General features: G+C 65.6%; 55 protein-coding genes (2 of these 55 cut by a window edge). 26 read left to right on the top strand and 29 right to left on the bottom strand.

Features of this window, described 5'->3' with window-relative positions:
* Together VCS63_RS13355 and VCS63_RS13360 are read right to left on the bottom strand one after the other, a co-directional pair.
* Positions 1-109: the 5' end (the start) of a Bug family tripartite tricarboxylate transporter substrate binding protein gene (locus VCS63_RS13355; protein WP_149064636.1), read on the bottom strand. It extends 857 nt beyond the left edge of the window; the window shows 109 of its 966 coding nt (coding positions 1-109); the start codon lies at positions 107-109; its stop codon lies beyond the left edge, outside the window.
* A gap of 15 nt (positions 110-124) precedes the next feature.
* Positions 125-1,027: a dihydrodipicolinate synthase family protein gene (locus VCS63_RS13360; RefSeq protein WP_323880021.1), complete on the bottom strand. Its 903-nt coding sequence runs from the start codon at positions 1,025-1,027 to the stop codon at positions 125-127.
* Positions 1,028-1,306: 279 nt separating this feature from the next.
* Between VCS63_RS13360 and VCS63_RS13365 the strand changes: the two genes are divergently transcribed.
* Complete coding sequence (locus VCS63_RS13365) at positions 1,307-2,035, top strand: GntR family transcriptional regulator (RefSeq protein ID WP_323880022.1); 729 nt, start codon at positions 1,307-1,309, stop codon at positions 2,033-2,035.
* Positions 2,036-2,038: 3 nt separating this feature from the next.
* On the opposite strand, the gene VCS63_RS13370 is transcribed toward VCS63_RS13365, so the two are convergent.
* The 3 genes from VCS63_RS13370 to VCS63_RS13380 are packed head-to-tail and all read right to left on the bottom strand — an operon-like array spanning position 2,039 to position 5,232.
* Entirely contained in the window at positions 2,039-2,989 is a 951-nt protein-coding gene (locus VCS63_RS13370; protein WP_323880024.1) for a PDR/VanB family oxidoreductase, read from the bottom strand.
* A gap of 1 nt (position 2,990) precedes the next feature.
* On the bottom strand, positions 2,991-4,058 hold the full coding sequence (locus tag VCS63_RS13375) for an aromatic ring-hydroxylating dioxygenase subunit alpha (protein WP_063640734.1): 1,068 nt from the start codon (positions 4,056-4,058) through the stop codon (positions 2,991-2,993).
* A gap of 16 nt (positions 4,059-4,074) precedes the next feature.
* A complete protein-coding gene (locus tag VCS63_RS13380; RefSeq protein WP_063959625.1) occupies positions 4,075-5,232 on the bottom strand; it encodes an ABC transporter substrate-binding protein in 1,158 nt (385 codons plus the stop codon).
* Between the two features lie 80 nt (positions 5,233-5,312).
* Between VCS63_RS13380 and VCS63_RS13385 the strand changes: the two genes are divergently transcribed.
* Positions 5,313-6,284, top strand: coding sequence for a LysR family transcriptional regulator (locus VCS63_RS13385; protein ID WP_223306469.1), 972 nt, complete (start codon positions 5,313-5,315; stop codon positions 6,282-6,284).
* Between the two features lie 15 nt (positions 6,285-6,299).
* Here VCS63_RS13385 and VCS63_RS13390 read toward each other — a convergent pair whose 3' ends face one another.
* Positions 6,300-7,286 (bottom strand): Bug family tripartite tricarboxylate transporter substrate binding protein, encoded by a 987-nt coding sequence (locus VCS63_RS13390; RefSeq protein WP_063640731.1) that lies wholly within the window; start codon positions 7,284-7,286, stop codon positions 6,300-6,302.
* 198 nt (positions 7,287-7,484) lie between these two features.
* On the opposite strand from VCS63_RS13390, the gene VCS63_RS13395 reads away from it, so the two are divergent.
* The 5 genes from VCS63_RS13395 (at position 7,485) to acdA (ending at position 12,854) form a co-directional block, all read left to right on the top strand.
* Positions 7,485-8,366, top strand: coding sequence for a LysR family transcriptional regulator (locus VCS63_RS13395; RefSeq protein WP_042793463.1), 882 nt, complete (start codon positions 7,485-7,487; stop codon positions 8,364-8,366).
* 18 nt (positions 8,367-8,384) lie between these two features.
* The gene (locus tag VCS63_RS13400; RefSeq protein WP_063640730.1) at positions 8,385-9,296 is read left to right on the top strand and encodes a LysR family transcriptional regulator; all 912 of its coding nucleotides are present in this window, start codon (positions 8,385-8,387) and stop codon (positions 9,294-9,296) included.
* A gap of 96 nt (positions 9,297-9,392) precedes the next feature.
* Positions 9,393-10,583, top strand: coding sequence for a CaiB/BaiF CoA transferase family protein (locus tag VCS63_RS13405; protein ID WP_112965494.1), 1,191 nt, complete (start codon positions 9,393-9,395; stop codon positions 10,581-10,583).
* Between the two features lie 52 nt (positions 10,584-10,635).
* Complete coding sequence (locus tag VCS63_RS13410) at positions 10,636-11,595, top strand: Bug family tripartite tricarboxylate transporter substrate binding protein (protein ID WP_238913207.1); 960 nt, start codon at positions 10,636-10,638, stop codon at positions 11,593-11,595.
* A 53-nt stretch (positions 11,596-11,648) separates the two neighbouring features.
* A complete protein-coding gene (acdA, locus tag VCS63_RS13415; RefSeq protein ID WP_042793466.1) occupies positions 11,649-12,854 on the top strand; it encodes a 3-sulfinopropanoyl-CoA desulfinase in 1,206 nt (401 codons plus the stop codon).
* 83 nt (positions 12,855-12,937) lie between these two features.
* Here the strand turns inward: acdA and VCS63_RS13420 are convergent, their stop codons facing one another.
* Complete coding sequence (locus VCS63_RS13420; RefSeq protein ID WP_323880030.1) at positions 12,938-13,885, bottom strand: sensor domain-containing diguanylate cyclase; 948 nt, start codon at positions 13,883-13,885, stop codon at positions 12,938-12,940.
* Between the two features lie 140 nt (positions 13,886-14,025).
* Positions 14,026-14,799 carry an APH(3')-II family aminoglycoside O-phosphotransferase gene (locus VCS63_RS13425; RefSeq protein WP_323880031.1) on the bottom strand — a complete coding sequence of 258 codons (774 nt, stop codon included), beginning with the start codon at positions 14,797-14,799 and terminating at the stop codon, positions 14,026-14,028.
* A gap of 173 nt (positions 14,800-14,972) precedes the next feature.
* Between VCS63_RS13425 and VCS63_RS13430 the strand changes: the two genes are divergently transcribed.
* Positions 14,973-15,512, top strand: a complete 540-nt coding sequence (locus VCS63_RS13430; RefSeq protein ID WP_042793470.1) for an O-acetyl-ADP-ribose deacetylase — start codon at positions 14,973-14,975, stop codon at positions 15,510-15,512.
* Here the strand turns inward: VCS63_RS13430 and VCS63_RS13435 are convergent.
* On the bottom strand, positions 15,506-16,144 hold the full coding sequence (locus VCS63_RS13435) for a hypothetical protein (protein WP_323880032.1): 639 nt from the start codon (positions 16,142-16,144) through the stop codon (positions 15,506-15,508). The genes VCS63_RS13430 and VCS63_RS13435 overlap by 7 nt on opposite strands.
* Before the next feature lie 281 nt (positions 16,145-16,425).
* Between VCS63_RS13435 and VCS63_RS13440 the strand changes: the two genes are divergently transcribed.
* Positions 16,426-17,868, top strand: a complete 1,443-nt coding sequence (locus VCS63_RS13440; protein ID WP_175202001.1) for a DUF1254 domain-containing protein — start codon at positions 16,426-16,428, stop codon at positions 17,866-17,868.
* Positions 17,869-17,953: 85 nt separating this feature from the next.
* Positions 17,954-18,745, top strand: a complete 792-nt coding sequence (locus VCS63_RS13445) for a hypothetical protein (protein ID WP_112965505.1) — start codon at positions 17,954-17,956, stop codon at positions 18,743-18,745.
* A gap of 23 nt (positions 18,746-18,768) precedes the next feature.
* Here the strand turns inward: VCS63_RS13445 and VCS63_RS13450 are convergent, their stop codons facing one another.
* The gene (locus tag VCS63_RS13450) at positions 18,769-19,851 is read right to left on the bottom strand and encodes a helix-turn-helix transcriptional regulator (protein ID WP_323880034.1); all 1,083 of its coding nucleotides are present in this window, start codon (positions 19,849-19,851) and stop codon (positions 18,769-18,771) included.
* A gap of 147 nt (positions 19,852-19,998) precedes the next feature.
* Here VCS63_RS13450 and VCS63_RS13455 point away from each other — a divergent pair, with 147 nt between their 5' ends.
* Entirely contained in the window at positions 19,999-20,550 is a 552-nt protein-coding gene (locus tag VCS63_RS13455; protein WP_063962432.1) for an OmpA/MotB family protein, read from the top strand.
* Positions 20,551-20,568: 18 nt separating this feature from the next.
* Here the strand turns inward: VCS63_RS13455 and VCS63_RS13460 are convergent, their stop codons facing one another.
* From VCS63_RS13460 to VCS63_RS13500, 9 genes are read right to left on the bottom strand one after another with little or no spacing between them, the layout of a single operon-like run.
* The gene (locus VCS63_RS13460) at positions 20,569-21,348 is read right to left on the bottom strand and encodes an SDR family oxidoreductase (protein ID WP_323880036.1); all 780 of its coding nucleotides are present in this window, start codon (positions 21,346-21,348) and stop codon (positions 20,569-20,571) included.
* Positions 21,345-22,889, bottom strand: a complete 1,545-nt coding sequence (locus VCS63_RS13465; protein WP_323880038.1) for a class I adenylate-forming enzyme family protein — start codon at positions 22,887-22,889, stop codon at positions 21,345-21,347. Before VCS63_RS13465 ends, VCS63_RS13460 begins: the two co-directional genes overlap by 4 nt.
* Before the next feature lie 23 nt (positions 22,890-22,912).
* A complete protein-coding gene (locus tag VCS63_RS13470) occupies positions 22,913-23,800 on the bottom strand; it encodes an ABC transporter permease (RefSeq protein ID WP_063640712.1) in 888 nt (295 codons plus the stop codon).
* A gap of 1 nt (position 23,801) precedes the next feature.
* Positions 23,802-24,773 (bottom strand): ABC transporter permease, encoded by a 972-nt coding sequence (locus tag VCS63_RS13475; RefSeq protein ID WP_042793479.1) that lies wholly within the window; start codon positions 24,771-24,773, stop codon positions 23,802-23,804.
* A gap of 9 nt (positions 24,774-24,782) precedes the next feature.
* Positions 24,783-26,426 carry an ABC transporter substrate-binding protein gene (locus VCS63_RS13480; RefSeq protein WP_042793480.1) on the bottom strand — a complete coding sequence of 548 codons (1,644 nt, stop codon included), beginning with the start codon at positions 26,424-26,426 and terminating at the stop codon, positions 24,783-24,785.
* Between the two features lie 33 nt (positions 26,427-26,459).
* Positions 26,460-26,906: a PaaI family thioesterase gene (locus VCS63_RS13485; RefSeq protein ID WP_063640710.1), complete on the bottom strand. Its 447-nt coding sequence runs from the start codon at positions 26,904-26,906 to the stop codon at positions 26,460-26,462.
* Positions 26,903-27,916 (bottom strand): quinone oxidoreductase family protein, encoded by a 1,014-nt coding sequence (locus tag VCS63_RS13490; RefSeq protein WP_323880039.1) that lies wholly within the window; start codon positions 27,914-27,916, stop codon positions 26,903-26,905. The genes VCS63_RS13485 and VCS63_RS13490 overlap by 4 nt, the downstream gene beginning before the upstream one ends.
* 31 nt (positions 27,917-27,947) lie before the next feature.
* On the bottom strand, positions 27,948-29,057 hold the full coding sequence (locus tag VCS63_RS13495; protein ID WP_323880316.1) for a M14 family metallopeptidase: 1,110 nt from the start codon (positions 29,055-29,057) through the stop codon (positions 27,948-27,950).
* Positions 29,057-29,926 (bottom strand): VOC family protein, encoded by an 870-nt coding sequence (locus VCS63_RS13500; RefSeq protein WP_042793484.1) that lies wholly within the window; start codon positions 29,924-29,926, stop codon positions 29,057-29,059. The genes VCS63_RS13495 and VCS63_RS13500 overlap by 1 nt, the downstream gene beginning before the upstream one ends.
* 210 nt (positions 29,927-30,136) lie before the next feature.
* Between VCS63_RS13500 and VCS63_RS13505 the strand changes: the two genes are divergently transcribed.
* The 8 genes from VCS63_RS13505 to VCS63_RS13540 all read left to right on the top strand — a co-directional run bounded on the left by VCS63_RS13505 (position 30,137) and on the right by VCS63_RS13540 (position 38,397).
* Positions 30,137-30,973, top strand: a complete 837-nt coding sequence (locus VCS63_RS13505) for a transporter substrate-binding domain-containing protein (protein ID WP_042793485.1) — start codon at positions 30,137-30,139, stop codon at positions 30,971-30,973.
* Positions 30,974-30,986: 13 nt separating this feature from the next.
* Positions 30,987-31,724 (top strand): amino acid ABC transporter permease, encoded by a 738-nt coding sequence (locus VCS63_RS13510; RefSeq protein ID WP_076813361.1) that lies wholly within the window; start codon positions 30,987-30,989, stop codon positions 31,722-31,724.
* The gene (locus VCS63_RS13515; RefSeq protein ID WP_323880041.1) at positions 31,714-32,532 is read left to right on the top strand and encodes an amino acid ABC transporter permease; all 819 of its coding nucleotides are present in this window, start codon (positions 31,714-31,716) and stop codon (positions 32,530-32,532) included. The genes VCS63_RS13510 and VCS63_RS13515 overlap by 11 nt, the downstream gene beginning before the upstream one ends.
* Entirely contained in the window at positions 32,519-33,385 is an 867-nt protein-coding gene (locus VCS63_RS13520; protein ID WP_323880043.1) for an amino acid ABC transporter ATP-binding protein, read from the top strand. The genes VCS63_RS13515 and VCS63_RS13520 overlap by 14 nt, the downstream gene beginning before the upstream one ends.
* 62 nt (positions 33,386-33,447) lie before the next feature.
* Positions 33,448-34,662: a cystathionine beta-lyase gene (gene metC / locus VCS63_RS13525; RefSeq protein WP_323880044.1), complete on the top strand. Its 1,215-nt coding sequence runs from the start codon at positions 33,448-33,450 to the stop codon at positions 34,660-34,662.
* Positions 34,663-34,784: 122 nt separating this feature from the next.
* Positions 34,785-35,135 (top strand): VOC family protein, encoded by a 351-nt coding sequence (locus VCS63_RS13530; protein ID WP_042793490.1) that lies wholly within the window; start codon positions 34,785-34,787, stop codon positions 35,133-35,135.
* Positions 35,136-35,143: 8 nt separating this feature from the next.
* Positions 35,144-36,073, top strand: a complete 930-nt coding sequence (locus VCS63_RS13535; RefSeq protein WP_042793491.1) for a CysB family HTH-type transcriptional regulator — start codon at positions 35,144-35,146, stop codon at positions 36,071-36,073.
* Positions 36,074-36,192: 119 nt separating this feature from the next.
* Positions 36,193-38,397 (top strand): rhodanese-like domain-containing protein, encoded by a 2,205-nt coding sequence (locus VCS63_RS13540; protein ID WP_323880046.1) that lies wholly within the window; start codon positions 36,193-36,195, stop codon positions 38,395-38,397.
* A 43-nt stretch (positions 38,398-38,440) separates the two neighbouring features.
* Here the strand turns inward: VCS63_RS13540 and VCS63_RS13545 are convergent, their stop codons facing one another.
* From VCS63_RS13545 to VCS63_RS13570, 6 genes are all read right to left on the bottom strand, one after another.
* Positions 38,441-39,817, bottom strand: a complete 1,377-nt coding sequence (locus VCS63_RS13545) for a 3-deoxy-D-arabino-heptulosonate 7-phosphate synthase (RefSeq protein WP_149064612.1) — start codon at positions 39,815-39,817, stop codon at positions 38,441-38,443.
* A gap of 63 nt (positions 39,818-39,880) precedes the next feature.
* Positions 39,881-40,366 carry a GlcG/HbpS family heme-binding protein gene (locus VCS63_RS13550; RefSeq protein WP_042793494.1) on the bottom strand — a complete coding sequence of 162 codons (486 nt, stop codon included), beginning with the start codon at positions 40,364-40,366 and terminating at the stop codon, positions 39,881-39,883.
* Between the two features lie 117 nt (positions 40,367-40,483).
* On the bottom strand, positions 40,484-41,101 hold the full coding sequence (locus tag VCS63_RS13555) for a response regulator transcription factor (RefSeq protein ID WP_323880048.1): 618 nt from the start codon (positions 41,099-41,101) through the stop codon (positions 40,484-40,486).
* Positions 41,102-41,118: 17 nt separating this feature from the next.
* Positions 41,119-42,558, bottom strand: a complete 1,440-nt coding sequence (locus tag VCS63_RS13560; RefSeq protein WP_323880050.1) for a sensor histidine kinase — start codon at positions 42,556-42,558, stop codon at positions 41,119-41,121.
* 60 nt (positions 42,559-42,618) lie between these two features.
* On the bottom strand, positions 42,619-43,797 hold the full coding sequence (locus tag VCS63_RS13565; RefSeq protein WP_164793642.1) for an HPP family protein: 1,179 nt from the start codon (positions 43,795-43,797) through the stop codon (positions 42,619-42,621).
* Between the two features lie 76 nt (positions 43,798-43,873).
* The gene (locus VCS63_RS13570; protein WP_063640701.1) at positions 43,874-44,326 is read right to left on the bottom strand and encodes a MarR family winged helix-turn-helix transcriptional regulator; all 453 of its coding nucleotides are present in this window, start codon (positions 44,324-44,326) and stop codon (positions 43,874-43,876) included.
* Positions 44,327-44,406: 80 nt separating this feature from the next.
* On the opposite strand from VCS63_RS13570, the gene VCS63_RS13575 reads away from it, so the two are divergent.
* Complete coding sequence (locus tag VCS63_RS13575) at positions 44,407-46,194, top strand: chloride channel protein (RefSeq protein ID WP_323880052.1); 1,788 nt, start codon at positions 44,407-44,409, stop codon at positions 46,192-46,194.
* Here VCS63_RS13575 and VCS63_RS13580 read toward each other — a convergent pair.
* Positions 46,180-47,073 carry a LysR family transcriptional regulator gene (locus VCS63_RS13580; RefSeq protein WP_042793497.1) on the bottom strand — a complete coding sequence of 298 codons (894 nt, stop codon included), beginning with the start codon at positions 47,071-47,073 and terminating at the stop codon, positions 46,180-46,182. The two genes, VCS63_RS13575 and VCS63_RS13580, sit on opposite strands and share 15 nt — an antisense overlap.
* Positions 47,074-47,201: 128 nt before the next feature.
* Between VCS63_RS13580 and argC the strand changes: the two genes are divergently transcribed.
* Positions 47,202-48,134, top strand: coding sequence for an N-acetyl-gamma-glutamyl-phosphate reductase (argC, locus tag VCS63_RS13585; protein WP_063640911.1), 933 nt, complete (start codon positions 47,202-47,204; stop codon positions 48,132-48,134).
* 49 nt (positions 48,135-48,183) lie between these two features.
* On the opposite strand, the gene VCS63_RS13590 is transcribed toward argC, so the two are convergent.
* The gene (locus VCS63_RS13590) at positions 48,184-49,089 is read right to left on the bottom strand and encodes a LysR family transcriptional regulator (protein WP_323880054.1); all 906 of its coding nucleotides are present in this window, start codon (positions 49,087-49,089) and stop codon (positions 48,184-48,186) included.
* Between the two features lie 131 nt (positions 49,090-49,220).
* Between VCS63_RS13590 and VCS63_RS13595 the strand changes: the two genes are divergently transcribed.
* Genes VCS63_RS13595 through VCS63_RS13610 form a run of 4 tightly spaced genes read left to right on the top strand, consistent with a single transcriptional unit; the run spans position 49,221 to position 53,613 of the window.
* Positions 49,221-50,798, top strand: a complete 1,578-nt coding sequence (locus VCS63_RS13595) for an ATP-dependent acyl-CoA ligase (RefSeq protein ID WP_323880318.1) — start codon at positions 49,221-49,223, stop codon at positions 50,796-50,798.
* A gap of 36 nt (positions 50,799-50,834) precedes the next feature.
* Positions 50,835-52,148: an MFS transporter gene (locus tag VCS63_RS13600; protein WP_112965521.1), complete on the top strand. Its 1,314-nt coding sequence runs from the start codon at positions 50,835-50,837 to the stop codon at positions 52,146-52,148.
* On the top strand, positions 52,145-53,293 hold the full coding sequence (locus VCS63_RS13605) for a thiolase family protein (RefSeq protein WP_323880055.1): 1,149 nt from the start codon (positions 52,145-52,147) through the stop codon (positions 53,291-53,293). The genes VCS63_RS13600 and VCS63_RS13605 overlap by 4 nt, the downstream gene beginning before the upstream one ends.
* Complete coding sequence (locus VCS63_RS13610) at positions 53,290-53,613, top strand: hypothetical protein (protein ID WP_063961521.1); 324 nt, start codon at positions 53,290-53,292, stop codon at positions 53,611-53,613. Before VCS63_RS13605 ends, VCS63_RS13610 begins: the two co-directional genes overlap by 4 nt.
* 12 nt (positions 53,614-53,625) lie before the next feature.
* Here the strand turns inward: VCS63_RS13610 and VCS63_RS13615 are convergent, their stop codons facing one another.
* Both VCS63_RS13615 and VCS63_RS13620 read right to left on the bottom strand, forming a co-directional pair.
* Positions 53,626-54,468, bottom strand: coding sequence for a prolipoprotein diacylglyceryl transferase family protein (locus VCS63_RS13615; RefSeq protein ID WP_323880056.1), 843 nt, complete (start codon positions 54,466-54,468; stop codon positions 53,626-53,628).
* Between the two features lie 27 nt (positions 54,469-54,495).
* Complete coding sequence (locus VCS63_RS13620) at positions 54,496-55,260, bottom strand: IclR family transcriptional regulator (protein ID WP_042793504.1); 765 nt, start codon at positions 55,258-55,260, stop codon at positions 54,496-54,498.
* Between the two features lie 219 nt (positions 55,261-55,479).
* Here VCS63_RS13620 and VCS63_RS13625 point away from each other — a divergent pair, with 219 nt between their 5' ends.
* Positions 55,480-55,719 carry the 5' portion of an acetolactate synthase large subunit gene (locus VCS63_RS13625; RefSeq protein WP_323880058.1) on the top strand. Its footprint extends 1,308 nt past the window's final position, so 240 of the gene's 1,548 nt are visible here — the first part of the coding sequence; the start codon lies at positions 55,480-55,482; its stop codon lies off the right edge, out of view.

Genomic DNA, 55,719 nt, shown 5'->3' on the forward strand with positions numbered 1-55,719 from the left:
CCACCAGTTCCATCGAGCGGGCAGGGTAGTCCGCGGCACGCGCGGCGGACAGGACGGAAACTGCGGACAGGGCGCTGATGGCCAGCGCGGACAGGCGGATGGGGCGCATGGAGTGGCTCCGGTATCAGTAGCCCAGGGCGGAAAGATCCGCGAGCGTCTGTTTGGTGATGGCAATGGTGCGCTCGCGTTCGGTGCCCGCCAGGTCCAGGCGCGGCGGCTTGACGGTTTCGGCGCTGCCGGTGATCAGGTGTTCGGCCAGCTTGATGTGCTGCACCAGCTTGACCACCGTGTCCAGGTGGAATAGCGGGGTCAGTGCGGCGTAGAGCTTGCGGGCGCGGACGAAGTCGCCCTCGACTGCCAGCTTCAACAGATCCACCGAAGCCTTGGGCACGGCGTTTGCCATGCCGGACACCCAGGCGGTCACGCCCAGCGCCGCGCTTTCGAGGATCAGGTCGTCCACGCCGCAGACTACGGCAAGCCGGTCGCCAAAGCGGGTGATCAGGTCGGTGACGCGGGTGGTGTCGTAGGATTCTTCCTTGATGGCGACGATGGTCGGCTCTTCCAGCAATTCCGCCACCAGGTCGGGCGTCAAGTCCACCCCGTAGCCCCGGGGGTTGTTGTAGAGCAGGATGGGCAAGGCGCTGGCGCGCGCTACGCTGCGATAGAAAGCCACGGTTTCGCGGGCATCGGATTTGTAGGTCAGGCCCGGGAACACCATCAGGCCGTTTACCCCGATGCGGGCGGCTTCCTGCGCGAAAGCGGCGGCGCGCGCGGTGCCGGTCTCGGCTACCCCCGATATCACCGGCACGCGTCCGCGCACCGTGTCCACGGCGGTACGCAGGACCTCCAGCTTTTCTTCGGGCGAGAGCTGCGCGTTTTCGCCCACCATACCCATCATTACGACGCCGCCCACGCCGTTTTCGATGAGGCGTTCCAGCCCGAGGCGGATGGCTGCCAGGTCCAGCGAAAAATCGGGTTTCAGCTTCGTAGTGACGGCGGGAAATACCCCTTGCCATTGAATGCTCATGCTGCGGCTCCTGTGGTGTGGTTTGTCCGGCCTGCGGCCGGGTTCGCTGCGACTATTGGATATTGGATCCAAAAAAACGGGACTTAAAAAAACGAGGCACGGGCCTCGGACCGCCGCTGGGCCAGCGGTGGCTTGAACTGGATCATGGATCCAATATACTCACATTAAAAGGGCTGCGGGTGCCGGCTGTCTCTCGGGGTTTTCCTGGGCATGGCGGTTCCGCTTCCCGCATGCCCACACCGTTCGGCGGCCGCCGGACGGCACAACCAGGCAGGTCCCATGTCCCAGAATTCGTCGCTTTCCGCTACAACCCCGCCCCGTCCCCAAGCCGGTTCGCCCGGCCGCCTCGTGCGCAAGACCGCCGTTGAGCTGGTGGTGGATGAACTGCGCGACCGTATCCTGTCTGGCGCCATCCCGCCCGGCTCGGCCTTGCGCCAGGAGTTGTTCGCAGAGGAACTGGGCGTGAGCCGGCTTCCGGTACGCGAGGCCATACGCCAACTCAGCGCCGAAGGCTTGATCGATATGATTCCCCATCGGGGCGCCTACGTGTCCATGTTGTCGCGTGCCGAGGTGCAGGAGTTCTTCGACATCCGCCTGCGGCTGGAGCCATGGCTGCTGCGCCTGGCGGTGCAGCAGCGCAATGTCCAGGACCTGGAGCTGGCCAGCCAGGTGGTGGCGCAGATGGACACGGCGGAACCGGAGCAGTGGGGCCGCTTGAACTGGCAATTGCACGAGCTGCTGTACCGCTCGGCGCAACGGCCCGCCGCGCTTGCCATGGTGCGCGCGTTGCATGAAAAGTCCGAACGCTACTTTCGCTTTCAGATCGTCAACGCCCCGATCCGCCAACAGGCGCATGACGAACATAGCGCGCTGATCGCCCTCGCGCGGCATGGCCAGGCCGAACAGGCCGAGGTCGCGCTTGAACGGCACATCGCCGAAGCCGCCGACCAGATCCTGGCCATCGTCGACCATCTGCTGGATGCGTCGGCGTTGGAGGAACCCGCGTAGCGTCTACACATCCAGCTCCAGCGTGCCGCAGCCGCGTGACACGCAGACCATCATGCTGCGTCCCGCCGCGCGCTCCTCGTCGCTGAGCACGTAGTCGCGGTGATCGACGTCGCCGGACAGCACGGTAGCCTCGCAACTGCGGCACAGGCCTTCGCGGCATGAGTGCGGCCAGGCGACGCCGGCGGCTTCCAGCACGTCCAGCACGGACTTGTCCGCGGGAACCTCGTAGCTGCCGCCGCTGCGCACGAGCCTGATCTGGAAGGTCTCACCCGTTTGTGCGGCGGCGTCGGCGCCTGCGGTGAAACGCTCGAAATGCACGCGGCCCGCGGCGATGCCTCGCCGTTCGCTTGCGGCAGCCACCGCGGCCATAAGCGGCGCCGGCCCGCAGCAATAGACATGCAGGCCGGGGTCTTGCTGGACTTGAAGGTAGGCGTCCAGGTCGCAAAGGGCGCCTTGGCGCTCGCTGTCCACGTGCAGATCCACGCGCTCGCCATAGGCTGCAAGCTCCGACAGGTAGGCTGCCGCGTCGCGTTCGCGCACGCAGTACAGCAGCCGCCAGGGTTCACCGCGTCTTTCGCACGCAAGAATCATGCTGAGGATGGGCGTGATGCCGATACCTCCGGCGATGAAGACGTGGCGGGTGGCCTGCGCATGCAGCCCGAACAATTGCCGGGGTTCGCTGATGTGCACGCGGTCGCCTTCGCGCAGTTGTTGGTGGATGTAGCGCGAGCCGCCTCGCGACTCCGGAGCCAGGCCTACGCCGAGGCGGTAGACGCTCAGTTCCGCCGGATCGCCGCACAGGGAATATTGCCGGAGTTGGCCATTGCCGAGCGCCACGTCCACGTGCGCTCCGGCCTCGAAGGCGGGCAGCATGGCGCCGTCGGGGCTGCGCAAGTGCACGCCAACGATGCCGCGTGCTTCACGCGCGATACGGCTGACGACGAGTTGCCGCATCTCAGGCCACCGCCTGCGCGGGACGGACATCTACGCCAGTGGCCGCCGCTTCTTGTTCTTCCTCGATGCGGCGCGCCACCACCCAGCGGAATTGGGACAGCGCAGCGTCGATGGATAGCGGCACCATTTTGAAATCCGGCGCCAGCGATAAGGACCGCTGCTGCGCGGTGATGATGTCCCGGTCTTCATCGAAGGCCTCCACCACGCTTTGGTGTATTGACGCCGTAATCTCGGGCCGGTCGATGGAGAAGTTGTGCGGATGCGCGAAGAAATAGTGCGTCGATGTGGCGGTTTCGGGAGTCAGCGCCTGGCAGCCGCGAAACTCGATGGCGCCTTGGCGGTTGCCTTCCTGCGCGCCGTTCCCCGCCGGCGCCATGCCCGAGTCCATCAGCAGGATGCCGGGCAGCGTGAAGTTGTAGATGTTCCAGCGGTCGACCAGGCCTGGCCATTCCCGGACCTTCTTGGCGAAGGCTGGCGCTTCGGTGTTCAGCGTCCAGCGGGTGATGCGCACGCCATCGGGCAGCCTGTCGACCTTGGGAGAAACGGACGCGTAGTCTTCGCTGCCGCCCAGCGTGGTCGGATGCACGAAGGGCAGGTGCGAGAAGTCCAGCAGATTGTCGGCGATCAGCAGATAGTTGACGTCATAGTGGATGTAGCCGTCCTGGCTGCGCCACTCGGGATGGTCGAGCCATTGCGTATCGGGAATGAGAGCCGGATCGGCGCGTTCCGGATCGCCCATCCAGATCCAGATCCAGCGGTGCTGCTCGACCACCGGGAAGGTCCGGACCCGGGCCTTCGGCGGAATGCGTGCTTGCGCCGGCGCATCGACACAGGCGCCGCTGGGATCGAATTTCAGGCCATGGTACATGCAGCGCACGCAATCGCCCTCGCGCCGTCCCACGGACAGCGGCGCGCCGCGGTGACAGCAGCGGTCTTCCAACGCGACCAGCCGGCCGCCGCCGTCGCGGTACATCAGCACCGGCACGCCGGTGATGGTGCGGGAGAACAAGCCGTCGGCGCTGACTTCATGGTCCCAGGCGGCGACATACCAGGTGTTTTTGATGAACATGGGTTTGCTCCAGTGTTTACTTGACGTAGCGCCAGGCGCCGTCCTTGATCTGCACCATGACAGCGGCGCGCTCGTCATAGCCGACGTGGTCGGCGGGGGACATGGTGGACACGCCCTGCGAGGTGACGGCGTCGCGGGTGGCTTCCAGCGCATCGCGCAGGCCTGCCCTGAATTCAGGGGTGCCCGGCTTCGCTTGGGGCAATGTGGTCTTCAGCGCCTGTTGCAGCACGATGCCGGCGTCCCAGGCGTTGGCGGCGAACACCGACATGGAATCTTTGCCGTGAGCGGCTTCGTAGCGCTGGGTCAGGTCCATGGCGACCGCGCGGATGGGATTGGATTGATCCAATTGGCTGGCGACCACGACCGGCCCGACGGCAAACAGCGCGCCTTCCGCGTCTTTGCCGGCGATGCGCAGGAACTCGCGGTTGGCGATGCCGTAGGTCTGGTAGATGCGGCCGCCATAGCCGCGCTCGCGCAGCGACTTCTGCGGCAGCGCGCCCGGTGTGCCGGATGCCGCCACGATCACCGCGTCCGGTTTGGCGGCCAACAGCTTCAGGGTCTGCGCCGTGACGCTGGTGTCGGTCTTGACGTAGCGCTCGGTGGCGGTCAGCTTGATGCCGGCGCGCGCAGCCTGCGCGGAGACTTCAGCCAGCCAGCTGTCGCCGTAGGCGTCGGCAAAGCCGATGTAACCCAGCGTCTTCACGCCGCTGGCTTTCATGTGCGCGACCGTGCTGGCCACCATCAGGTTCTCGTTCTGCACGACCTTGAACACCCAGTGGCGCTGCGCGTCCATGGGTTCGACCAGCTTGGCTCCGGCCGCTAGGCTCATCAAGGGGACCTTCTTCTCGTGAGCGATGGGCAGCAGGGTCAGCGTGGCGGGCGTGACCGAGGTGCCCAGCACCACGTCCACGTTGTGCTCGTCGACCAGCCTGCGGAAGGCACGGGCGGCTCCCGTGGCGTCGGAGGCGTCATCCAGGACGATGTAGCGGACCGTCTCTCCCGCGACTTCGCGCGGCAACAGGTCTATGGCGTTTTTGGCCGGGCCTCCCAGCGATGCGGCAGGGCCGGTCAGGGACAGGATGACGCCGACGCCGACATCGGCCGAGGCGGTGCTACAGGACAGCAGGGCGCACGAAACCAGCACCGCGCCAAGGGGGTGTTGTAGGGGCTTCAAGATGTTGTCTCCTCGTAGAAACGCCGATCTGCGCGGCGTTTGACAACAAGATAGATAGCGGCGGAATATGCGTCAATGTCATGAGCCTGATTCTGGAAATGCACGCTATGCATAACGAGAAACTAGATCTCAACTTATTGGCGGTGTTTGATAGCCTGATGCGGGAGCGCAGTGTGACCCGCGCCGGCGAACAGCTGGGCCTGTCGCAAAGCGCCATGAGCCACGCGGTGAACCGGCTGCGCGTCTTCTTCGATGATCCGCTGTTCGTAAAAACCGGGCAGGGCATGCAGCCCACCCCGAAATCCGAGAGCCTGGCGCCGACCATCCTGGCGCTGATGGCAACGATCCGCGGCCAGGTGCTGTCGCAGGCGCAGTTCGATCCGGCCTCGGCCATGCGCATGTTCACCTTGTGCATGACCGACATGGGTGAACTGGTGTTCCTGCCGCCCCTGATCAAGCGCCTGCGAGAATTGGCTCCGCATTGCACCCTGCGCACACGGCAGGTGCCGCTACCGCAGGTAGAGCCCCTGCTGGCTTCCGGCGAGGTGGATCTGGTACTGGGGTCGCTGCGCGCAGCGCCGCAAGGCCTGTTTCAGCAGCAGCTGTTCATGCACCGATTCGTGACGCTGGTCAGCGTGAAGAACAAGGACGTGGGGGACGAGCTGACGCTCGAGCAGTTCCAGCGCATGCCGCAGATTGTGGTGACGCTGGCCGGGCGCTCGTCCGAAGCCTATGACAGCGCGCTCGAAGAGCAGGGCGTCAAGCGCAACATTTTCCTGTCCACGCCGCACTTCCTGGTGGTGCCGCTGTTGCTGGACCAGCATCCGGACCTGATCGCCACCGTGCCGCAGGAACTGGGCAACGTGTTCGGGGGCTATGGCCTGGTCAGGGTGCTGGAGCCGCCGCTGCCGCTGCCGTCCTTTGCGCTGCGCCAGCATTGGCATCCGCGCTTTCACCAGGATCCGGCGATCATCTGGCTGCGGGAACTGGTGAAAGACACTTTTGATGGCTATCCCTGGGACCCCGTGCCTGCCGCGCGGCGTGGCGCTTGAAGCGCAGCGCTGGGCTCAGTTGATCTTGATGTTGCGTTCCTTCACCAGCGTTTTCCACTGCGCGGTCTCGTGCGCCAGGTGGTCGCGCAGTTCGTCCGGGGTGCCGCCGATGGGCTCGGCGCCGATGGAGTCCAGCGTGGCGCGCACTTTGGTGTCGTTCAGTGCGGCGCGCATCGCAGCGTTCAGCTTGGCGACCACTTCGGGCGGCGTGCCGGCGGGGGCGAAGGCCGCGAACCAGGGCATCAGCTCGTAGCCGGGCAGGCCGCTTTCGGCCACGGTAGGGACATTGGGCAGGGCGGCTGAACGCTTGCTGGTCGTTACCGCCAGCGCGCGCAGCTTGCCGGCTTCGATGTGCGGCTTGGCGGATGTGATGCTGTCGAACATGTAATCGACCTGTCCGCCAAGCAGGTCGGCGACGGCGGGGCCGCTGCCCTTGTAAGGCACGTGCAGCATGTCCACCTGGGCCATGGACAGGAACAGCTCGCCGGCCAGATGGATGGACGTGCCCACGCCGGCCGAGGCGTAGGTGTAATGGTTGGGCTGCGCCTTTGCCTTGGCGATCACGTCCTGCACGCTGGTGGCGCCGGTGCGTGCGGGATTGGTGACCAGCACGTTGGGCACCACGGCCAGCAGCGAAATCGGCGCGAAATCCTTGATGGGGTCATAGTTCAGGTCGGTGTACAGCGCCGGATTGACCGCCATGCCATTGGCGACGATCAGGATCGTGTATCCGTCCGGTTTGGCGCGGGCTACGCTGGCCGCCCCGATGTTGCCGCCGGCGCCCGCGCGGTTCTCCACGATGAACGAGGTATTGAGCTGCTTGCCCATGGATTCGCCCAGGGTGCGGGCGATGCTGTCCATGGCGCCGCCCGGCGGGAAGGGCACGATCCACTTGACCGGGTGGTCCGGGTAGGCGTCGGCCAGCGCCGTGGCCGCGCCGCCCAGCAGCGTCAGGCCCACACAGGCCAGGGCGAATCGTTTGAATGCATGGCGCATGCGCATGATGGTCTCCGTAATGCTCGAATTATTGTGCCGCCTCACGCCGAGAGTCCGGCGACCCATCAAGACGAAATCCCGCGGGGATTCATACTTTTACGATCAGGTTTTGTGCGGTGGCTCAGTATGGCTTGCGTTTTCCCTGCGAGTCCAAGACTATATGGGTTCTGATTAATACCTTTCTGGTATGTATAGAGCCATGCGATGCAATTGAGGCAACTGCGTTATTTCCAGGCCGTGGCGGAAGAAGGCAGCTTCACCCGCGCGGCCGCGCGGCTGCACATGGCCCAGCCGCCGCTCAGCCGCCAGATCCGTCTGTTCGAGGAAGAACTCGGCGTGCAGCTGTTCGAGCGCACCACGCGCGCGCTGCGCCTGACGGAAGCGGGCCGCTTCCTGCTGGAGCAGTCGCGCCTGCTGACCGCGCGCCTGGAAGAGGTGCTGGAAGGCACGCGCCGGCTGGGGCAAACCCAGCGGCGCTGGTTCGGCATCGGCTTCGTGCCGTCCTCTCTTTACGGTTTCGTGCCGGAGCTGATCCGGCAGCTGCGCAACGCGGACCCCCAGGTCGAAGTGGGGCTCACGGAAATGACCACCTTGCCGCAGCTGGAGGCGCTCAAGGCCGGGCGCATCGATCTGGGCATAGGCCGCATCCTGTTCGACGATCCCGCCATCGAGCGGCGCGTGCTGATGACCGAAGCGCTGATGGCCGCGGTGCCGCTGGGCCATCCGATAGCCCGGCTGCGGCGGGTATCCGTCGAACGCCTGGCCCGCGAGCCCTTCGTGCTGTATCCGGCGCGCCCGCGGCCGAACTTCTCCGACCATGTGCTTGGGTTGTTCCGCGCGGCCGGCCACGCGCCCCAAGTCGTGCAGGAATCCAATGAACTGCAGACCGCCATCGGCCTGGTCGCGGCCGGGTTGGGCGTAACGGTGGTGCCCGCGTCGGTGCAGCGCCTGCAGCGGCAGGACGTCGCGCATGTGCCGATCGATGCGGACACCTTTGTGTCGCCGGTGATCGTCAGCTATCGCAAAGACGATGCATCGCCGTTCCTGGCGCGGGCATTGATGCTGGCGCAGGCGCTGGCGGATTGACATCGAGGAGCCATATCCATGCCGGATCAGGCAGCGAAATCCCTTTCCCTCAGGCAGTTGGAGTTGCTGCTCGCCCTGGCCTCCGCCGACAGCATCGCGGGCGCCGGCGCGCGGCTGGGGATGACGCCCTCGGCCACCAGCCACGCGTTGCGCACGCTGGAGGCCACGTTGGGGGCGCCTTTGCTCGACCGCAATGCGTCGGGCGTGCACTTTACCTATGCCGGGCAGCAGATCCTGCCGCACGTCAGGGACGTATTTGCCTCGTTGCAGATCGTGCGGGCAACGGCCAGCGCCAGCGCTGGGCTGCGTTCGGGTTTGCTGAACCTGGGTTCGCTGGGGGCCAGTTCCTCGTTGAACATACTGCCCCAGCTGCTGGAGATGTTCAAAGCCCGCTATCCGGGCGTCGATGTCTTCGTGACTGAAAAGCCGGATACTGAATTGGAGCGCGCGCTGATCGAACGCCGCATCGAGATCGGCGTGGTGGCCTTGCCCAAACCCGATTTCGACACCCTGGCGCTGGTGACGGACGAACTGATGGCAGTGCTACCGGCGGGCCATCCGCTGGCCGAGCGCAAGACCATCGCCGTGAAAGACCTCATCGACTATCCCCTCATCATGACGCGCGCCGGCTCGCAGCCGGTGATCACGCGGATGTTCGAACGCGCCGGCGCCAAGCCGCATATTGCGCACGACCTCTCGCAGATCATGTCCATCCTGGAATTCGTCCGGCGCGGCCAGGGGATTTCCGTATTGGCATCGCTAGTGCTGCCGCAGGCGTACGACGGGCTGGTCTACCGGAAAATCAGTCCGGCTTCAAAACGCAGGCTGGGGCTGGCTTGCCTCAATGAACGCAAGCTGTCGCCAGCGGCACATGCCTTTTGGGCCATGGTCCGGGAGGCCGCGCCCAAACTGAAATTCCCCGTCAAGTAGGGCCGCGCGGCCTGCCCTCATATTGAAAAAAAACTCAATTGAAGGTGAAGATTGCGAAATCTAGACTGCATCGATCGACTCTGATGGAGAAGGCGTATGCAGGCAGTGCAAGCTTCCGCGCTCAATGGCGTGCGGGTCCTGGATCTCTCGCGCATCCTGGCGGGTCCGAGCGCGACGCAGCTGCTGGGCGACCTGGGCGCGGATGTGGTCAAGGTGGAAAAGCCGGGTGAGGGCGATGACACCCGGAAATGGGGGCCGCCTTACATCAAGGACAACGAGGGGCGGCCGACGGGGGAAAGCGCCTACTACCTGAGCGCCAATCGCAACAAGCGGTCCATCGCGCTTGACATCGCCACCGACGCGGGACGCGAGGCGCTGCACCAGCTGCTGAGCCAGGCCGACGTCCTGGTCGAGAACTACAAGGTGGGCGGCCTTGCCCAGTACGGCCTGGACTACGCGCAACTCAAGCACCGGTATCCGCGCCTGGTCTATTGCTCCATTACCGGCTTCGGCCAGACCGGCCCGTATGCGAAGCGCGCGGGGTATGACTTCCTGATCCAGGGCATGGGCGGGATCATGAGCCTGACCGGCGAGCCCGAGGGTACGCCCATGAAAGTGGGGGTAGGCATTGCCGACGTCATGACCGGCATGTATGCCGCCGTCGGCATCCTGGCGGCGCTGCGCCACCGGGACCTGACCGGCATGGGGCAGCACATCGACATTTCGTTGCTGGACAGCCAGATCGCCTGGCTGGTGAACGCAGGGACCAACTATCTGGCCGCGCAGGAGCCGCCCACGCGTCTGGGCAATGGCCATCCCAACATCGTGCCCTACCAAGTGTTCGACGCCGCGGACGGCCCCATGATTCTTGCCGTGGGCAACGACGCGCAATTCCGGCGCTTTTGCGAAGTCGCGGGCCTGGACGGGCTGGCGCAGGATGAGCGCTACGCCAGCAATGCCGCACGTGTCGCCCATCGCGACGAACTCTGCGGGCGGATACAGGAGGCCCTGGGCCAGCGTCCCCGAACGACGTGGCTGGAGCAGCTGGAAGCCGTGGGCGTGCCTTGCGGCCCGGTCAACGATCTGCGCGACGTGTTCAATGACCCGCACGTCCAGGCGCGTGGCGCGCACTTGCGGATGCCCTGCGCCTGGGCCCAGGGTGGCGAGTTGAACCTGCTGGCCAATCCGCTGAAGCTGTCCGCCACACCCGTCACTTACCGCATGCCGCCGCCCCGCCTGGACGAGCATGCGCAGCAGATCCTGGCCGACTGGGCTGGGTCGCATTGAAGACCTTAGACAACACCGCCCCGCACGAGGGCGGATTCACCAGGAGAGAGGCATGGATAGGAGACAGCTTTTAATGCTTGCGGCGTTGGCGCCGCTGAGCCCGGCGTTCGCCCAGACCAGGTATCCGTCGCAGAGCATCAGGTTGATTGCGCCCTATGCGCCGGGTGGCACCGTGGACATCCTGTCGCGGCAACTGGCCGAGCCCATGCGCGCCAGCCTGGCCCAATCGGTCATCGTGGAAAACCGCGGCGGAGCGGGAGGCACCCTGGGCGCGGACGCGGTGGCCAAGGCGCGTCCGGACGGCTACGCGATCCTGTTCGGGGCGGTGCACCACGCTATCGCGCAGTCCGTCTATCCGAAGCTGGGATACGACATCCGGGACATGACCGCAGTGGGCTTCCTGGGCCGCGTCAACCATGCGCTGATCGTCAACAAGGACCTGCCTGCGGGCAACGTGCAGGAGCTGGTGGCTTTGTTGAAGGCCAATCCTGACAAATACAGCTATGCCACGCCCGGAGCCGGCACCATGCAGCACCTGATGGCCGAGTACTTCAAGAACGTCACCGGCACCCAGATGACGCACGTGCCTTATCGCGGGTCGGCGCCGGCGATCGTGGACATCATCGCCGGCAACGTCCACATGATGTTCGAGACCATGCCGTCGGCCATCCAGCACATCCGGGCGGGCAGCGTGCGCGCGATCGCCGTGACGTCCAAGGTGCGTTCGCCCAGCCTGCCCGAGGTGCCGACTGCCGCGGAGAGCGGAGCAGCCAACTACGACGCGACCAGCTGGTATGGCATTTATGCGCCTGCGGCCACGCCTGCGGAAGTGGTGCGCGTGCTGAACGCTGCGGTCAACGACGCGTTTGCGGACTCGCGTTTCGTGGAAAGGTGGATCGCGCTGGGCGCCGATGCGGGTGGCGGAACACCAGAGGAACTGGCCGCGCTGACGCGCAGCGAAGTCTCGCGCTGGGCCGAGGTGGCGCGGCGCGCGGACATCAAGGTGGGTTGACGCCGGCAGGCCTGGTGGCCGAGCCGGAGGCTTATACGTAGCAAGGATGAACGATGACTGAACTTTCCCAAGAACAAGCGGCGCTGCAGCAACGGGCGCGCGAGCTGGCGCAAGCCGCATTCAAACCGACGGCCGCGGCCACCGACCTGTCCGAACAGTATCCCTGGGACAACGTCCGTCTGCTGCAGGAGGGTGGTTTCATGGGCATGACGATTCCGCGCGAGTACGGCGGACGCGGGTTGGGGTATCTCGACACCGTGCTGGTAGTGGAAGAAATGGCCAAGGCCTGCGCCACCATGGGGCGCATTACGGTCGAAGCCAATATGGGCGCCATCGGGGCCATCATGCAATACGGCACCCATGAACAGAAGACGCTTGCCGCCCAGTGCGTGCTCGCGGGCGACAAACCCGCCATCTGCATTTCGGAGCCCCAGGCCGGCAGTGCGGCCAGCGAGATGGGCACCCGGGCGGTTCGCCACGGCGATGACTACATCATCAATGGCGAGAAGTACTGGATCACTGGGGGAGGCGTATCGCGCCTGCACCTGATCTTTGCGCGGGTTTTCGACGAAGACGTGGATCTGGGCATCGGCGCCTTCATCCACGTGCGCGAGCCGGGCGCCGCGGATGATGGCCTGGAAATCGCCAAGCGCTCTTACGCCATGGGCGTGCGGGGCATTCCCGAGACCTATCTCAGGTTCCACGACCTGAAGGTGCACAAGTCCATGCTGGTGGTGCCGCCGGAAGGATTGAAGCGTGGTTTTGCCGGCCTGATGCAGGCTTACAACGCCCAGCGCGTCGGCGCGGGCACCGTGGCGCTGGGCATCGCGCAGGGCGCCTTCGAGGAGGCGGTGGACTATGTCAAGCAACGCCAGCAGTTCGGCCGGCCTATCGCCGAGTTCCAGGGCCTGCAGTGGATGGTTGCCGACATGGCCATCCAGCTGAACGCCGCGCGGCACATGCTGCATGCCGCCGCGCGCAGCGGCACGCCACGGACCTTTGGCTTTCCGGACCTGTCGCTGGCCGCGCAAGCCAAGATCTTTGCGGCCGAAACGGCGCAGCGCGTGACCAACGACGCCCTGCAAATGCATGGCTCGTCCGGCTACGGGCGCGACCTGCCGATGGAGCGCCATGTCCGCGATGCGCGCATGTTCACCATCGCCGGAGGCACGGCCCAGATCCTGCGCACGCAGGTGGCCTCGGCGGTGCTGGGGATGAAGCTGCCGCAGACGCGCGACGGTTATCTGCGGGGGCGGTGAGGATAGGGGGGATCGCGAGCACTGTCGGATCCCGGCGCAGGGGATCGCCTCTTTCCAGACCGGAGTAATAGCCCGTCGTGCGCCTAGCCTTCGAGCTGCACATGCTCTATGCGATTACGTCCATTGTTCTTGGCGGCATAGAGTTGCTGGTCCACGGCCTTGATGAAACTTGCGGGTTCGACCTGTCCACCCGGCACCACGGTGCCCGCTCCTATGCTGACGGTGACGCGCCTGCCATGCGGCGAGAGCGCATGCACGATGGACTTCTTCTGTAGCAGCCGCTGGCAGCGTTCCGCGACTTTCCGGGCCACGTCGGCGTCGGCGTCGGGTAGCAGGACGACAAACTCTTCGCCGCCGTAGCGCGCGACCAGATCTCGAGGGCCGTCCAGTGCCAGGGCCAGCGTCTGGGCGATTTCCACCAGGCACTTGTCACCCTGCGTGTGGCCGTACAAGTCGTTGTACTGCTTGAAATAGTCGACATCGAACAACAGTATGGACAATGGCCGGCGTTCGCTACGCGCCTGCTGCCATTCCAGGTCGAAACTACTGTCGAAGCGACGCCGGTTGGCGATATTCGTCAGGCCATCCTTGAAGGACAGGGCCTCCAGCTCTTTCTGGAGGCTAAGCAGCTTTTCCTCGGTCTTCTTGCGTTCGGTAATGTCGAACATGAACCCGATCAGTGCTTCGGCTTCGCCTTGGTCATTACGGACCACATGCACGACGTCGCGGATCCAGACGTAGCCATTGTCCTTGGTCAGCGCGCGGTAGTCCGCCTCATGATCCAGGCCCGCCTGGGATTGCGTGACGCAGAAATTCACCACATGTTCGCGATCTTCCGGGTGCATGCGCATGGCCCAGTCTTCCACGCTGACCCAGCTTTCCGGGCTCCAGCCCAGCAACTCTTCGATCTGGGGGCCGATATAGGCGAATTTCATCGTTGCCCAATCGATCTTCCAGGGAATCGCCTTGGTCGACTCCAACAAGGTTCTGTATACGGCGTTGTCGTCAAAAAGCGTGCTTGCGTCGGCCATACCACCCCGTCCTCGATTTTTATAGACGAGCCACTTTAGCCTGTAGCGGCCGACTGCGGTAGCGCTGGCTGCTTCGAGCGCAATCGGGCGCGGTAAATGGTGTGCTGCGGTAGCGGTGGCCGGCGCTTCGGACGAGCTGCTCAGAAGAACTCGTCCAGCAGACAGTAAAACGCAATGCGCCGCTCGTCGGGCAAGACTCCATATTCCCGAAAGAATGGGGCCACCCATGCCCCCCCAAGATTGCGGTCGATGCTGCGGGCAGCAAGCGCCAGGTCCTGGAAACGATCACTGATTCCGAGGCGGCCGCAGTCCAGAAAGCCGGTGAACGCACCGGCGTCAGCCATGAAGTTGGGCAGGCAGGCATCGCCGTGGGTCACCACCAGATCGTCCGCGGCCATGGGCCTGGAAGACAACAGTTCTTGGAGCAGGTCCATGGCGGTTCGCCCCTGGCGCTGTTCATCGAAATTCGTCTCATCGACCAGGCCGGCGCGTGCGCGGGCCTGGGCTGCCGCGATGCGTGCGTCTAATCGGTGGTCGAAGGGACATTCCGCAACAGGCGCCTGATGCAGCGTGCGTAGCGCCGTGGCCATGATGCCCACGATTTGCTCCGGCGCGAGGTCGGTTGCGCTGGCCAGGTCATGGCCGGGCAGCGCGGTCATGAGCAGCCAGTGGCGATGGTTTTCCGTTGCCGTGTCCAGCACTGAAGGGGCGGGCAGGCCATGCTGATTCAGCCAACGAAGACGAGCAATCTCATCGGGAAGCTCGTTGAGCATGCCTACGGGCTCGGACTTCAAAAACAGATCCTGTCCCTTGCCCGGGCGGATGCGGAAGACGTCGGCGCCTGACTCTCCTATGTTCTGGCGTTCGATGGTTGCGTCTGTGTAGCGGTCGCGCCATTTGGCGGGAGTATTCATTTCCTCGTTTGTCCTTAGAACAGCGGGATGCGCGCGACACCGGCGGTAGCTATCGTGGCAGACGCTGTTTCACATACAGTTGAAGCGGCCAGACTACAATTTTGGAGTAACCAGCAGGCGAAATTGTAGTCTGATAGTGTTACGCCTTCGGTCGCGCTTGCAAGGAGAAAAATATGCCTACTACCCTGCGTGCCATCCAGTCGGATATTACGAAGCTGCATGTGGATGCGATTGTCAATGCAGCGAACTCTTCCTTGCTAGGCGGCGGTGGAGTCGACGGCGCCATCCATCGTGCCGCAGGCCCGGACTTGGTGCAGGAATGCAGGCTGCTTGGCGGCTGCAAGACGGGCGACGCAAAGGTGACCAAAGCGTATCGGCTTTCCGCTCAATACATTATTCATACGGTGGGGCCGGTGTGGCGGGGTGGGGATAGCGGGGAACCGGCATTGCTGGCCAGCTGCTATCGCCGATGCATTGAGCTGGCGGAAGAACGAGCCATTGCTTCGATTGCGTTTCCCTGTGTCAGCACGGGTATATATGGCTATCCCATTGAGTTGGCGGCGGAAACCGCTATCAGGAGCGTCCGGGAAAGTTTGTCCAGGGACTCATCTCTCAAGGAAGTGATCTTTTGCTGCTATTCGTCGGAAGACCTGCGGCAGTATGAAAATGTCTTCGCGCAACCGGCATTCAGAGAGCCCGGGGGGAATCAATAGCAAGGAGGAAGGGGATAGTAGCCGCAGCGTGGGTGCGCATAATAGGAGGCCGAGGCAGCTGCCGCGCCTGCGTACCAGGCGCTACGGTAAGCCGTGCGTCGGGCCACGCCAGCGAACGACAAGGGCGTAAATGGCAGGCCGATAATATCAATGAACACCGACGCCGGGCCTTCCGCGTCGGTCAGGTTGCCTTCCAGAATTTCCACTGCGAAAACCAGATTGTCGCCGTCGAGCTCCGGGGACTTCAACGTGACGACTGCGTCCGTCACGGCCGAGCCGCTTCTGTTCAGGACCGAGACGGTGGCGTTGGGAGGATCGATTGCAAAATTGTTCGATCCGACCGCCCATTCATCAAGCAGATGTGCGGTTTGCACATGGCCCGCCGCTCGTACAGGCCGGTCCGCGAACATGATGGAATTCGGCGCAACGCCCGAAAGCACGAGTTTCCCATTTTCCAGCCGAGCGGCGCGAGCATTAAGCACGATGAGCGCCGGTTCGATCTGGGGCTTGCCGACGCCTATCTGCTTGGCAGCCGGCGATGTAATGGCATCCTGCGCGAGGCTCGTTTCCGTGGCCCCGAGGCTGACGCTGCACAGCACCATTAACGACACAAATAGCCTTTTGACATGCATGGCGTTCAGCCCTCTGGTTACGAGACCGGGATGTCCGAGCAACGATCGGGTTGGCGCTGGCCGAAACCTGATCGTTGAACTGTCGCGGAAAGCTTAGCGAGGAGGCTCTTGGTCTTGCCACTCATTTCGCGCCAAGCGGGCTTCGGCGTACCACGCTTGGCGCAAAATGAGTGGCGTCGCTTTTTTCTCGTCATTAGTCTCTGTGTCCAGAGATTTGCCACTCAAGACTTTCTGAAGCGTATCCCGATTGGCTTTACAACTTTATTTGTTGGAGCATTCGAATGAAGCTATCACGTCGGAAGTTCAATACCGCTGGAGTTGCTCTGCTGGCGGCTGGCTCATTGCCGGGCTCGGCGCGCGCCGCAGGAGGGTTTGTTGCGGATTTTCCCGAGGCAGAAGACCAATTCTCCGCGGCGATTGACGCCTATGTTTATGCCTATCCGCTCGTCACGATGGAAATGACCCGACGGGTTATCACCAATGTGGAGGCACCGAAAGGCACGCGGGCCCCTATGGGGCATCTCATCAAATTGCGTCATTATCCCGACGCCAAGTTTCGCGACGTCACCGCGCCCAATGCCGACACCTTGTACACAACGGCGTTCTTCGACGTGGGCGATGAGCCGTGGGTTGTAAGCCTGCCGGACTTGCAAGATCGATACGCGTTGTTTCCGATGCTGGACGGATGGACCACCGTTTTCGACGTACCAGGAAAGCGCACCACCGGTACGGGCGCGCAGACCTTTGTGGTCACCGGGCCGCGGTGGGAGGGGACCGTGCCGAAGGGCATGGTCCAGTACAAGTCCCCCACGAGCATCGTCTGGCTGCTCGGCCGAATCTACTGTTCGGGAACCCCGGAAGACTACGCGAAGGTCCACAAGCTCCAGGATGAAGTGAAGCTGTGTCCGCTGAGCGCCTGGGGGAAGGACTGGCAAGCGCCCAAAGGGAAGGTGGACCCAGCGATCGATATGAAGATGTCGGTGCGCGAGCAGGTCAACAGAATGGATGCGGTGGAGTATTTTTCGCTATTTGCGGAACTGCTTAAGCGCAATCCCCCATCTACCATGGATGGCCCGATACTGGAGAGATTGGCATCGATCGGCATCGTGCCCGGCAAGGACTTCGACAAACGGAAGCTTGACGCGGATTTTGCCAAACGTCTGCCCGCCGCTGCATTCGGGCAGATCATGGCGCATTTCAAAAACAGCAAAGGCGATATCCAGGAAATTGACGGTTGGGGCTTTACCACCAAGACGGGTATCTACGGCACTGATTACATCCAGCGCGCCCTGATCGCTGCCATCGGGCTGGGCGCGAACCGTCCGCAGGACGCGGTCTACCCCACTTCTTTACGGTCTGACAATGGGGCGATAAAGCGCGCTTACGATGGGGCGGAAAGGTACGTGCTGACGTTCAAGAAGGGCCTGACTCCGCCCGTGTCTGGATTCTGGTCCCTCACGATGTACGACGCTGACTATTTCTTCGTGGACAATCCGCTGAACCGTTACTCCATCAGCGCCCGTCAGCCCTTGAAGGCCAAGGCGGATGGCTCGATTGATTTGCTCATACAGAACGAGTCGCCCGGTCCTGATCTGGAATCGAATTGGCTGCCCGCGCCCAAGGGAAAGTTCATTCTGATGTTGCGGCTCTATTGGCCCAATGAAAGCGATCCCTCGATCATCAACGGATCATGGACCGTCCCGCCGGTAAGAAGAGTGACCTGAAAATGGCTTAGGACCACGCTCCAATACCTGGTGTTCCTGCACGGCGGATGGTATCCGCCGTGTCTCGCTTGTCGGATAAGTGCGAATGAGAAAAAAAATCATGAGTTGGCTGGCTTGCGGCCTGGTATATGCGGGGCCCGGCACGGCTGCTGAAGGAGGGCAGGGCGACGGAAGACCTGAGGCCACTGCCATGGCGGCTCCAGCGCAAGAGTGGAAGCTATCGATGACGCCATACTTCTGGGCGGCAGGACTATCCGGAAAGCTCTCTGGAGCACGATCTCCGGTCATCGACATCCACGCGGATTTTGGCAAACTATTCGATGATCTCGACTTCGGTGCAATGCTTATTGGCGACGCCCGCAAGGGCCGCTATAGCATTTTTGGAGATCTTATTTATACGAAGATTGGTTCTCAAGGAGATACGCCACACGGCGTCCTGGCTACCAGCGCGGATGTGAAGACGTCGACTTTTGCAGGCTTGCTTGGAATGGGCTACTCCGTCCTGGAGGACTCTCCCCATCAGTTGGACGTGGTCGCCGGCTTGCGCGTCTGGTCAGTGGACATGGACGTTACGCTCAAGGGTTCATTGCTGGACGGCAGGAAGCGCAGCGACGGCGCCACTTGGGTCGATGCCCTGGTGGGTGTGCGGGGAAACTACATTCTGAGTCAGAAGCTCTACCTCACCGGCTGGGGGCTGATAGGCGCTGGGGGGGCGGAAGCGGATTGGGATGTCGGCCTGGGGTTAGGCTACAACCTGACGAAAACCGTCTCGGCGGCCATTGGCTATCGTGCGGTTGGCGTGGATTACAGCAAAGGGGATTTCAAGTTCGACGCGGTACTGCAAGGCCCGATGGCCGGCATCACCATACGCTTTTAAGATCCGGCGCCTTATCAGTACGGCTATTTCGCGAGCAGTCTTTGACGATATTCGTGCGGGGCCAGGCCGCTTGCCTTCCTGAACGCACGGGAAAAGTTGGCGGGCGAGGAATAACCGAAATCCATCGCAATCTGCGTGATCGAAACGTTGGTGCCGCGCAGGAGCTCTTCGGCCCGCCTCAGGCGAACGACATTGGCCAGCTCGCGAAAGTCCACGCCATTGTCGCGGCGTAGTATGCGTTGCAGCGTGCGCACGCTGGTGTCCATGGCCTTTGCCGTGCTTTCTATGGATAAGGTGCCGGCTTGGACTTGGGCTCGGATGTACGAGACCACAACTCCCAGGTAATTGTCCACGCCGGCGGGTTCGGCAAGGGCTCGACCCACATCTTCGATGGTGATTAGCGCGGTCCTGGCTGGTCCGCGGCTTACTCGATTCAGTTTGTCGGCCTCGATGCAGACCGATATCTCAGGCGCATCGAAGACGACCGGACAAAGAAACGTATCTCCGAAAAGTGTATCGCTTTGCGGGCGCGGAACATCCAGTTCGATTCGATGCGGAAAGTAATCCGTGCCCAAGTAGGACTGTAGGATGCTGAGCACGACGGCAATGGTGCCACTGGCAACGTGCGAATATCCCCGCCGTCCTCGCGTGGCGTGGGTATAGCTGATCCTGGCCATTGCGCCTTCTAGCCGAAGTTGCATCCTGTCGCCTGTACCGTGGTAGTTCAGCGACGCCGCCGCCCTCATAAGCGCTTCGCCCAGCGTTTCAGCCGCCAGCACATATTTGCCCCAGTGGCCGAAATTCGTCAGTGACAGGATGGGCGCGGCAAGCAGGCCTATGTTTATTTCCTTGGCACGCCTTTCGATTTCCCAAAGATATTCCGTCACGACGATCTGCGGAATAAAGCACTCCTGCTGCTCGATGACTTCGATATCGAGCATTATGGATTGCTTGGCAAGCTGCAGGATTCTTTCCCCATAGACCTCCCGCACTAGTCCAGACACCCCAGCCAAAACTCTGACCGACTTCACTGGGGGAGCACCTGCGCCGAAATTCCTGCCCATGCGCCCGGATATTGGCGTCATATGAGTGGTGAGGTTCTTCACTTGTGCCTATTGTCCACGTGTAGTTGCGGGAACCTATTGGCGCCTCCGGGCAGGCAGAAATCGGATAAGAGGCGCCCAGGAATAATACCTAAGCTGGCGCCATGCGTGGTGTCGTCCGATCGATTTTGACCCAGGTGGAGAATGGAAATGAGGCTTCACAAAACTACTTTGGCCCTGTGCGCGGTGTTGGCGATTTCCGGTTGTGTAACCAAGAAGGCCTATGACAATGAGGCCCGGATGGCGGCGGAGTATGCGGCTTTGAATCAAAAGCTCTCGGCCGAACTGAGTGGCGATCGTGCGGAGATCACGCAACTGCAGGGCGAGCTGAAGGTGACGATGGTCAATGAAATACTGTTTCCGGAAGGCGGATGGAGGCTTAGTGCAAAGGGCGAGCAGACGCTGGCCAAGATCGCTCCCACGCTCTCCGACCTGCCGGGCAAGCAGGTCGTGGTCCAAGGTTTCACTGACAATGAACCGATCGGGCCGCAACTCAGGGGGCAATTCCCGTCCAATCTGGAGCTGTCTTCGGCCCGCGCGGACAACGTGGCCCATTTCCTGACTGAAAAAGGAGTGCCGCCCAACTCGATTTCCGCGCAAGGGTTTGGCGAAGCTCGACCCGTGGCAAGCAATTCGACGCCAGAGGGCAGGGCCAGGAATCGACGTGTGGAGATCGTCATTACGGCGGCTGGGCGTCCCTGACCCGGTTGGATATGTTCTTTACAACCGCTGTCCCCCCGTCGCGTCTATGCTCTGACCGGTAATCCAACGGCCCTCATTCGACGCCAGAAAGGCCACGATATCCGCGATATCGTCTGGCTGCCCCACGCGGCCCAGCGCGATGGTCTTTGCGATCAGTTTGCTCTGCTCCGGGTCGCGGGCGCGCGCGTTGAGGTCAGTGGCGGTGGCGCCGGGCAGGACGGCGTTGATGGTGATGCCGCGCTCGCCCAGTTCGCCCGCCAGCAGGAGGGTGAGCGCTTCCAGGCCTGCCTTGGCTGGCGCGTAGACGCTCATTTCGGGGTAGGCGGCGCGTGTGCCCATGGACGAGATGTTCACGATACGGCCTTGGTCGCGCAGGAAGGGCAGGGTCTGCTGTATGAGGAAGAAGGGAGTCTTCAGATTCACTTGCAGCACCCGGTCGAACGCTTCCGGCGTGACCTCGGCCAGGCGGGCGCGCAGGCCCACGCCTGCGTTGTTGACCAGGATGTCCAGGCCGTCGTCATCGTAGCGTTCCTTGAGCGCGGCGCGCAGATCGCGGGCCAGTGTGGCGGCGGCATCGGGGTGCCCCAGGTCGGCCTGCAAGCTCCAGGCCTCGCCGCCGGCGTCCCGGATCTGGCGCACAACGTCCTCCGCGGCATCGCTGGCGGCGTTGTAATGCACCGCGACACGCGCGCCGCGCCGCCCCAGGGTGAACGCGATGGCGCGGCCGATGCCGCGGCTGGCGCCGGTGACCAATGCGGTCTTGCCGGCCAGGCTGTCGAGGGAAGGGTTCTTGCTCATGCGGTTTCCGTTTCGGGTTGGGTCCATGCTTGCTGCGCCTCGAGCTGGCGCGCCGCGATCAGCAGCGCGTTGCGGTCGACCTTGTTGGTGCCGGCCCATGGCAGTTCGTCCACGAAGCGGATACGCCGGGGGTGCTGGTAGGCCGGGCCGTGCGCCAGCGCATGGCGCTTCAATGCGTCGGCGTGCAGTTGGCTGCCGTCGCGACGCACGACGAAGGCGACAGGAATGTGGCCGCGCTCCTCGTCCGGCAGCGGCACCACGCAGCTCTGGCGCACGTCGGGATGGGATTCCAGCAGCTTTTCGACCTCCACGGGATAGATGTTCTCGCCGGAGCACACGAACATGTCGTCGGCGCGGCCCACGAAGTAATAGAAGCCGTCTGCATCGCGCCGCAGCACGTCGCCGCTGTTGTACCAGCCGTCCTTGAGCACCTGGGCGCTCTTTTCGGGCAGGTTGTGATATCCGCTGAGTACGGCGGGGTTTTTCATGAGGAGCACGCCCTGGTCCGGGCTGGGGCCGTCCGCCAGGCGCACTTGCGCGGGGTTCAGCGGGTAGCCCAGCGACAGCGCCGGTGTGGGCAGGCCGTCGGGATGCGGCCCGAACACCGCGGGGCCGGCCTCGGTGGTGCCGTAGCCATGTGTCACGCGTACGCCGGGCAGGGCACGCTGGATCCGCTCGAGCAGTGCCACGGTCATGGGGGCGGAACCCAGCATTACGCGGGTGAGCGCCGACAAGTCGCGCCCTTGCAGCAGCGCCGGGTCTTTCACCAGCCGCGCGAACATCGTGGGTACCGCGGTGAGGACGGAGATGCGGTAGCGCTCGAGCGCGTCGGCGTAGGCGGCGGCATCGAAGGCAGGCTGGATCACGAGCAGGCTGTTGCTGGCGAAGGCGCGCTTGGCCATGAACAGGCCGTTCATGTGAAAGAGCGGCTGCGCCAGCAGATAGCGTTCCTGGGTGTCGGCGCGCGCGACCACGGCGGCCGAGGTGGCGGCCAGCGCCCATAGCTGGCCACGGTGTGTCAGGGGCACGCCCTTGGGCTTGCCGGTCGAGCCGGACGTGTACAGCATCTGGGCGATATCGTCGGCTTGCGGGGTGACGAAGCCGAAGTCCTTGGGGGCAATCTGCGCGGCATAGCCTTGCGGACCGGTATCGTCGAAGTCCAGCACCGGCACCTTGGCTTCGAAGGCGGCGCGGCGTGGGCCATCCACGAATGCGAGCGCGATGTTTGCATCGCGCAACACGTAGTCGATGTTCTCTTGCGACTGCTTGATGTTCACGGGCACGGCCACGTATCCCGCCCGCATGATGCCAAAGTAGGCGATCAGGTACTCGGCGCGGTTGAGCGAGGCGATGGCGATGCGGGTGCCCTGCCGCAGGCCGCGAGCGGACAGCCAGGCGGCGACGCCGCCTGCCAGGTGGCGGACTTGCTCGTGGGTGTAGCGCTCGGGGGCGTCGGGCTGGCGCAGGTCGATGATGGCGGGCAGGTCGCCGGGCAGCGCCGGATCGGCCAGATGGCCCAGGTTGAGCAGGGAGTGCGTCATGGTAATTTCCGAAAAAGGGCAGATCAGCGCTTTTGCAGCTTGGGATTGAGCGCATCGTTCAGGCCGTCGCCGACCAGGTTCAACGACAGCACGGCAAGCATGATGGCCACGCCGGGCACGGCGCAGATGTACCAGGAGGACCGGATCAGGCTGCGGCCTTCGCCGACCAGCCGGCCCCAGCTGGCGATGTTGGGATCACCCAGGCCCAGAAAGGACACGACCGATTCGTACAGGATGGCGCCGGCCACCACGAGCGAGGACATCACGATGACGGGCGGCAGGGCGTTGGGCAGGATCTCGGCCGCGACGATGCGCACAGGGCTCATCCCAAGCGCGCGGCAGGCCTGCACGAATTCCCGCTCCTTGAAGGACAGGAACTCGGCACGCGTCAGGCGCGCGATCGGCGGCCAGGACACCAAGCCCACCGCCAGCGTGATGTGTTCGATGCGGGGGCCCAGGATGGACACGACCGTCAGCACGAACACAACGTTCGGGATGATCTGGAACAACTCGGCCACGCGCATCAGCCCTTCGTCCACCCAGCCGCCAGCCCAGGCTGCGGCCGCGCCCACGCTGACTCCGATCAGCGTGGCGGTGGCCGCGGCCACCAGGCCGATCAGCAATGTTGCGCGCGCGCCGTGCGCGATCATGGCGGCGATGTCGCGCCCCATGGAATCGGTGCCCAGCGGATAACGCCAGGATTCGAAAGGCCAGATTTCCGGCGCGCCGACGATGCGCAGCGGATCGGCGGGATACAGCCAACCGGCGCCTGCCGCCAGGAAAGCCACTAGCGCAAGCAGCACCGCGCCGGCGACGGCGCCACGGTTCCGGGCAAAGCGCGCGGCGAACGAGGCGTGGCGAGAGGAGGGCGCCGCAGCCAGGGCGGGAGCAAGAACGGGGGAGGTGGACATGTCAGGCAGCCTTGATGCGCGGGTCCAGCCGCGTGTAGAGCAGGTCGACGGCGATGTTGGCGATGATCACCACGAAGGAGCTGAGCACCAGGATGCCCAGGACGACGGGATAGTTGCGGCTCATGACGCTGTCGAACAGCACGGCGCCGATGCCGGGCCAGCTGAACACCGCTTCGACGACGATGCTGCCGCCCAGCACCGCGCCCAGTTGCAGCCCCAGCAGCGTCACGATGGGAAGGAAAGCGTTGCGCAGCACATGACGCAGCACCACGGCGCGGCGCGTCAGGCCTTTTGCATAGGCGGTGCGGACGAAGTCCATGCGGCTGACTTCCAGCATCGATGCGCGCATGACGCGAGCGTAGGCTGCGGAGTAGAACAATCCCAGCGCCAGCGCCGGGAGCGCCAGGTGGTGCAGCACGTCAAGCGTCTGGCGCCACGCGCCGCCCGCCAACCCGATGGTGACCATGCCGCCCACCGGGAACCAGCCGAGCTTTACCGAGAACAGCACGATCAACATGATGCCCAGCCAGAAACTGGGCGCGGCAAAGCACAACACCGCGAAGACGGATACCGCGCTATCCCACCACGTGTTGACTTTGACGGCCGACACGATGCCGGCGGCCATGCCGACGAGGACGGCAATGGCCAGGCTGGCGCACATGAGCAACAGCGTGGCCGGCAGATGCGCCAGGATCACGTCCAGCACCGGCAGATTGTGGCGGTAGGAATAGCCCAGGTCGCCGCGCGCCACCGAGCCGATGTACTTCAGCAGCTGCACGGCGGGCGGCTGGTCCATGCCATAGGTCACGCGCAGGCGCTCGATGAGCGCCGGATCGGTGACTTGCTGCTCGGCCGTCATTACGTCCAGGAAGGTGCCAGGCACGGATTGGATAAGCGCGAAGTTCAGCACCACCACGCCCAGCAGCAGCGGGATGGCCTGGGCGAGCCGGCGCAGGATCAGTCGGATCGGCATGCGCGCGCCTCAGCCCTGCAGCCAGACGTCGGCCAGGGTCTCGCCCTGGACGTTCGCGCCGGTGGTGAAGTTGCGCACATTCTTGCCGGCCAGAGTGAAGGATTGGATCTCCACAAGCGGAACGTGAGGCACGTCGGTGGATGCCAGCCGCGCGAACTGATGCGCCAGCGCGCGGCGGGCGTCCGGGGCGGTCTCCTGGGTCAGCTTGGCAACCAGGGCATCCATCTCGGGGTTGGAGTAACCGGTCGCATTGCGGAAGGCGGCGCCCTTGACGATGCCGTCCGTGGTGTAGAACTGGGTGACGGTGGGCACCAGTTCCAAGGGCGAGGTGAAGTTGGAAACCGCGATGTCGTAGTCATAGTCGCCGTAGATGCGCTTGAGCGCCGTGGCGCGGTCCACGGAATCCAGCTTGACCTCGATGCCCACGTCCTGGAGCGCCTGCTTCAGGTATTGCCCGAGCTTGGCGTTTTCTTCGAACCAGGCGGCGGCCACCAGGTTTACGGTGAAACGCTTGCCGTCCTTTACGGGCAGGCCGGCTGCGTCCAGCAGTGCCGCGGCCTTCTTGGGATCGAAGGGATAACGGGGAACGTCCTCGGTGTAGAACAGCGGGTTGCTGCTGAACACCGGCGCGATGGCGGGCTTGCCGCGGCCGTAGTAGATGGTGTCGACGATGAACTGGCGGTCGATGGCATGTAGGATCGCCTGGCGCACCTCACGGCGGTTGACGATATCGCGGCGCTGGTTGAACTCGGCGGTTACCGTCCAGGCCGAATTCTGGTAGCCGCGCGTGTCGACCACCACCTTGCCGGTCTTGAGCAGGCGATCGATGTCGCGGGCCGGGACGGGGTTGGAGTAGGCCAGGCCCAGCTCGCCCGTTTCAAGGGCGGCGCCGCGCGTGGCGGGGTCGCTCCACCAGCGGATGATGAGACGGTCCAGGTTGGGCTGGCCCGCGTTCCAGTAGCTGTCGTTACGCAGGTATTCGACGTGGCTGCCGCGCACCCACTTGCCGTACTTCCAGGGACCGGTCCCGACCGGCGTATTGTTCAGCGGATTGGTGATGATGTCCCGTCCGTCGTACAAGTGCTTGGGCACCAGCAGCTGAAACTGGCCCGCCAGCGTGGACTTCAGGAAGAAGTCCGGCACGGGCGCATCAAAGCTCAGCACCACGGTCAGCGGGTCGGTCGCGGTGGCGCCGGTCAGCGACTTGAGCGCGATCCCCGCGGAGATCGGCTTCCAGTGCTGCAGCACGTTGTAGACGACGTCAGCTGACGTGAATGGCGCGCCGTCGTGCCAGGTGACCCCGTCGCGCAGCTTGATGGTGTAGCTGCGGAAGTCCGGGGCGGGGGTGACGGACAGGGCGAGCGCGGGCTGGAACTTCAGGTCGGCGTCCAGCTTGAGCAGCCGCTCGAGTATCTTGGTGGCCGTCTGGAAAGGACTGGACCCTCCACCGCCCGGCACGAACAGGGCTTGGGGTTCCAGGCCGCCCCAGCTGGCGACCAGTGTGCCGCCCTTGCGGGCGGGACCTGCGTCCGCGCCGGGCTGGGCGGTGGCGGCAAGCAGCGCCTGGGGCGCGAAACCCAGGCCGGCGGCCAGGCCGCCGGCGGCGCTGCGGGTGAGGAAGGCGCGCCGTCCGGGGCGCTGCGCAGTCGTCATGATGTATGTCCTTTAAGTCCTATGGAAGCCGGCTCAGCCCTGGCTGAGCGTGGCGTAGGTGGCGCGTCCGATGGCTACCAGCGCGCCCTGGTCGTTGTAGAGATCGACGTCCGCCACCCCAACGCTGCGGCCGTTGCGCCGAACCCGGGCCACGGCGGTCAGCGAGGTGTTCACGGCAGGGCGCAGATAGTCGACGCGGAAGTTGATGGTGGGCAGGCCGCGGCCCAGCAACATGCCTACGGCGAAGTCGCCCACGGTATCGATTACGGCAGCGAGCGGTCCGCCATGCCATTGGCCGCTGGCCGCGCCGCGTTCGAACTCCGGGCGCATGGGAGCCAGCACGGTCAGTTCGCCCTGTTCGTGCTTGACGTCACGCACGGACAGGCCGAGCCAGGCGATGAAAGGCGAGCCGTCGAACTTCGCCTGGATGGCGGCGGCATCGAGCGTGCCGGGGAGCAAGGTGTTGGGATTGGCGCTCATGCCGTCACCAGCACTTTGCCGACGATCTTGCGGTCCTCCAGCGAGGCCAGCGCTTGCGCGCCCTGTTCCAACGGCCATTTGCGGTCCACATGGACATGCAACCGTCCGTCGCGCACCAAGGCCAGCAGTTCGTGCAGGTCTTCGCGCTCCCAGCCGTTGGAGCCGCGGATCTGCAGCTCGAAGGTCCAGATGTAGCGCAGGTCTTCCTTGGGATCGAATCCCGCCGTGGCGCCGCAAGTCAGCAGGCGTCCGCCCAGACGCAGGCAGCGCAACGATTTGACCCAGGTGTCGCCGCCAGTGAAGTTCACCACCACGTCCACGCCGCCGGGTTTGCCGCTGCGGCGGCGTGAAGGCTTGCCGAAACGTTCCTGCACGGCCTTGAGGAAGTCTTCCTCCGTGTAGAGAATGATGTGATCTGCGCCCAGGGCGCGCAGCGCCTCGGCCTTTTCGGGGCTGCCGGCGCAGGCGATGACTTCCGCTCCCGCGAGCTTGGCAAGTTGCACCGCGCACACACCGACGCCGCCGCTTGCGCCGAGGATCAGGACTTTCTCGCCGGGCTGTACCTGGCCGATCCGGTTCATCATGCGCAGGGCGGTGCCGTAGGCCACGGGCAGCGCGGCCGCCTGGTCGAAGCTCACTTCGTCGGGCAGGCGCAGCAGCTGGTGTGCCGGCACGCGGCACAGTTCGGCCAGGCCGCCGTGGATGGTCTCGCCCACCAGTCCGCCGTCGACGCGATCTATCGGGTCGACGAGGACACGATCACCCGGCTTCCAGTCGCGCACGTTGGCGCCCGTCTGTTCCACGATTCCCGCCACGTCCAGGCCGATGATTACGGGAAAGGGCAGCTTGATGCCGGGCATGCCGCGGCGCGTAAACACGTCGTGATAGTTCAATGAGGAGGCCTGGACGCGGATGACTACGTCATCGGGACCGGCGACGGGATCGGGGAATTCGATTTCCAGGCGCAGCTTGTCGGTGCCGCCGTGTTCACGCAAAACAATGGCTTTCATGGGTGTATTGAGGTTGGGGTAGAGAATGGAATCACCACGCCGCCAGGCCGCTTATCGCCTGGCGCGTGATCTGCAGGCCGTGGGCCACGACATTGCGGCGCCAGACGCTGGAAACAGGGACGAACGCATCGATCAGGTCGGCGCGCAGTTGGGCGTCGCGCGCGGCATCGGGGGCTGCGCAGGCCTGGAAGCGCAGCCATTGGTCCAGCCGCAAGGCCGGACGCATCTGCGGCCCGCGGGTGCCGAATTCGACGACGGCTCCCGCCAGCGGTCGATCGCCGAGCGCTTGCTGCACGCCGCGGAACACCAGCCCCTGGTAGTCGGGCCGGGCCAGGCCGTGCGGGCGCTGCCCAAGCACGCGGTCCGCGCCCCACCATGTGGCGGCCTGTGCCTGTTCCGCGCTGCCGTCGGGGTTGAAGCACAGAAAGAAGGGCTCGCCATACTCGCCGATGCCGGTATGCCAGTCGATGAACGCCACCCGCTCGCTAGCGCCCAGGTGTTCGTCGACGATGCGGCGCAGCGTGCGGTTGGACCATTCGGGCCCGAGGCCGCCGTAGACCAAGCCGTCCGGATGCGTGTACTGGCCGCTGGCCGTCACGTTGAAGAGCGCGTCCGCGCCGTGTTCCTGGCGAAAGCGTTCCAGCGCCTGCGCACCGGCTTCCAGTTCGGCTTCGGTCCAGTGCCGTGGAATCAGGTGCGGGTGCAGGGTGGCGTAATGCGGATTGGCCGGCGCCGGCTGGGTGTGATCGATGAAGTTGCGGTTCAGGTCGACATTGTTTTCGGTGGTGCGTGTGTCATGGGCGTAGCCATAGGGGTTCAACGCGTGCACCAGCACCACGTTGACGTCGTCCGGCAGCGGCAGGCCGCCATCCACCTGTAGCCACGCCAGCTGCACGGCCGAACCGGCAGCGCCTTCCAGACCATGCGTGCCGCTGATAGCCAGGTGGGTTCGGGCGGCGTCAGGTCGCCCCAGCACCGCGACGTCCACCGTCAGCGGCCGGCCTTGCGGATCCTTGGCCGTGGGATGCTCATGGCGTGACAGCGCTGCGCCGCGCGCGGCGGCCGCCGCGACGAAGGCTGCGCGCGCCGCTGCATAGTCGGCGGAAAAGCAGGACCAGTAGTCTGGCAGGGGCTGGCCCATCATGCCTCCTGCACAAAGACTTGAAGCGCGCCGGCGGCATGCTCGGGCGCCACCGCCAGTTCGCCTTGCGCATTGGCGCGGAAAGGGACCTTCCTGGCGTCGAACCAGGCCCGCGTCTGCTGGATGTCGCGCACGCCGATGATGGACCCGGCAAACCAGCCGCCCTGGCTGCTGGCGGGCAGACCGACAGGCACGCGCACGTGCGGGAAGCGCTGCTCGAAGGCTGCGGGCGTGAGGAAGTCGATGCGCAGGCTGCCGCGCCGCACTTGCAGGCCGTTGTCAGGCAGCTCGCTGATCGCGATGGCCCCGAGGACGCGCTCGTAGGCGGGACGGAGGGTGCGCGGGTCCGGGTGCACGGCGATCAGGGCTTCGATGCGGCGCGCGCCGTTGGCGTGATCCTGCCATTCGGGGCGGTACACAAGATGGCGCGTGAGATGGCCGCAGGTGAAGAAGTCGGGCACGGCGAAAAGACCGGCCGGAAACTGGGTGTTGTTCCAGGCGGCGTCTTCGCTGCCTTCTGGCAGGTGCACGGGCCGGCCGCCGCGCTGAGGCGGCTCGGCGTCTATGCCCAGGCGGGCAAGCTCGGCGTGCACGGCGCTGCTATCGGTGGTTTGCAGCGCGACCGACACCGGGCCCTCGTAGGCGTCATCGAAGCCGGCGAAGCGGGACTGGTCCCGCAACTCGGGCGGGAAGGCCAGCAGCTCCAGGTAGTTGGCGTCCAGGATCAGGGTCTGGTTGCGCGTGCCGCGATGGTGCCGGCCCTGCGGCGCCAGAGAGAAGCCCAACTGCTGGTATTGCTCGGTGGCGGCCTGAAGATCATGCACCCGGATGATGTAGTGGTCCAGTCCGGTGACTGAGGGTATGGACATCGCGTTTCCTGATTTTGCTTGACGGAGACGGGCAGTCTGGCCGATGCGGGCGGCTGCCAGAACGATTGAATTCGCATGTGGATATTTGTTTTCTGGTGGCGCGCGGGCGTGGCGTCCGTTCGCATATTCATATCTGAAAGTCTTCTTTGTCCTGGACTGCGCCGGCACGCAGCATGGAGGTCCGTTCAATGCACACTTATCGATAAAGACATGGCAACTCGCAATACACCGGGCCGCGCCCGCATCGCAATCACCCTCGCGCTGGCCTTGGCCGCCGCAGCGGCGCAGGCCGACGCCACCCTGGACAAGGTCAAGGAACGAGGCACGGTCACCATAGGCGTGCTGGCCAATGGCGGCGTGTTCGGCTCGCTGGATCCCGCCACGCAACAATTGGTGGGTTGGAATCCCGAACTGGCGCGTGAGCTGGCCAAGGGCTTGGGCGTGAAAGCGGAATTGGTGCAGGTGCAGACCGCCACGCGCACGCAGTTCCTGATTTCGGGCAAGGTCGATCTGCTGATCGCATCCATGGAGCTCAACCCCGAGCGCGCCGAGATACTGGGTTACGCGCCGACCCCATTCTTCCGCGTGGGAGGCACGGCCGCCACGCTGAAGACCAGCGGTATCGCCAAATGGGAGGACTTGCGAGGCAAGCCCGTGTGCGTGTCGCAAGGCAGCAGTTTTGCGCGGCCTTTGTCGGCCGACTACGGTGCGGTGGTCAAGGGCTACAAGAGCTCTTCGGATTCGCTGCTGGCGCTGCGCGGCGGCCAGTGCGTGGCGGCGGTGCATGACTCGACGCTGATCCAGCCCTTGCTGCGCAGCAATCCCGAATGGAAGGACTATCACGCGCCCATCGCCTCGGAAGTGCTGCCCGCGAACTCAGTGGTCTGGACGCGCAAGGGCGAGACGGACACCATCGCCGCCGTGGACAAGGTGATCCAGGACTGGCATCGCACGGGCTGGCTGATCGCAACGGAAAAGCGCCTGGGCATCGCTCCGCCGCAGCCGCTGCTGCAGGAGCTGAACGCGAAGTACAAGCAGGGAAGCTGAGGCGGGCGCGGGCATGTTCGAATCGGCATTGCAAGCCTGGGTCGGCTTTTTCAAGCCGCTGGGCCTGAACTATGGCTTTGTGCTAGACGCGGGCGAGTTGTCCGCGTTTGGCCGGGGGCTATGGGTAACGCTGCAACTGTGTGCATGGACCATCCCGGTCAGCCTGTTGTTCGGCGTTCTCATCGCAGCGGGCCTGACCAGTGGCAGAGCCTGGCTGGCCAGGCCGCTGCAAGCGTTCGTGGAAGTCACTCGCAATACGCCCACGCTGGTTCAGCTGTACTGCGCCTTCCTGGTGCTGAACATGCTGATCACGCAAAAGCTGGGCGGCGGCAGTCCGATAGCGCCGTTCGCGTGGGTCGTGATCGTGGTGGCGCTGCACAAAGGGGTATTCCACGCAGAGGCGCTGCGCGCGGGGATCGAAGCGGTGCCCGAGGTAACGATGGAAGCGGCGCGCTCGCTGGCGTTCTCGCGCCGCCAGATACTGACGCAGGTGCAGTTGCCGCTGGCCGTGCGCTTTGCGCTGCCGGCACTGGTCAATAACCTGGTGGACCTGGTGAAGATGACCGCCATCGCCTCGGCCATCGCAGTGGGCGACGTGACCTATGAGTCCATCATGATCTGGTCCTACCGCGACAACGTGCTGGAACTATTGCTGCTCATCCTGCTGTATTTCGGTCTGCTGACCTGGTTGGTCGGCTTGGTCGGGAAATGGCTGGAAGAACGCTTGAGGATGCCTGGCTATGGCCAATGATCTCGTCTTGCCGACGCGCCGGTCTGGGGCAACGGGCCTTTGGCTGCCGGCGGTGTTGCGCGATCCCTGGCTTGCGCTGCTGTTGGCGCTGGCGGCGCTGAACCTGGCCTGGGCGGCCACGGGGACGGCGCCCGCCGCCGTGCTGGCGTTGTGGCATTGGTGGCCGGCCTTGTTGCGGGGCTTGGCGATGAACATCCAGATCAGCGTGCTGGCGATGGCGCTGGGCACGCTGGCTGGCTTGGTGGTAGGCGCGGTTTCGCTGTCGCCATCGCCGTTGTTGCGTCGATTGACGCGCGCCTACGTGTTGCTGTTTCGCAATGCGCCCATCCTCGTGCTGGTTTACTTCACCACCTATGTGTTTCCCTTCGAATTGGCGCTGGGAGGATGGCGGCTGCCATTTCCCGACTGGCTCAAGGTGGTCATCGGCCTCGGGCTGCCAGCCAGCGCGAATGTGGCGGAAATCTTCCGGGGCGCGATCCAGTCCATTCCCAGCGCCCAATGGGAGGCGGCCCAATCCCTGGCGTTTCGGCGCGCGCAGATCTTCCGGATGATCGTCCTGCCGCAGTGCCTGCGGCGGATGCTGCCGTCCTGGATGAACCTGTATGCCAGCATCACCATGAGCACGTCGCTGGCCTCGCTGGTGGGCGTGCACGACCTGGTCGATGCCGCCACGGTAGCCAGCAATACCGTGTCGCGCACCGATTTCACGATATTGGTCTATTTCACGCTATTGGCGCTTTTCTTCGCCTATTGCTATCCCATCGCGCGCTGGACGCGGTATCTGGAACGACGCCATGAGCATTATTGAATTCGAGGCGCGCGCCGCCGCTTTCCCTTCCGCGGCCGAGACATCGCTAGTCAGCCTGCATGACGTGCATCTGGCGTTTGGCCAGACCGAGGTGCTCAAGGGCATAGACGTCGAAGTCAAGCAGGGCCAGGCGGTGTCCATCATCGGACCTTCGGGCTCCGGCAAGTCCACCATCCTGCGCTGCATGACGGGACTATTGCGCCCGCAACGCGGGCGGATCCAGGTGGGCGGAGTGCGCGTCGATGCCCTGAAGACCGAGTCCGAACTTATCGCGTTGCGCAAGCGCGTGGGCTTTGTGTTCCAGCAGTACAACCTGTTCCCGCACTTGAGCGTGCTGGAGAACCTGACAATCTCGCCCATCAAAGTGGGCGGGCTGCCTCGGGCCGAAGCCGAGGCGCGGGCTCGCGAGTTGCTGGCCAAGGTGCGGATGGAGCACAAGCAACACGCCTATCCCGGCGAGTTGTCGGGCGGCCAGCAGCAGCGCGTCGCGATCGCGCGCGCGCTGGCGCTGCGGCCCGAGCTGATTCTGTTCGATGAAGTGACGTCGGCGCTGGACCCGGAAATGGTAGGGGAAGTCCTGACGGTGATCCGTGAGTTGGTGCAGGACGGTCTGACCTGCGTGTTGGTGACACACGAAATGCGCTTTGCGGAAGAGATCAGCGACGTCGTGTACTTCACGGAGGCCGGCCGCATCGTGGAGTCAGGGCCGCCGGCGCGGCTGTTCGGGGCCCCCTCCAGTGAACGCACGCGCGCTTTCCTGCAACGCGCGATCGGTGCAACGCCGCTGCGCGATGCCGCGCCCGATCCCATACAGACCTATTTGCATATCGATCCGCTGCGCCTGGCGGTGTGAACCTTGATGGAGTTGCGCATGACTTTTGCATACCTTGTGCCTGTATATCCGGAGGCGCGCTCATGAGCCTGTCAGATGCCCGCATCCAGACCCGGCTGGTGCATGCCGGCTTGCCTGAACTGACTCAGGGCTCGGGACCGGTGAATGTGCCGGTGGTACGTACCAGTACCGTGCGCTTTGCGGATACGGCTACGCAGGCTGCCCTGGGCCGGCAGCGCGCTGCCGGCGAGCGGATAGCCACCTATGGCCGCCACGGGCTGGACACTCATCAAGCGTTGGAAGAGGCAGTGGCATCGCTTGAGGGAGGCTACCGGACGGTGCTGGCGCCCTCAGGCCTGTCCGCCATCGTGCTGGTGTTGCTGGCGACGTTGGCGCCGGGCGAACACGCGCTGGTGGCCGACAGCGTCTATTCGCCGGTGCGCAAGGTGGATCGCGCGCTGCTGCAGCGCTACGGGATAGAGGTGGAGTACTTCTCCGCCACGCGGGACGCCCTGGAGCCGCTTATCCGTCCGAATACGCGCCTGCTGTATCTGGAATCGCCCAGCTCGCTCTTGTACGAAGTGCAGGACCTGCCGGCGTTGGCTGCGGTCGCGCGGCGCCACGGCGTGCTGGTGGCGGCGGACAATACCTGGAGCGGTGGTCTCTACTATCAGCCGCTTGCCCTGGGCGCGCACCTGTCCATCCAGGCGGCGACCAAGTACCTGGCGGGCCATTCCGACGTGATGATGGGCGTGGTGACCGTGGACAGCGCTGAATTGGCCGCGCGCTTGGGCGCGACCCACGACGCGCTAGGCCTGTCGGTGGGGGCGGATGATGCCTATCTGACCTTGCGCGGCCTGCGCACGCTGGATGTGCGGCTGGCCCGGCATTGTGAAAACGCGCTGGCCGTGGCTGAATACCTTGCGCGGCACGACGATGTGGCAAACGTCTATTACCCCGCGCTGGCGCAAGACCCCGGCCACGCGGTGTGGCGGCGGGACTTCAGCGGCGCCAGCGGCCTGGTGTCGTTCGCATTCCGTCATCCCGATGCGTCGGCTGCCTCGCGTTTCATTGATGCCTTGCGCTATTTCTCCATCGGCGCCTCCTGGGGCGGCTACGAAAGCCTGGCACTCGAGGCCGCGCCGGAACGCCTGGCCGAGCATCGCTATTGGCGGGATGGCCTGCCCGCGTCGTCCGTAGTGCGGCTGCACATAGGCCTGGAAAGTCCGCTGGATCTGATCGGTGACATGGAACGCGCGTTCGCGGCCACGCGCGAGGCCTTGCGGCGCAGCGCCTGATGCATATGCAAATGAGCGGTTTTCTTTAGGGTTTCCGGCTATGTAGAAGCAACGTTTACCTCTTTGTCCGTCAGTACCCGCGGCCACTAGAATTTGCCTTGTTCCATGATTGGCGGCAGGGCATGTCTACTATTGTTTCCATCGGATCGGTGCAGCTTCCTTTTCTTGCTCAACGGCAGGAGGCGGTACGCGAGTTCTATCGGCATATCATCGGCCTGGACGAGGTGGCCGGCACCGGAGGCCAGCGCTTGTTGTTCGCGCTGGGCGAAGCGACCTTGTCGCTGTCGCCGGTGGAAGAGGTCAGCCGTGAAGTGAAGCCCGACTACCTCGCCCTCAGGACCCGCGCCTATGACGACATCCTGGCGCGCCTGCGGCGGGCGGGGCACCATCCTGTGTGTTCCTTGCCCAATGCCGAGCCGCGCGTGATGTACGTGAAAGACCCCTCCGGCAATCAGCTGGCTTTCCTGGGCTGAGGCGCGCAATGAACTTCCAGCAATTGCGCTCCGTGCGCGAAGCCGTGCGGCAGGACTTCAACCTGACGGACGTTTCCGAGAGCCTGCATACCTCTCAACCCGGGGTCAGCCGCCAGATCCGCGAGCTCGAGGAAGAGGTGGGCGTGGACATCTTCGTGCGCTCGGGCAAGCGGCTTATCGGCTTGACTCCGCCCGGCGAACTGATCCTGCCCCTGGTCGAGCAGATCCTGCAATGCGCGGACAACATCCGCCACGCTGGCGCGGAGTATGCCGACAGCCGCAGCGGTGTGTTGTCCATCGCGGCGACCCATTCGCAGGCGCGCTACGCCTTGCCTCCCGTCATCAAGGAGTTCCGCGAACGCTATCCCGAGGTGGTACTGCATCTGCACCAGGGTTCGCCCAAGCAGGTGTCCGAAATGCTGCTGGAAGGCGAAGCCGATATTGGCGTGGCCACGGAAGCCGTGGCCGACTATCCGGGGCTGGTAAACCTGCCGTGCTACCGCTGGAGCCACAGCATCATCGTGCCTCGTGGCCATCCGCTGGAGCGCCAGGAGGACGGTGTCAGCCTGTCACAGCTTTCGCGCTATCCCATCATCACATACGGACGCGGCTACACCGGCCGGGCGCATATCGACGAGGCCTTCGCGCGGGCGGGCATCACCCCGGATATCGTCATGACGGCGATGGACGCGGACGTGATCAAAACCTATGTGGAACTGGAGCTGGGGGTCGGTATCGTCGCCTCGGTGGCTTGGGACGCCGAACGCGACACGCGCCTGCGCGCCATCGACGCGCGCCATCTGTTCGAGATCAACCTGACGCGGCTGGCGATACGTCGTGGCGCATGGCTGCGGGGCTACGCGTTTCATTTCGTGGAGATGTTCGTCCCCACGCTGACCCGTGAAATCGTGGAGCGCGAGTTGAAAGGCGAAGCCTGAAGCGCAAGCCGCAGGCGAACCACCGCTCGGCGCATATCCATAGTTGCATCCCTTCGTTCCCGCCGAAACCTGGCGCACGTAGGCTGATCCTTTCTTCTCCTTGGATATCGGGTCAGCACATGAGCACATCTATTCATCCGTCCGCGGCAGCGCACATTCACGCCGAACGGGCGCAGGCCGTGCGGGAATTCATCGCGCAGGCGCGCAGGCTCGCGCCTGACGCGGCCAGCGCCACGCGCGCGCAGCTGGCGGAGGTCGCAACATTGCTGGAGGCCTTGGGAAGGCGCCGCGAGCTCTTTCCGGAAGACGCGTTCGCGGTGGTGCCGGGCAGGCCGACCGCCATCTACCGGCTGTCCGAAGACCTGGACGGCGGCTACGCGCTATACCTTTCCCTGGGCGCGCCGGGCAAGGCGCAACCGCCGCACGACCATACGACCTGGGCCATCATTGCCGGCGTGCACGGCAATGAGCGCAACGAGGTGTATGCGCGTGAACGCAGCGCGGACCCGTTGCGCGACGTGCTGACTCACGTAGGGCGCGTGGACGTGCAGCCGGGCAGCTCCATTGTGCTGGGGCCGCAGGACGTGCACACCATCGAGCTGGTGGGGGATCAGCCGGGCGCGCATTTGCACTTCTATGGGCTGGCGCTTGATCGCCTGCATGGCCGTGTCGTGTTCGAAAGCACGGCGGGGGGCACCTACCGCAGGTTTTCACCGCCCGCCGCGATCTATCACGCGCGCATTTCGGGCCAGGCCTTGCAGGATGAACTGCGCGGTGCAGCCGAGATCGCGGTGCTGGACGTGCGCGAAGCCGGCCGCCATGCCCGGCGCCACCTCTTGCATGCCGTGCCCGCGCCCTTGTGGCGGCTGGAGCTGCTGGCCGACCGGCTGGTGCCACGGCGCGATACCCACGTCGTGCTGGTGGACGATGATGAGACGCTGGCGCACCAGGCCGCGGCGAAGTTGGCGCGGCTGGGCTGGACGGACATTTCGGTGCTGACGGGCGGCACCGACGCCTGGGAACGGGAGGGGCGGGAACTGTTCTCGGGGACCAATGTGCCCAGCAAGGCATTCGGTGAAGTCATCGAGCACGAAAAGCGCACACCCTGGATAGACGTGGACGAACTGGACGAGCGGGTGGCGCGCGGCGAGGACATCGTCGTGGTCGACAGTCGCACGCCCGAGGAATTCCAGAACTTCACCCTGCCTTTCGCCCACAGCCTGCCCGGCGCGGAGCTGGTGTACCGCATCGGCGAGCTGGCGCCCGATCCCAACACCTTTGTCGTGGTGAACTGCGCCGGACGTACCCGCAGCATCGTCGGCGCGCAGACGCTGATCGACGCGGGCATACCCAATCGCGTCGCGTCCCTGCGCAACGGCACCATGGAGTGGCTGCTGTCGGGCCGCGACCTGGCCTATGGACGGCGCGCCACGCTGCCAGAGCCGGCGGAGCAGACGCAGGCCGCGGCCCGCCAGCGGGCGGAGGGCGTGGCGCGCCGCGCGGGCATCGCGCATATCGACAGCGCCACGCTGCGGGCATTCGAAGCGGAGCAGGGCGCGCGCACGCTCTATAAATTCGACGTGCGCACCCGGGAGGAATACGAGGCCGGCCATCTGGAGGGCTGGCGCTGGGCGCCGGGCGGCCAGTTGGTGCAGGCCACGGACGAGTACCTGGCCACGCGCCGCGCCCGGGTGGTGCTGGCGGACTGGGACGGGGTGCGGGCCTTGACCACTGGCGCCTGGTTGGCGCAGTTGGGCGCGGTGGAGGTGTACCGGTATCAGCCGCCCGCCTTGGCTGCGCGGCAAAGCGGACCCGAACCGCGCCGGGTGTTGCGGTATCGCCCCGACGTGCCCGGGCTGCGGCCGGATGCGCTGCGATCCGCGTTGGAGGACGGCGCGGCCGTGCTGTTCGATGTGGATTCGCGGCTAGCGTATGAGCGCGGTCACGTACCCGGTTCCCGCTACGCCGTGCCCGATCGCCTGAGCGAGTTCCTGCCTGAAAACCCGGAGCTGACCATCGTGCTGACCTCCGCCGACGGCATATTGGCGAGCGTGGTCGCCGCCGAACTGGCGTGGCGCAGCCAACGGCCGGTGCGCTATCTGCTGGGCGGCACGCGCGCCTGGGCGGCGCAGGGCCTGGAGCTGTCCCGCGGCGCGGCAGGCGTGCTGACCGCGGACGACGACCAAAGCATCAGCCCCTATCTGTTCGACGACCTGGCTGCGCGGGACCAAGGCTTTCGCGAGTACCTGGATTGGGAACTCGGCCTGGTGGAGCAACTGGAGCGGGACGGCAGCAAGGATATCCGGCTGATCGGGCAGGCCTGAAGTGCCTGGTCAATTGGCCGACTGCCTGCGGTCGGCGCCTGCGTCAAGCCGCGATGGCGTTGATCGCGTCCGTCAGGTCGTCGGCGTGCACCATCAGCTCGCGCGCCTGGCACAGCGTCGGGTATTGGTGCAGCACGCTTGCCCACTGCGGCGACTCCAGCAGCAGTTGCCAGACGGGCGCGAGAGCCTGGGCGGCGTTCTGGTCTTGCGCCGCGCGGCTGGCGTATTCCAGGCTGGGCGGCGCGGAGAGCAGCTGCATGCGGCTGGCGGCGCTGAGCAGGCGCGGGATGGATTCGGCCGGGCCGTCGCAGAAGTAAAGCACGGTCGCGTCGAGCCGCGGGCCGTCGACGGGCAGCCCGCGCAGCGACGCGCCGCGCAAGGCAAACCGGCCCTGGCGAGTGCTGAATGCGTAATCCGTCTGGGGATCTGCGTGCGCCAGCAGGCGCAGCCCACGCAGCAAGCGCGGGAAGTCGGTGGCGGCGGCGTCGGCCGAAGCCTTGGCTTCCAGCAGCAGGCAGAGGTCCCAGGCGGGCGGCGCGTTTTCGTCCGCGCAGCGGCGCAACAAGGCGGCATCCCATTCACTCTTGGCTCGTTCGGCGTTGGCGGGGATGGTTGGCGGAACACGCATCGAGGACACGGCCTGGTAGGCCTGCCGGCCTTCCGCGTCGTTGAGCCGGCGGGCCAGGGCTTGCAGCGCCTGCAGGGCCAGCGCCTCGACGGCGTCGCCGCGCCGCCGCGACGCGTTGCCCTCGGCCAGGGCGCCGGCGCTGCCGGGACGCGGGCCTTGCTGCTCCCAAAGCGCGCGGTAGCGGCGAACTTCGTCCTCGGCGGCCAGTTCGTCCAGGCGCCGCAAACGTTCGAGGGCGGGGCTGGCGGGCAGTCTGTCCAGCGCCGCCGCGGCGGACGGCTGGCCGGTGGCCGAGCTCAGGGCGAGCAGATGGCGCGCTGCGGCGGGCAACGTCGTCCATGATTCGGACACCGCTGCCGCGTGCAGGGCTGCCATTGCTTCGCGAGCCGGGCCGGCGGGCATGCGCTCCACCTTGGCGGGATGGGCTATAGCGTTGGCGGCGGCGATGATCTCCCGTCGATCCTGGGCGGCGCGGGCGGACAGGGAAGCGTACTCGCGCACGGACGCAAGGCGATGCCGCAGCAGCATGGCCTGGAACACCGGATCGCCGTCCGGTTCGCGCAGGGCGTCGCGGATCAGGCGCTCAAGGGCGTCGAGAAACGCGTGCTTGAGCGCGGGCGGTGGCATGCCGCCGGCTTCGAGCGACAGGCGGGCCCGTTCGATGGCGACAGCCAGCGCGGTCGCGGGCGAGGCGCCCTCGGTGGGAATACGGGAGATGGCCGGCACGCTGTAGCGCCGGGCGGTCCGGCGCAGCGTGGCGTCGAGCAGGGACTGGGAGGGCGGCTGGGGCATGGCGCCCCAAGGCTACCGCGATGCCGCCGGCGCGGCAAATGCGCCGCCCTGTCCGGCCGGCGCTTACTTGAACAGCGCGGCGTTTTCTTGCAAAGCGGTGTCGGCGCATTGCGCGTCCAGGTTGCCTCCCGGCGCGCCGGCCACGCCGATGGCGCCGATCACGGCCGAGCCGGCCTTGACCGGTACGCCGCCGCCCAGCACCAGGAAACCCGGAATGTCCGTCAGGGTGGCCGCCGCGGGGTTCTTCTGGACGTTTTCCAGCATGGTCAGCGTGGGGGTCTTGGCCGATGCAGCGGTGAACGCCTTCGCGCGGCTGGCTTCGATGGTGTGCGGGCCGGCATTGTCGGAACGGGCGAAAGCCTTGAGCAGGCCGGCGCGGTCCACGACCGAAGCGCTGACGTTGTAGCCTTTGGCCTGGCAGGCGGCGACGGTGGCGGTCGCCAACTTCTGCGCGTCGGCCATGGACAGGTTGCTTTCGTTGAGCACGGCGGCGTTGGCGGCGCCGGCGCAGGCGAACAGCGTGGCGAGGGCGATGAATTTGGGCGACATGTCTGTGTCCTTTGTGAAGTCGATGACAGGAGCAGACAGATTAAAGACGGGGGCCGATCCGCGGTATTCGGTCGGCTACGCTGGGGCCTCCGTAGCGCTACGGAGGCGGCCGGCGGATCAGGGGGCGGGATCCAGCAGGCCGGCGTATTCGCGGATCAGTCCGGCCAGGTTTACGGCTTCCAGCTTGGCGAACACATTGGCGCGGTAGGTTTCGACGGTACGGGGAGACAGGTCGAATTCGCGCGCGATTTCTTTGTTGCTCAGGCCCAGGACGATGCGCTCCAGCACGTCGCGCTCACGGCCGGAGAGCCTGTCCAGGCGCTCCTGCGCGGCTTGGGTGACCGCAAGCTTTTCGCGGCTGGCGATGTGGGTGCGCACGGCCGCCTGCACGGCGTCCAGGAAGACATCGTCGTCTACCGGCTTTTGCAGGAACTCCATGGCGCCGCCCTTGAAGGCGCGGCGGCACAGGTCCACATTGGCGTGGCCGGTCAACATGACCACCGGCAGGTCCGAGTGCTCCGCCAGGCGGCTCAGCACGTCCAGCCCGCTGATGCCCGGCATGCGGATGTCCAGCACGACGCAACCGATGGACTGCGGAGGTAATGCAGCCAGAAATACCTGGGGGTCGCCAAAACCTTCGCTGCGCAGGCCGACGCTGCGCAGGAGCAGCGCCAAGCCGTCGCGCACGGCGTCGTCGTCGTCGACCAGATAGACCAGCGGGGATTGTTCGAGCATAAGAGATTCCTGCGTAGTCATGCGGCGGCGCCCGCCCGTGGCAGGCTGACCGTGAAGCAGGCGCCGGCCGGGCTGAGATTGCGCGCGGCGATGCGGCCGTCCATTGAGCCGGCCAGCGTGTCGCACAGCGCCAGTCCCAGGCCCATGCCCTGCGGCCGCGTGGTGTAGAAGGGAGCGAACAGCCGGGGCAGCGCGTCGGCGGCAATGCCGGGGCCGGTATCGCTGACGCTGAACAGGTAGGTGTCGCCATCCGCGCGGCCCTCCAGCGAGATCTGGCGCGGACCGGAGACGTCTGCCAGGGCGTCGGCGGCGTTCTGCACCAGGTTGTGCAGGATCTGCTCCAGCGCGACGCGGTCGCCCAGCGGGCGGACGCCGGGAGTGGCGTTGTGCCAGCTCAGCCGTATGCCTTGCCGGGCCAGTTCCGGTTCGCGCAGGAAGCGCAACGAAGCCACCAGCGCATCGGGGTCCAGCGCTACGCGCCGGGCGGGCGAGCTGGGCTGCACCAGCGCGCGCATGCGGCTGATGATGTCCGCGGCGCGCTTGGCCTGCTCGGCGCTCGCCAATAGCGCATGGCGTACGGCGGGCCTCTCCTCGTCGTCATCCAGCAGCCGTTCGGCAGCGCGGGTCTGGGCCAGGATGGCGGTCAGTGGCTGGTTCAGCTCGTGGGCGATGCCCGCGGCCATTTCACCCAGCGTGCTCAAGCGAGCCATGGCGCCCAGGCGCAGTTGCTCCTGTTGGCGGCGGGCCTGCGCGCGCGAACGTTGCCAGGCAGCGGCGCCGGCAACCAGGAGCGCGCTGGCCAGGCCCCAGGCCAGCCAGGTGGGCCAGGGCCAGGCGTCCGGTGTCAGCTTGCGGGTGCTGCGCATCTGGAAGGGCTGGCTGGCAGCGCCCAGTGGCTTTTGGAGGGCCAGCGGCCAGCCAGGCGCGCCGGTATTGGGCTGCTTGTCCAGCAGGGTCAGGGGCGTCTGGCCTACGGTCAGGGTCAGCGTGGCCAGCCCGGGGGGGAAGTCGCCCGCGGGAACGAGCTGGCTGGCGTCCAGCAGCAGACTCCAGCCGGAAGGCGCCACCAGCCAGTAGCGGGCGTTGTCCACCGGCAGCGTCACCGGCCGGGCCAAGGCACGCGCCCGTTCGACGGCGGACGCCAGACCCGCCGGCTCCGGCAGGCTGCCGGACCAGGCCCCGCCAGGCAGATAGCCCAGCCCCAGCAGTTGCGGCATTGCCGGCCGCAGACTGGGGTAAAGGCGTTCCGGAGCAGGGGGATGGGATAGGGCGGCCAGCGTGGCCAGCACGGCTTCATGCTGCACCGTTTTCTGGCTCAGCATGCGCTGCGCCACGCTGGTGCTCTGGGTGAAGCGATCGTACTGGTCTACGTAGTCCTGCCGCCCGATCCAGAAGGCGCCCAGGGCGAACAGGACCAGCCAACAGAAGAAGGCGCGTGCGCGCGATAAGGGATTCACGCGTGAAATTATGCCTTGCGGCCGAACCGGGCAGGAATCCGTAGGGCTACGGAGGGGGGCTCAGGCGGCCAGCCGCTGGGCGTCCGGCGTCCCCGCAGGCGAACTGGCCGCTACCGCGATCTGATAGAGCGCCGCCACCAGGTCCGATTGCGTGACCAGCCCGACCAGATGGCGAGACTCGTCCAGCACCGGCACGCAATGCAGGCTGTCCGACATGGGGCGGGCCAGTTCAATGACGGGCAGGCCCGGGGTGGCGAAGGGCACTTCACTACGCATGCAGTCGGCCACCAGCAGATCCGCCGCGGCGCTGGCGTCGGGCGCGACCGCCGTCAGCCGGGTCCTGCGCGCCAGTACGTCGCCCTGGCTGATCATGCCGGCATAGCCGCCGGCGGAATCCAGCACCGGCAGCGCCTGCAAGCGGTGCTTGTCGAACAGGCGGACGGCATAGTCGAGCGGGTCCTGTGCCTGCACCGTCACCACGTCGCGCGACATGATGTCGGCGCAACGCACGTCGCCGAAGCGGCGCACGCTGGCGCGCATTTCCGCGGCCAGCACGATTTCTTCCAGGTCTTCCTTGCTGATGTCCAGCAGTTCGCCGCGCTGCGTCAGCGCGTCGTCCAGGTCGGCCAGGCTAAAGCCCAGGCGGGCGCTGGGCGCCAGGTCTCGTGTGTGGTGGCCCACGGCGGGGTCGGCGTGGCGGCGCGGATAGTTGCGCTTGAGCGCGCCATTGAAGACCACGGCGATGCACAGCAGGATGGCGGAGTTCAGCGCCACCGGCCAGAGCGCGAAACCATAGCCCAGGCTGGCGACCGAGGGGCCGCCCAGCACCGCCGTCAGCGCCACGGCGCCGCTGGGCGGATGCAGGCAACGCAAGGAGAACATGGCGCCGATGGCCAGTGCGACCGCAACGGCGGCGGCTACGCCGGGCACGGGAATGAATTGGGCGCAGAACACGCCGATCAGGGCCGATACCAGGTTGCCCGCCATGATGGACCAGGGCTGGGCCAGCGGACTGGCGGGGGCGGCGAACAGCAGTACGGCGGACGCTCCCATCGGGGCGATGAACCAGGGGCTGGCGTCGCCCAGCGCGTGGCGGCCCACCCATTCCGTGCAGAACAGGCCGAGCAGCGCGCCCAGCACGCCGTAGAGTTTCTCGCGTCCGTTGACGCCCACCGGCGCTGGCGCGAACGAGCCCAGCCAGCGCTTGATTGCTACACCCAAAACGATCTCCTCGCGCATCCAAAATATGTCGCGGGGCGACAATTTATCATGCGAGGCAAAGCTGCGCTGCATAAGCTTATGCGGCCAGGAAGGATCAATCCTGGCTGGGATCGTCCCCGATGCGGGTCAACAGGCGCGTCAACAGCGGGCGCATGGCGCGCAATTCTTCCAAGTGCGACGCGGACAGGTCTTCCAGCATGCGTTCCGCCTTGGCGGTCAGCACCACCTCGACGCGGCGGCCGTCCTCGGGGTCGCCTTCGCGGCTGACCAGGTCCAGGCGGGCCAGCCGGCCCACCAGTTCGGCGGCGGTATGCGGGCGGATCAACAGGCGTTCGGCAATTTCTCCCACGTACAGGCCTCGGCGGCCCGGCGTGCTCTTGCGCGTGCCCTTGATGGCGAGCAGGGCCTGGTGCTGTTGCGGCATCAGGTCCAGGCCGGCTGCGGCGTTTTCACTGAATGCGGCAAAGCGGCGCAGCGCATAGCGGAAGTCGGCCAGCAGCTCGTAGTCCGTGGCGGATAACTGAGTAGGGGGCGGGAGCGGTTTCACCCGGCCGATTCTAATATATATCGTGATACGATATAAATGACATTTCGCAAATCCCTGCGGAATTCTTCCCGTCTTCGTACATGTCTTCCACTTCTTCCTCCGCCCGGGCCGCGCTGCGGCTGGGCGACTTCACCACGGACAAGCGCGTCGTCCTGCTCATGGGGCTGGCGATTCCCGTCGGCCTGGCCAGCGTGGGCGCCGCGTGGGCGCTGTTGCGCCTGATCGCGCTGTGCACCAATCTCGCCTATCACCATCGGTTCTCGTTTGCGGATACTCCCATTGCCGCGAGCGATCTGGGCCTGGCTTCGGTGGCCATACCGGTGGTCGGCTGTCTCATAATCGGGCTGATGGCGCGCTATGGCTCGGAGAAGATCCGCGGCCACGGCATTCCGGAAGCCATGGAAGCGATCTTGATCGGCAAGAGCCGCATCCAACCCAAGGTGGCAGTGCTGAAGCCGGTTTCCTCGGCGGTGTCGATAGGCACGGGCGGCCCATTCGGCGCCGAGGGTCCCATCATCATGACGGGCGGCGCCATCGGCTCCCTGCTGGCGCAGACCATCCACCTGGACGACGGCGAGCGCAAGACCCTGCTGGTGGCGGGCGCCACCGCGGGCATGACGGCCATCTTCGCCACGCCATTGGCGGCGGTGCTGCTTGCGGTCGAGCTGCTGTTGTTCGAATGGAAGCCGCGCAGCTTCCTGCCGGTGGCGATGGCCGCGCTGGTGGCGGCGGCCACCCGCGCCTTCGTGTTGGACGCGGGGCCGATATTCCCATACTCGGGTTCGCTGCCGTTCACGCCCGCGCACCTGCTGGCCTGCGCCGCCGTCGGCGTGCTGGCCGGACTGGGTTCGGGCGTGCTCACTTCGATGGTCTACGCGGCGGAAGACTTGTTCGAAAAGCTGCCCCTGCATTGGATGTGGTGGCCGGCCTTCGGAGGCCTGGTCATCGGCATAGGCGGGCTGATCGAGCCTGCGGCGCTGGGGGTGGGGTACGACAATATCCGCCATCTGCTGGCCGCGGACCTGGCATTCCAGGGCGTGCTGCTGCTTCTCGTGGTCAAGGTCATTATCTGGTCCGTCGCCTTGGGCTCTGGCACGTCGGGCGGCGTATTGGCGCCGCTGCTGATTTTTGGCGGTGCGCTGGGCGCCTTGGCCACGCCGTTGCTGCCGCAGGCCGATGCGGGCTTCTGGGCGCTGCTGGGCATGGCGGCCATGATGGGCGGGACCATGCGCGCGCCGTTGACCGCGACGCTGTTCGCGGTGGAACTGACGGGTGATATGGGCGCGCTCTTGCCGGTACTGGCTGCCTGCGTCTTTGCTTACGGGGTCACGGTGCTGCTGTTGAAGCGTTCCATCCTCACCGAAAAAATCGCGCGGCGCGGCCACCACGTGAGCCGTGAGTACCGCGTGGATCCCTTCGACCTGCTGCGCGTCAGCCAGGTCATGACCACGCCGGTGCAAACCCTGCCGGCCGACTGGACCGTGGCGCAAGCCATCGTGCATTTCACGACTGCGCAGCCGGTGCACACCAGCTATCCGGTGGTGGACGCCCAGGGCGCGGTGGTAGGGGAAGTTACGCGCGCCGACTCGCTGGCCTGGGCGCTTGACGAAGATCAGTCCGCGCGCACGCTGGGCGAAGCCTTGCAGGGCCGCGAGCTGATCTTTGGGCATCCGGAGGAACTGGCCAGCCAGCTTGCCGACCGCATGGCCTTGTCTGGCGCGGGGCGCGTGCCCATCCTGGACCGGGCCAACGGCCGGTTGGTGGGCATCGTCGGACGCAAGGACCTGTTCCGTTCGCGCGCGCGGCGGTTGCGCGAAGAGAGCCAGCGCACCGCGTACTTCCGCCGCACGCCCTCACCGGGACGGTGATGCGCGCAGTTCCCACAACACGTCCAGCACATGCTGGGTGGCTTGCTCGATATCTCCGGCGCGGTGCGCGATGCCTAGCGGCCGCCAGAGCGCGGGCCGTAGCGCGCGCATGTCGATGCGGGGGTCCGGCTGCGGCGCGGTGGCCTCATGCGGCAGCAGCGTCGCTCCGTAACCCGCGGCCACCAGGCTCTTGATTGCGTCGTTGTAGTTCAGCTGGATGCGCGGGCGCGGATTCAGGCCGGCGGCCGCGAACCATTCCGCGGTCAGGCGCGACAAGCGCGTGCTGGCGTCGTTCAGGATCAGCGGGCGCTCGGCCAGCCAGGCCGGCGTCAGGCGCGCGGGCGCCTTCCAGCCTGCGGGCAGGAAAGCCATCACGGGATCGCGCCGCCAGGGCCGGAGCACCAGCCCCTCCAGTGGCGGTTGAGGCAGTGCCACCAGACCCACGTCCAGCGAGCCGTCGGCCAGGCGCAACAGGGTTTCCTGGGAGGTCAGCACGGCCACTTGCACATCGATGCCGGGGTGGTTGCGCCCCAGCGTTTCCAGCGCTTGGGGCAGCAGATGCGCGATGGCGCCCGTGGATGCGCCCAGCCGGACCCGTCCGGCCAGCCCCTGCACTTGCCGCTGCACATCGTCCAGCGCCTGGTCGGCGTCGGAAAGCAGGCGCCGCGCCCGCTCCAGCAGGGTTTCGCCGATGGGTGTCGGCCGCACCTGGCCGCGCTTGCGTGTGAGCAGGGGCGCGCCGATGCGTTCCTCCAGGTCGGCCACGTGCAGGCTGACGGTAGGCGGCGCCAGGTGCAGGGCGCGGGCGGCATCGGCGAACGAGCCCAGGTCGGCGATGGCGACCAGGGTGCGCAAGCGGTCCAGGCTGATTTCACGCATGAAGATTGTTCAGGATTACTGAATTGAACGATCATGATATTCGACTTTTGTTATCCACGATCCCGTCCGATGATGGAGTCCTGCGCCGGGATGGTTCCGGCGTTCCCTTGATCCAGGACGTACGCGCCATGACTCAACCTCTTGTTTTCATCGACGGCGACCAGGGCACGACAGGGCTTCAGATCCACGAACGCCTGCATGGGCGCACGGATCTGCGGCTGCTGACGCTGCCCGCGGCCGAACGCAAAGATCCGCAACGCCGGTCGCAGGCGATCAACAGCTGCGACATCGCCATCCTGTGCCTGCCCGACGAACCGGCGCGCCAAGCCGCGGCTTCCGTCGTCAATCCGCAAGTGCGCGTGATCGACGCCAGTTCCGCCCATCGCACGGCGCCGGGCTGGGTCTACGGTTTTCCGGAGATGAATGCCGGGCAGGCCGGCTTGATCGCCCAGGCCCGGCGCGTGAGCAACCCGGGTTGCTATCCCACGGGCGCCGTCGCCTTGCTCGGTCCGTTGGTGCGGGCGGGATTGGTGCCGGCCGATTATCCGGTGGTGGTGCACGCGGTGTCGGGCTACTCGGGCGGCGGGCGTGCCGCCGTGGACGCCTACGAGGCCGCGGATCGCGGGGCCGGACCTGCGCTGCAACTGTACGGCTTGGGCCTGGCGCACAAGCACACGCCGGAGATCGAACGGCATGCGGGCCTGACCCAGCGGCCGGTGTTCGTGCCGGCCTATGGCGCCTATCGGCAGGGCATCGTGCTTACCGTGCCATTGCAACTGCGTCTGCTGCCGCCGGGCGCCGACATGCGGCGGTTGCATGCCTGCCTGCAACAGCATTACGAGGGCGCCGCGCACGTGCAAGTGGTGGCTCCGCAGGATGCGGCGGCCCATACGCATCTGGACCCCCAGGCGCTGAACGGGACCAATGATTTGCGCCTGGCCGTCTACGGCAATGCGGAGCATGGACAGGTGCTGCTGACTGCGGTGTTCGACAACCTGGGCAAGGGGGCGTCGGGCGCTGCGGTGCAGAATCTGGACCTGATGCTCGCCGCGATCCGCTGACCGACAGGCCAAGGCCGTCCATGGCGGGCGGATCCTGTCCGCGCCGGCATCATGCAGGATCGGGATCCGCCAGTGTGTCCACCACCAGGCGCCGCAGCCAGGCGGTGCCGGGGTCGCTTTCGAAGCGGGCGTGCCAATGCACGGTTACGGATAGCATGGGCAAGGTGATGGGCAGCGGGCGTATCTGAAAGGCGTCGTCCCGGTTGAACCAGATCGCTGCCCGCAGGGGCAAGGTCATGGTGAGATCGGTGCGCCGCACGATCTCGGCCGCGGCGGAAAAATGCGGCAAGGTCAGATAGGGCCTGCGTGGCAGGCCGGCCTCGCTCAGGACGTCGTCCAGCAGGCGATGAGCGCTGGCGCGGGAGGCCACCAGGATGTGGTCCAGGCGCTTGTATTGGCTGCGTGTCAGCCCGGCCGACAGTACCGGATGGCCGCGCCTGCCCATGCAGGTGTAGCGCTCTTTGAACAGCTCGGCATGGCAGGTTTCGCTGCCCAGCCCGGCCAGATTGCCGATCGCGAGGTCGACCTCGCCCTCTTTGAGCGCCTGCGGCAGGCGTTCCAACGGAATTTCCAACACCTCGACTTGCAGGCGCGGCGCCAAGGCATGCACCCGTTCCATCAGCGCCGGCAGGAACACCATTTCGCCGATATCGGACATGGACAGCCGAAAGCGCCGGGCGCTGCTGGTGGGCTCGAAGCGCTGCCGCAGGTTGACGGCTTCCGCGAAGCTGTTCATGCCGCGCTCTATCGGTTCGGCAAGCGCGAACGCAACCGGCGTGGGCTGCATGCCGGAAGCCGTGCGCGCGAACAGAGGATCGTCGAATTTTTCACGCAGGCGCGCCAATGCGTAGCTGACGGCGGGCTGGGTCAGGTTCAGGCGCTGCGCGGCCCGCGTGACGCTGCGCTCATGCAGCACGGTCAGGAAAACCCGCATGAGGTTCAGATCGAAGTCCATGCATGCCCCTTATATCAGCTTGATTTATAAGATAAATAATATCCATAAATTTGACATATAAATAGTTGATTCCTAGACTAATTTCACAAGGCTAGGGCAGCGCTTGCCGCAGGCCGCACCATAGGGGAAGCATTGCCATGCACGCGTTGACGCTGCCGTCGTTGTTGTTGGAGCAGGGCGCCCGTTGGGGCGATCGCACGTGGGTGCAGGCGCCAGGAGGCTCGCTGCGTTATGGCGATGCGCCCGCGCATGCGGCGGCCTGGGCCGCGCGTTTGGCCTCGGCCGGCGTCGCCCGGGGCGACCGGGTCGGGCTGATGGCCGGCAACCGGCATGAATTCCTGTCCATCGTGCTGGGCTGCGGCTGGCTGGGCGCCGTCGTCGTGCCCATCAATACGGCGTCGCGAGGCATGCAGCTACAACACATTCTGGCCAACAGCGGCTGCAGATTGCTGGTGGCCGATGCGGGATCGTGCCCTGCGTTGGCTGGGCTGGACATGCAATCCTTGGATTTAAGCCGCATCTGGTTGCTGGATGGGAATGCGGATGCGCCGCCGCTGCCGGTTCACGCGTGTCCGCCGCCCGCGTTGCTGGACGCCCCGCTGGCGGCAGCGGCCGAGATCGGGCCGGGCGATACGCTGGCCATCCTGTACACCTCGGGGACGTCGGGCCTTTCCAAAGGCGTGTGCTGTCCGCACGCGCAGTTCTATTGGTGGGGCAGGATTGCCGCGCGCAACCTGGAGATCGCCGAAAGCGACGTGCTCTACACGAGCTTGCCGCTGTTCCATACCAATGCGCTGAATGCCTGCTTCCAGGCGCTGGTCACCGGCGCCACCATCGTCTGCGACGAGCGCTTTTCGGCCAGCCGTTACTTCGACCGGCTTGAGGCCACGGACGCTACCGTGACCTACCTGTTGGGCGCGATGGTGCCGATGCTGCTGGCGCAAACGCCTGCGGCGGCCGAACGGCGCCACCGCGCGCGGATCGCGCTGGCGCCCGGCGTTCCCGAACGTTTCCATGCGGCGTTTGCAGAGCGCACGGGCATTGCGTTGCTGGAAGGCTATGGGTCCACCGAGACCAACTTTGCGCTGGGCGGCACGCTTGCCGAACAGCGCCCCGGCACGATGGGACGCGCCGCCCCTGAATTCGACGCGATGGTGGCCGACGAACACGACGCCATGGTGCCGGACGGCTCCCCGGGCGAATTGCTGCTGCGCGCGCGCATGCCATACGCCATTGCCACCGGCTACTTCGGCATGGACGACAAGACGGTGCAGGCGTGGCGCAATCTCTGGTTCCACACGGGAGACCGCGTGGTCCGTGACGCGGACGGCTATTTCCGGTTCCTGGACCGCATGAAGGACGCCATCCGCCGACGCGGCGAGAACATTTCCTCGTATGAGGTGGAGCAGGTGTTGCTGGCTCATCCCTCGGTAGCAGCGGCGGCGGTCTATGCGGTGCGTTCGGAGTTGGCCGAGGACGAGGTGATGGCGGCGCTGGTCTACAAGGCCGGGCAGGCAGTCCCGCCCGAGACCTTGCTGGATTTCTGCCAGCCTCGCATGCCGTACTTTGCCGTGCCGCGCTACCTGCGCGTGCTGGAGGATCTGCCGCGCACCGAGAACGGCAAGATCCGCAAGTTCCACTTGCGGGATGAGGGCATTACCGGCGACGCCTGGGACCGTGACGCCGCCGGCTATCGTGTGGCGCGCTGAGCGCCATTGGTCCATTCAAACAGACAAGGGGCGGCAATGACGATGGCATACAAGGGTGCGGCGGCGGCCGCAGGCGACGATGCGCATAGAAGGCGTACGCGGCGCGTGGTGATGGCCTCCGTCGCGGGCAATGCGATGGAGTGGTATGACTTCTTCATCTACGGCACGGCGGCGGCGCTGGTGTTCGGCGAACTGTTCTTTCCCAAGGGGACCGACCCGCTGCTGGGTACCATGGGCGCCTTTGCGGGCTTTGCGGTCGGTTTCCTCGCGCGGCCCCTGGGAGGCGTGATCTTCGGCCATATCGGCGATCGGTACGGCCGCAAACTGGCGCTGGAGTGGACCCTGGGCCTGATGGGGGCTGCCACCTTCCTGATCGGGCTGCTGCCCACCTATGACCAGGTCGGCTTCTGGGCGCCGGTGGCGATGGTGGTGTTGCGCATCCTGCAGGGCGCGGCGGCCGGCGGGGAATGGGGCGGAGGCGTGCTGCTGATCAGCGAGGCGGTCGGGGGCAAGCGCCGCGGCTACTTCTCTTCCTTCAGCCAACTGGGCGTGGCGGGCGGCTTCGTGCTGTCGTCGGCTGTCTTCATGCTGGCGCAACAGCTGCCGAAGGACGCCTTCATGAGCTGGGGCTGGCGCTTGCCGTTTCTCCTGAGTGTGCTGATCTTCGGGGTGGGCTTGTATATCCGCAAGCACATCCCCGAAAGCGAAGAATTCGTGCAGGTGGCCAAGACCGCCAAGCGCGGCATGCCGGCGGTCGAAGTGTTCCGCCGCTATCCGCGCCAGGTCTTTACCGCAATGGGCCTGCGCGTGGCCGAGAACGGCGGGTCGTACATCTTCCTGGCGTTTGCGTTGGCCTACGGCAAGTTCCTCGGCATCTCCAACGACATCATGCTGGGCGGTGTGCTGGTGTCGATGTTCATCGAACTTGGAACGCTGGTGTGGTTCGGCCATCTCTCCGACCGCATCGGCCGGCGCACGGTGTATCTCATCGGTTCCGCCGGCCTGGTGCTGGTGGCATTCCCGTTCTTCTGGCTGGTGCAGACCAAGGAGCCCGTGTGGATATTCCTGGCTTTCTTCCTGGGCAACACGATCTGCCACGCCGCCATGATCGGGACCCAGCCAGCCTATTTTGCCGAACTGTTCCCCCCGGAAGTCCGCTATACCGGCCTGGCGCTGGGGCACGAACTTGCGTCGGTGTTTGCGGGCGGACTCTCGCCACTGATTGCCATGGCGCTGCTGCGCAAGTATGAATCGGCAACGCCCGTGGCGTGGTTCCTGGTGGCCATGGCCGCGATCACGGTGGTGACCTTGCTGCTGACGCGCGAACCGGCGCGCCAGGAGTCGGCATGACGGCGGCTCGTGGCCCGGGCATCGTCGGCGTGGGCGAAACGCCGTCGTTGCGCCACCCCGGTCCCGAGACCAGCACCGCCGGCCTGATGGCCGAGGCGATTGCCCAGGCGCTGCGCGGCGCGGGCTTGGCGCCAGGCCATGTGGATGGCTTGGGGGTGGCGTCGTTCACGCTGCGCCCCGATCGCGCGATCGATCTGGCGTGGCAGCTGGGACTGCGGCTTAACTGGTGCATGCAGGATGAGATGGGCGGCGCCAGCGCCATCAATTTGTTGCGCCAGGCCTGGCTCGCCTTGGAGGCCGGGCAGGCCCGGACCATCGTGCTCGTGGCCGGAGACCATTTCTCGGGCGCTGATTTCGCGGGACTGGTGCGCGGCTATAACCGCAGCGCTCAGGACTACCTCAGCCCGCTGGGCTGCGAGGGGCCGAATCCCTTGTTCGCCATGCTTACCCAGCGCCAGATGGCGCGGACCGGCCTCACACGCGAGGACTATGGCGCGCTGTGCGTGGCGCAGCGGCAATGGGCGGCAGGCAACCCCAATGCGGCGTATCGCCAGCCCCTCACCCTGGAGCAGTACCTGGCCGCGCCCATCGTCGCGGCGCCTCTGAGCCGCCTGGATTGCGTGCCGGTGGTGAGCGGCGCTTGCGCCTTGGTGCTGAGTGCGCGCCCCGCAGGAACCCGAGTGCGGCTGCTGGCCAGCGATGCCCGCTATAACGGCGACCAGCAGGAAGGAGACGGGCTGCAAACCGGCATCGCGGGGTTTGCGCCGGGGCTCTGGCAGCGCGCCGGCCTGGGTCCCGAACATATGGACGTGGTGAGCGTCTACGATGACTATCCGGCCATGGCGCTCGCACAGCTATGCGATCTGGGTTTTGCGGGGGCGGAGGATCTGCCGGGATTCATCGCGCGCCGCCTGGCGGCTCGCGACCTGCCGGTCAATACCGCGGGCGGCCAGCTGTCCGCGGGGCAAGCGGGCACGGCCGGCGGCATGCATGGACTGGTCGAGGTTGCCCGCCAGTTGCTGGGACAAGCCGGTGAGCGGCAGGTGCGCGCCGCGCGCCACGGCGTGGCGACTGGCTATGGCATGGTGCAACTGCGATATGGCATGTGCGCCAACGCGGCCGTGTTGGCCCGGGAGGAATCATGAGCGTCAACGTCAGCCAGTGCTGCGCTTGCGGCCATCTGGTCTATCCCGCCCGGCTTTGGTGTCCGGCTTGCGGCCACGGGCAGGCGCGGGCGGCGGCGGTGGAAGACGCGGTGCTGGAGGCTTGGACCGTGTTGCCGTCCAGGGATGGCGCGCCCGCCGCGATCGTCGCTACGGTCCGGGCGCTGCCCGCAGGACCGGTGCTGGTGGTCCGCCTTGAAGAAGCCCCTGGCCAGGCCGGCCAGCGCCTGCGGCTGTACGAACACGAGATGCAAGGGCGGCCCTTGCCTTGGGCCCGCGCCTTGGCCGGCCATGAAGCCTGAAACGCGCGCGCCTCAGTCGCCGCTTGCCGGCGCCTGGATCGCGTCCAGGCGTTGAGCCAGCGAGGCTGCCGACAACTCGCCGACGCGCAGGTCCACCAGACGTCCCTGGGCATCCAGGAACAGCGTGGCGGGCAGGCCGCGGTTGCTCATGTCGCGCGAGGCAGCGCCTTCGGGGTCAAGCAGCACGTTGCGCAGCAACGGCGCATGCTGCGCCAGGAACTGCGCAACGGCGGGCGATGCCTCGGCCTGGTTCAAAAAGACGAAATTCACGCCGGGATGCGCGGCCTGCGCCGCGGCGAAGGCCGGCATTTCGCGGCGACAGGGCGGGCACCAGCTTGCCCAGAGATTGATGACGGTGGGTTTGCCATGGAAGGCCGCGAGTTCGGCTGGCGCGCCATCGAGCTGACGCAGCGCCAGCGAGGCAAGTTCGGACGGCGCCTGCGCGGCGGGAGCCAGCCAGCGTCCGCCGCCGACCCAGGCCACGCTGGCCAGCGCCAGCGCGCCCAGCAGCGCGGCGGGCGGGGCCTTGCGGCGCACCGCCGCGTACAGGCCATAGACCCAGGCCGCGGCCAGCCCGGCCATGCCGGCCCAGCCGCCATCGCGCACGTCCAGTATCCGCAAGGGATTTTCCAGGAAGTGCGCAGGGTATCGCCAGACGAAGCCCAACCGCGCGACCACCAGGCCGATGACGAGGGCGCGCCACAGCACCGTTCCCATATCGGGTGATGCGCGGCTTCCGGCCGCGTGCTTGGGGCCGAAGAGTTTGGCGGCCAACAGGCCGATGGCCGCGGCGGCGGCAAGTACGAGCAACTCCGTGGGAAAGACGAGAGGACCGATGCGGATGGCGGGCGTCATGGGCGTACCTGCGGCTGGCGTTGCGGATCAGGCCGCATGCTGCAGCTTGGCGGGCGCCTGGGCGATGCGGCGCGTGATTTCGGTCGCGGCGCGGCAGATCAGTCCGGCCAGATAGTCCTCGCGGAACGCCGCGAAGGCATCCTGGGCGCCAATGATCGTGATGCTGCCCAGCACGTGGCGTTCTTCATCGAAGATGGGCGCGGCAATCCCGGTTTTTCCGGAATCCAGTTCCCCGGACGAGATGCTGTAGCCCGCCTTGCGCACTTGCAGCATGGCGCGGGAAAAGGTCTTCCAGTCATGGCCCAGCCGCAGCATGTCGGGCGACTGCGCGTGTTCATCGTACACGCGGCGCAATTGGCGCGGTCCCAGATTGGCCAGGATGACGCGGGCGGTTGCGCTGCGCAGCAACGGCATGTACCGGCCGCGCCCGAAATTCAGCGCCTGCGTATTGCGGCCCGGCTGCTGGTGCACGTTGATCACCTTATCGTCGTAACGCTCGCTTAGCAGCACATCCAGTCCTGTCTGGCTGGAGAGTTCCTCGATCAGGTCGCGGCTGACAGTCAGCATGGGGTCGTACTCGCGCATCTGCAGGTCCAGCGCAATGATCCGCGGACCCAGGGCATAGCCCGCAGGCAGGCGCACCAATAATCCGCAGGCGCATAGTTCCCGCACGTAGCGATAGGCGGTGGCGGGCGCGTAGCCGCGCAACTGGCAGATGGCATCCACGTCGAGGACCGGCCGGTCGGGCTGAAAAAGGTCCAGGACATCGAGCATGCGGCGAAGACTGTTCATGGGCGTGAGAGGTGGAAAGGCTGACGTGCTGCGAGGGTGCACCAAGGCAAGCGTATTGGCAAATCGCCTTCGCTCGCGCGGCGCGCACGCGTGCGTATAGGAGAAATACACGGATCTATCAAATAGATAATTCTAATAAATTATTTCGCCTCAATCTGCCAAAAGAAATTGCACAATTATCAAATTACGATAAAGTGGCAAAAAAAGGAGGCGGTAATCATGAGCGGTGCGAGTGTCTTGCTGAAGGCCCTGCGCGAGCAGGGCGTGGAAGTCTGTTTCGCCAATCCCGGCACGACCGAGCTGGATCTGGTGCGTGCAATGGAAGAGGTGCCGGGCCTGCGCTGCGTCGTGGGCTTGCAGGAGAACGTATGCACCGGCGCCGCCGACGGGTATGGCCGCCTAGCGGGCAAGCCGGCCGCGACCTTGTTGCACCTGGGGCCGGGCTTTGCCAATGGCATC

The organism is Achromobacter sp. D10, from assembly GCF_035282245.1.
Taxonomy (GTDB): domain Bacteria; phylum Pseudomonadota; class Gammaproteobacteria; order Burkholderiales; family Burkholderiaceae_B; genus Achromobacter; species Achromobacter insolitus.

Coding starts and splice junctions, on each gene's coding strand:
- VCS63_RS13530 (WP_042793490.1), top strand. CDS start 34,785: ATGTCTACTATTGTTTCCATCGGATCGGTGCAGCTTCCTTTTCTTGCT.
- VCS63_RS13605 (WP_323880055.1), top strand. CDS start 52,145: ATGACGGCGGCTCGTGGCCCGGGCATCGTCGGCGTGGGCGAAACGCCG.
- VCS63_RS13465 (WP_323880038.1), bottom strand. CDS start 22,889: ATGACGCACTCCCTGCTCAACCTGGGCCATCTGGCCGATCCGGCGCTG.
- VCS63_RS13400 (WP_063640730.1), top strand. CDS start 8,385: ATGCCGGATCAGGCAGCGAAATCCCTTTCCCTCAGGCAGTTGGAGTTG.
- VCS63_RS13490 (WP_323880039.1), bottom strand. CDS start 27,916: ATGAAAGCCATTGTTTTGCGTGAACACGGCGGCACCGACAAGCTGCGC.
- VCS63_RS13590 (WP_323880054.1), bottom strand. CDS start 49,089: ATGGACTTCGATCTGAACCTCATGCGGGTTTTCCTGACCGTGCTGCAT.
- VCS63_RS13610 (WP_063961521.1), top strand. CDS start 53,290: ATGAGCGTCAACGTCAGCCAGTGCTGCGCTTGCGGCCATCTGGTCTAT.
- VCS63_RS13475 (WP_042793479.1), bottom strand. CDS start 24,773: ATGCCGATCCGACTGATCCTGCGCCGGCTCGCCCAGGCCATCCCGCTG.
- acdA (WP_042793466.1), top strand. CDS start 11,649: ATGACTGAACTTTCCCAAGAACAAGCGGCGCTGCAGCAACGGGCGCGC.
- VCS63_RS13375 (WP_063640734.1), bottom strand. CDS start 4,058: ATGTTCATCAAAAACACCTGGTATGTCGCCGCCTGGGACCATGAAGTC.
- VCS63_RS13390 (WP_063640731.1), bottom strand. CDS start 7,286: ATGCGCATGCGCCATGCATTCAAACGATTCGCCCTGGCCTGTGTGGGC.
- VCS63_RS13485 (WP_063640710.1), bottom strand. CDS start 26,906: ATGAGCGCCAATCCCAACACCTTGCTCCCCGGCACGCTCGATGCCGCC.
- VCS63_RS13580 (WP_042793497.1), bottom strand. CDS start 47,073: ATGCGTGAAATCAGCCTGGACCGCTTGCGCACCCTGGTCGCCATCGCC.
- VCS63_RS13430 (WP_042793470.1), top strand. CDS start 14,973: ATGCCTACTACCCTGCGTGCCATCCAGTCGGATATTACGAAGCTGCAT.
- VCS63_RS13545 (WP_149064612.1), bottom strand. CDS start 39,817: ATGCCCCAGCCGCCCTCCCAGTCCCTGCTCGACGCCACGCTGCGCCGG.
- VCS63_RS13550 (WP_042793494.1), bottom strand. CDS start 40,366: ATGTCGCCCAAATTCATCGCCCTCGCCACGCTGTTCGCCTGCGCCGGC.
- VCS63_RS13425 (WP_323880031.1), bottom strand. CDS start 14,799: ATGAATACTCCCGCCAAATGGCGCGACCGCTACACAGACGCAACCATC.
- VCS63_RS13620 (WP_042793504.1), bottom strand. CDS start 55,260: ATGAACAGTCTTCGCCGCATGCTCGATGTCCTGGACCTTTTTCAGCCC.
- VCS63_RS13420 (WP_323880030.1), bottom strand. CDS start 13,885: ATGGCCGACGCAAGCACGCTTTTTGACGACAACGCCGTATACAGAACC.
- VCS63_RS13600 (WP_112965521.1), top strand. CDS start 50,835: ATGACGATGGCATACAAGGGTGCGGCGGCGGCCGCAGGCGACGATGCG.
- VCS63_RS13385 (WP_223306469.1), top strand. CDS start 5,313: ATGAGCCTGATTCTGGAAATGCACGCTATGCATAACGAGAAACTAGAT.
- VCS63_RS13395 (WP_042793463.1), top strand. CDS start 7,485: ATGCAATTGAGGCAACTGCGTTATTTCCAGGCCGTGGCGGAAGAAGGC.
- VCS63_RS13440 (WP_175202001.1), top strand. CDS start 16,426: ATGAAGCTATCACGTCGGAAGTTCAATACCGCTGGAGTTGCTCTGCTG.
- metC (WP_323880044.1), top strand. CDS start 33,448: ATGAGCCTGTCAGATGCCCGCATCCAGACCCGGCTGGTGCATGCCGGC.
- VCS63_RS13575 (WP_323880052.1), top strand. CDS start 44,407: ATGTCTTCCACTTCTTCCTCCGCCCGGGCCGCGCTGCGGCTGGGCGAC.
- VCS63_RS13615 (WP_323880056.1), bottom strand. CDS start 54,468: ATGACGCCCGCCATCCGCATCGGTCCTCTCGTCTTTCCCACGGAGTTG.
- VCS63_RS13515 (WP_323880041.1), top strand. CDS start 31,714: ATGGCCAATGATCTCGTCTTGCCGACGCGCCGGTCTGGGGCAACGGGC.
- VCS63_RS13535 (WP_042793491.1), top strand. CDS start 35,144: ATGAACTTCCAGCAATTGCGCTCCGTGCGCGAAGCCGTGCGGCAGGAC.
- VCS63_RS13435 (WP_323880032.1), bottom strand. CDS start 16,144: ATGCATGTCAAAAGGCTATTTGTGTCGTTAATGGTGCTGTGCAGCGTC.
- VCS63_RS13470 (WP_063640712.1), bottom strand. CDS start 23,800: ATGTCCACCTCCCCCGTTCTTGCTCCCGCCCTGGCTGCGGCGCCCTCC.
- VCS63_RS13460 (WP_323880036.1), bottom strand. CDS start 21,348: ATGAGCAAGAACCCTTCCCTCGACAGCCTGGCCGGCAAGACCGCATTG.
- VCS63_RS13360 (WP_323880021.1), bottom strand. CDS start 1,027: ATGAGCATTCAATGGCAAGGGGTATTTCCCGCCGTCACTACGAAGCTG.
- VCS63_RS13405 (WP_112965494.1), top strand. CDS start 9,393: ATGCAGGCAGTGCAAGCTTCCGCGCTCAATGGCGTGCGGGTCCTGGAT.
- VCS63_RS13540 (WP_323880046.1), top strand. CDS start 36,193: ATGAGCACATCTATTCATCCGTCCGCGGCAGCGCACATTCACGCCGAA.
- VCS63_RS13410 (WP_238913207.1), top strand. CDS start 10,636: ATGGATAGGAGACAGCTTTTAATGCTTGCGGCGTTGGCGCCGCTGAGC.
- VCS63_RS13505 (WP_042793485.1), top strand. CDS start 30,137: ATGGCAACTCGCAATACACCGGGCCGCGCCCGCATCGCAATCACCCTC.
- VCS63_RS13480 (WP_042793480.1), bottom strand. CDS start 26,426: ATGACGACTGCGCAGCGCCCCGGACGGCGCGCCTTCCTCACCCGCAGC.
- VCS63_RS13370 (WP_323880024.1), bottom strand. CDS start 2,989: ATGCGGCAACTCGTCGTCAGCCGTATCGCGCGTGAAGCACGCGGCATC.
- argC (WP_063640911.1), top strand. CDS start 47,202: ATGACTCAACCTCTTGTTTTCATCGACGGCGACCAGGGCACGACAGGG.
- VCS63_RS13520 (WP_323880043.1), top strand. CDS start 32,519: ATGAGCATTATTGAATTCGAGGCGCGCGCCGCCGCTTTCCCTTCCGCG.
- VCS63_RS13495 (WP_323880316.1), bottom strand. CDS start 29,057: ATGGGCCAGCCCCTGCCAGACTACTGGTCCTGCTTTTCCGCCGACTAT.
- VCS63_RS13555 (WP_323880048.1), bottom strand. CDS start 41,101: ATGCTCGAACAATCCCCGCTGGTCTATCTGGTCGACGACGACGACGCC.
- VCS63_RS13500 (WP_042793484.1), bottom strand. CDS start 29,926: ATGTCCATACCCTCAGTCACCGGACTGGACCACTACATCATCCGGGTG.
- VCS63_RS13565 (WP_164793642.1), bottom strand. CDS start 43,797: ATGCGCGAGGAGATCGTTTTGGGTGTAGCAATCAAGCGCTGGCTGGGC.
- VCS63_RS13445 (WP_112965505.1), top strand. CDS start 17,954: ATGAGAAAAAAAATCATGAGTTGGCTGGCTTGCGGCCTGGTATATGCG.
- VCS63_RS13510 (WP_076813361.1), top strand. CDS start 30,987: ATGTTCGAATCGGCATTGCAAGCCTGGGTCGGCTTTTTCAAGCCGCTG.
- VCS63_RS13455 (WP_063962432.1), top strand. CDS start 19,999: ATGAGGCTTCACAAAACTACTTTGGCCCTGTGCGCGGTGTTGGCGATT.
- VCS63_RS13365 (WP_323880022.1), top strand. CDS start 1,307: ATGTCCCAGAATTCGTCGCTTTCCGCTACAACCCCGCCCCGTCCCCAA.